Origin of the sequence: Undibacterium hunanense (assembly GCF_014284335.1) — a bacterium.
GTDB lineage: Bacteria > Pseudomonadota > Gammaproteobacteria > Burkholderiales > Burkholderiaceae_D > Undibacterium > Undibacterium hunanense.
The window spans coordinates 286,758-343,263 of sequence record NZ_JACOGF010000006.1 but is presented as its reverse complement, the minus strand read 5'-3'; the positions used below and the strand labels follow the sequence as shown (position 1 = coordinate 343,263).

Here is a 56,506-nt window from a genome sequence, read left to right as displayed (position 1 = left end):
GCGGTGGTAATGCCGGCCAGGCTTTGCAGGATTTGACGCAAATCCGTCAGTTCCTGACAGGTAGCGGTTTGTTTGCCTTCTTTGACGCACCCTGGTTTCCGTTTTATCTGGCAGTCATCTTCATGTTTGACGTCTATCTGGGCCTGTTCGCTCTGGGTGCGGTGATCATCATGGTTATCCTGGCGTACGCCAATGAAGTGGTCTCCAAAAAGCCACTGGCAGAAGCGAATGCCATGGCGATTGCTTCCAGCAATCTGGCCACCAACAATCTGCGTAATGCAGAAGTGATTGAAGCCATGGGCATGTTGCCTAATCTGATGTCACGCTGGTTCAAACTGCATGGCCGTTTCCTGCAATTGCAGGCAGAAGCCAGTGAGAAGTCAGGCATTATCACCTCTGTCAGTAAATTTGTACGTGTTTCGGTACAGTCGCTGGTACTGGGTTTTGGTGCATTGCTGGTGATCGAAGGCAAAATGTCGCCAGGTATGATGATTGCCGGTTCCATCCTGTTGGGTAAAGCAACAGGTCCTATTGATCAGTTGATCGGTGTATGGAAACAATGGAGCAGCGTCAAGAGTGCCTATGACCGCCTGAACGAATTGCTGGGTGCTAATCCTGCACGTAAAGCCGGCATGGATTTGCCTAAACCACAAGGTGCCCTGTCCGTTGAAGGTGTCACCGCAGCAGCCCCTGGCTCTACCGTCGTTGTTTTGAAAGCCCTGGGTTTCGCATTGCAACCAGGCGATGTGCTGGGTGTGATCGGTCCTTCAGGTTCTGGCAAATCGACACTGGCACGATTGCTGGTTGGTGTATGGCCTGCAGCTGTTGGCAAAGTACGTCTGGACGGTGCTGATATTTATCAATGGAATAAAGATCAACTGGGCCCGCATATTGGTTACCTGCCACAAGACATTGAACTGTTTGGCGGTAGCGTTGCTGAAAACATTGCCCGTTTCGGTGATGTGGATTCAGAAAAAGTCATCCTGGCAGCCAAGCGTGCCGGTGTGCATGACATGATTTTGCATTTCCCGCAGGGCTACGACACTCGTCTGGGTGACGGTGGTGCAGGTTTGTCTGGTGGTCAGAAACAACGTATCGGTCTGGCACGTGCCATGTATGACGATCCATCTTTGCTGGTTCTTGATGAACCAAACTCCAACCTCGATGATGTCGGTGAACAGGCATTGGTGATGGCGGTTAATGATTTGCGTATGCGTGGCAAAACTATCGTACTGATCACGCACCGCACGACCATTCTTGGCGCGACGACCAAGCTGTTGTTGCTGCGCGATGGCGCGGCACAGGCTTTCGGACCACGTGATCAGGTATTGGCCGCATTGAACCAGGCTAATCAACAGCAATTGCAACAAGCCCAGCAGGCCCAACAGGCAGCAGCGCAGCAGCAGGCAGCCGCCCAGCAGGCCCAGGGCGGCCAGCAATCAGCAGCAGCTGAGCCACCGGCAGATACTCAAGCAAGAATTGATGCCAGCGTCCAGGCACAAACGGATGCTACAGCAGAACAGGAATAATCATGAAAAATGCACTGGTTAATAAGAAAAACGTTGTCACTGATGTGGCGACCCAGCATGTAGAAGTACTGGAAGTGAACACAGACGCACACGGCTATTCTCGTCTGGGATGGATCATCATCCTGGTTGGTGTGGTTGGCTTCCTGCTGTGGGCATCGCTTGCCAAGCTGGACAAAGGCGTACCGATGAGTGGTAACGTGGCCGTGGCATCCAGCCGCAAGGTCATCCAGCATCAAACTGGCGGTACAGTGGATGAGATTCTGGTCAAGGATGGTGATGTCGTTCAGGCAGGTCAGGTGTTGCTGAAGATGAACAACGTCAACGCCAAATCAGCGGCTGAAATCGCTCGTGTGCAATTGTTCACGGCGCAGGCCATCGAGGCACGTTTGACTGCGGAACGCGAAAATGCCAAGTCCATCCGTTTCCCTGCAGAACTGGATGAAGCAAAGAATGACCCACGGGTAGCCAACAATATACTGTTGCAGCAACAACTGTTCACTACACGTCAAGTCTCCATACAAAGTGAACTGGGCGCGCTGGATGAAAACATTGGCGGCCTGAAATCGCAGCTCAAAGGCCTGGAAGAATCCATGGTCAGCAAGAAGCAGCAATTGGTGTTCCTCAAGGAGCAACTGGACGGCATGCGTGATCTGGCCAAAGAAGGCTATATTGCCCGTAACCGTCTGCTGGATCTGGAACGTACTTATGCCCAGGTGAACGGCAGCATTTCTGAAGACATCGGCACCATGGGCCGTGTATCCCGCCAGGTGACTGAAATCACTCTGCGTAAATTACAGCGCCAGCAAGATTATCAGAAAGAAATCCGTACCCAGTTGTCGGATGTGCAGAAAGAAGCAGAATCCCTGCAAAACCGTCTGACAGCACTGGATTTTGACTTGGGCAATGTCTTCGTCAAAGCACCCGTTGCAGGTACTATCGTTGGTCTGAATGTATTTACCAAAGGCGCAGTCGTGCCTAGTGGTTACAAACTGATGGAACTGGTTCCGCAAGACGACAAGCTGATCGTGGAAGCAATGTTGCCAGTGAATCTGATCGACAAGGTACACACAGGCCTGAAGACCGAGCTTATTTTCTCTGCCTTCAATACCAACACCACGCCGCATATCCCGGGTGTTATTACCCAAGTGTCGGCTGATCGTACAGTGGATGAAAGAACTGGTCAGGCATTCTATAAAGTACGTGCCGAAGTTGCACCTGAAGGCATGAAACTGATCGCCAACCTGAATATTCGTCCAGGTATGCCAGTGGAACTGTTCGTCAGTACTGGTGGCCGTACGATGATGAATTACCTGCTGAAACCAGTCATCGATCGCGCCAAAACCGCGATGACAGAGGAGTAATCATGACTACATCCAGGATGCGTCTTAAACTGGTCGCAGTTGCTTGCGGTATCTGTCTGTTGTCATCCGGTTCTGCGTCGGCGCTGGGTCTGATGCAGGCTTACGAGTCAGCGTTGGTGAATGATCCGTCCTACCGCTCTGCGGTATCGGAAAATATCGCAGGCAAGGAATTCAGGAAGATAGGCCGTGCCGGTTTGCTGCCTACCATCCAGTATAACTATGGCACCGCCAAGAATAAGGCTGAAATTACCCAGCCTAATCCTTATCTGGTTTTGCAGCCTAATGTGCCAACGATAACCAGTGACTACGACTATACCAGTCTGACAAATACCCTGTCCTTGCGCCAGACCCTGTTCAGTCTGGATACGACAGCACGTTACAGGCAGGGTATTGCACAGACCAATTACAGCGATGCGATTTTCAATGCACGTAGTAAGGAGCTGGTGATACGTCTGGTTGCTGCCTATGCAGATGCCAAATATGCAGAAGATCAGCTGGACTTGTTCCGTGCGCAGCGTGAAGCGTATGCAGAGCAAAAACGTATCAATGAACGCATGTTTTCAAAAGGCGAGGGCACCAGAACAGACGTGCTGGAAACCCAGGCCAAGCTTGATGTGGCGGAAGCACAAGTCATTGAAGCACAAGACAATCTGCTGACAGCACGCAATACGCTGGCCGCTATCACTGGCACAGAAGTGACTCAGCTTGATGGCCTGCGACCTGATTTTCGTATCATGTCAGTGGCTCCTGCCAGTTTTGATGAATGGATGAATATTGCGAATGAAACCAATCCGGAAATTATCGCTGCCAAATATTCGGTTGAAGCTGCTGAAGAAGAAATCAACAAGGCAAAGGCTGGTCATACGCCGCGTCTGGAATTGAATGCAAGTTATAACCGCGCGATATCTGATAGCCTGGTTAACCGCAGCCAGGATCAGACCGTTAAAAGCATAGGTGTGCAACTGGTCATTCCTTTGTATGCAGGTGGCTATGTGAATGCGATCAGCAATCAGGCAGTTGCCAATCGCGACAAAGCCAGGTCGGATCTGGATGGTACCCGTAACCGCATTTCCATAGAATTGCGCAAGCAATTCAACGCCATGCAAACGGGCGTCACCAAAATTGACGCCTTGCAGAAGTCCGTCAACTCGGCCACCTTGTTGGTGGAAGCCACCAAGCAGAGTGTCAAGGGCGGTGTTCGCATCAATCTGGATGTACTGAGCGCAGAGCAGCAACTGGTGGCGGCAAAGCGTGATCTGGCGCAGGCTAAATATACCTACCTCATCAGCTTCCTGAAATTGCGTGTTGCGGCTGGTAACCTGACGATAGATGACGTCAAGACCGTATCAGGCTACTTTTCACCATTTAGTTAATTCCTGCTTATCTTGCTTATGCGCTTGTTCTGGTCAGCGCGTGTTGACCTGAGCAAACAGCAAATAAAAAACGCAGCTAACAAGCTGCGTTTTTTTATGCTGGCCTTGATTAACCTGCCAGTTTCTTTTTCAGTAATTCATTCACCTGTGCAGGATTACCTTTACCCTTGGTCGCCTTCATTGCCTGGCCCACCAGTGAGTTGAATGCCTTTTCTTTGCCGGCACGGTATTCATCGACAGACTGCTGATTGGCAGCCATGACTTCATCGATGATTTTTTCCAGTGCACCGACGTCAGAAATCTGCTTCAGGCCTTTGGCTTCAATGACCTGATCTGCCAGATTCGCATCCGCTGACGGTGCCTGCCACATCGCAGCAAACACTTCCTTGGCAATCTTGTTGGATATCGTACCGTCAGCAATACGCTGTAAAAGCACGGCCAGTTGCGCTGCTGTTACCGGGATGGCGCTGATATCCAGGCCTTCGCGATTCAGCGTCGCTGCCACATCACCCATCAACATGTTGGCGGCCGGCTTGGCTTGTGCTGCACCGGCTGCTGTCACCACAGTTTCAAAGTAAGTGGCCATGCCTTTGGATTGCGTCAGGATAGTCGCATCATATTCAGTCAGGCCCAATTGCTCAATAAAGCGCTGACGCATGGCAGATGGCAATTCCGGCATGGTGCTGCGTACCTGCTCTACCCATTCGCGGCTGATCTTCAGTGGCGGCAGATCAGGGTCAGGGAAGTAGCGATAATCCATCGAATCTTCCTTGTCACGCATCTTCACTGTAATTTTCTTGTCCGGATCATACAGACGCGTTTGTTGAATGACCTTACCACCATCTTCAATCAATTCAATCTGGCGGCGTATTTCATAATTGATCGCCTCTTCGAGGAAGCGGAAAGAGTTCAGGTTCTTGATTTCGCAACGCGTACCAAATTCTTTTTGACCAACCGGGCGCACAGAAACGTTGGCGTCACAGCGGAAAGAACCCTCCTGCATGTTACCGTCACAAATGTCGAGCCAGGTCACCAGCGAATGCAGAGCCTTGGCATAAGCTACTGCTTCCACCGCGCTGCGCATAACAGGCTCAGTGACGATTTCCAGCAAGGGCGTGCCGGCACGATTCAAGTCTATGCCGGTCATGTTCTGTGCTGCACCATGCGTTGATTTACCTGCATCTTCTTCCAGATGGGCACGTGTCAATTCGATGTTTCTGAATTCCGTCTTGCCATCTTTTTCAAAGACACAGGGAACGAAACCACCTTGCACCACCGGAATTTCAAACTGACTGATCTGGTAACCCTTGGGCAGATCAGGGTAGAAATAATTTTTACGGGCGAAGATGGATTCAGGTGCAACAACTGCACCTACCGCCAGGCCAAACTGTATGGCTTTTTCTACCGCACCCTTGTTCATGACCGGCAAGACCCCAGGCAAAGCCAGATCCACCGGGCTGGCCTGGGTATTTGGTTCAGCACCAAACTGTGTTGACGAGCCGCTGAAAATTTTAGAGTTAGTCTTGAGTTGAGCATGTGTCTCAAAACCGATAACGACTTCCCATTGCATAATAATTCCTTGTCTTGTTGCCTGATGTTGCCTGCTATTTACCGGTGTAAGAGACTGAGCAAGAAACCGGATAAGTGGCGCATCAATTCATTTTATTGATCATACTTGCAACTGCCGGTTTTCATATCCACCGTCAGTGCTGAAAAATTCTTGCGTGAACCACAAAGCGTAGGGCAACTGGGCTTGATATGCAGCGCATCGCCTTCCTGTTCCAGGCGTATGCTGCATTGAAAACCACGGTCAAAATCATAACCGCGTTTCGTCCTGGCTGCCATCGCATCCTTGAGCCTGATACGCCAGCCCTTGTCCGTCAGTTCTGCTTCCAGTCCATCGTCCATGTCGATACTGCATTCATGGCCATGATTGGTGCGAAAAACCGATGATTCCCATTGAAACTCGGTGATCTGCGTGCCGTTTAACTGGAAACGTGCCTGGTCACTCAGTATCAGACGTTCGCCGGCGCCATCTTCCAGTTGGGTCAGGGTACAGGCTACGCGTGTATCCAGCACCTGTGCCGGTGCCAGATTACATAGCAGGTACATGGCACCAGCCAGGAAGAATTTCAAGCTCATAGTGGTGCGCGGGTATGCCAGTCTGTCGCCTGCTGGAATTGGTGGGCGACATTCAACAGTTTCGCTTCATCGAAATAATTACCGATCAACTGCAAGCCAACCGGCCGCTTCGCATTTTTTTCGCCTTGTCCAAAACCACAAGGGATGGACATGCCAGGCAAGCCCGCCAGACTGGTCGACAAAGTGAAAATGTCTGCCAGATAATTGGCTACCGGATCATCTGCCTTGGAACCCAGATCCCAGGCCACTGTCGGTGCCACCGGTCCCATGATGACATCGCATTTCTCGAAGGCAGCAGCAAAGTCTTGCGCGATCAGGCGACGTATTCTTTGTGCCTGCAAATAATAGGCATCATAGTAACCATGTGACAGCACATACGCACCCACCAGGATACGGCGTTTAACTTCGGCACCAAAACCTTCGGCACGCGATTTTTTGTACATGTCTTCGAGGTCTTTGTAATCCGCTGCACGATGGCCGTAACGTACACCGTCAAAGCGGCTCAGGTTCGAAGACGCTTCTGCCGGTGCAATGACGTAATACACAGGGATGGACAACTCGGTTTTCGGCAGTGAAATCTCGACCAGCGTTGCACCCAGTTTTTCATATTCTGCTAATGCCGCACGCACGGCTTGCTCGACATCTGCTGCCAGACCGGCCGAAAAAAATTCTTTCGGCACACCTATGCGCAAGCCTTGCAGTGATTTGTTCAGGTCACGGTTGAAATCTTCTTTCTTGCGTTCCAGTGAGGTTGAATCCCTGGCGTCGAAACCTGTCATGGCATTCAGCAAGATGCCGCAATCTTCTGCTGTCTGGGCGATAGGGCCGCCCTGGTCCAGGGAAGAAGCAAAGGCAATCATGCCATAACGCGATACGCTGCCGTAGGTAGGCTTGATACCAGTTACGCCGCAAAACGAAGCCGGTTGACGGATGGAACCACCGGTATCCGTTGCCGTAACAGCGGGTGCCAGGCGCGCGGCAATTGCTGCTGCCGAGCCGCCAGAAGAACCGCCAGGTACGGCAGTCTTGTCCCAGGGGTTTTTGACAGCACCGAAATAGGAATTTTCATTCGATGAACCCATGGCGAATTCATCGCAGTTCAGCTTGCCCAGCGTCACAGTACCCGCCTGGTTGAACAGATCAACCACGGTGGCGTCAAACGGGCTGACATAGTTTTCCAGCATGCGTGAACCGGCGGTTGAGCGCCAGTCGCGGGTAACGAAAATATCTTTGTGCCCGATCGGGATGCCGGTCAGTGTCGTGGCATTGCCATTGGCCAGGCGCGCATCCGCTGCTGCTGCCTGCTTTAATGTCAATTCTGGATCAACATGCAGGAAGGCATTCAGGTCGCTGGCGGCAATACGCGCCAGGTAATGTTGGGCCAGTTCGGTGGCGGACACCTGCTTGCTGTGCAGCAGGGCGGATAATTGCGAAATAGTCTTGGTATGCATAAGTGAATGGTTGACTTAGTATGACTTATTCGGTCTCAATAACCTGCGGTACGAGGTAGAGGCCATCTTGTGTGGCAGGCGCGGGTTTCTGATAATCTTCGCGATGATTGCTTTCGCTGACCACGTCTTCACGCAGGCGCAGCGCCAGTTCTGGCAACAAGGCAGCGATAGGGTGGCTCAGTGGTGCAACACCGGTGGTATCAACGGCTTTTAATTGCTCTACCAGTGAGAAAATACCATTCAATTTTTCCAGAGTGGAGACTTGCTCCGCTTCGGAGGTTTCTATTTTTGCCAAATTGGCAATTCTATTCACATCTTCAAGTGTCAGCGACATGGTTCAGGGGCGCAAAACTGCGCAAAAAAGAGTGTCAAAAAATACATAAAACGATAGTCAACAGAAAGCTGAATTTTAGGTGTTGGTATCGAATAAATTTATACAGATTATAAGGTAGAATGGCGGGTTAATGCCCCAAATGCCTCGCTAAATCCCTTAACTTGCTCAGATAGTCGCTTAGACAGACGATGACAAGCAGGTGACAGGTGAACAGACTGGGGCTAAGAATCTGTTCACGATCTGTAGCGAGCGGGCGTCAGCGGGGCAAGGGTAACAAAAAACGCAGCGCAAAAAGCGGAATGTACTCTAGTACATGAGCATTTTGAGCAGCGCATGAGCCCCGCGTGATCTCTGATTGCGTCCGTGCAGTAAGATCTTGAACAGGTTCTAAAAATTCGGTAGCGCGCCCCGCAAAACAGGGACGTGCCCACAATCAGTTAAATACAGGACAATACATGTTTGGTTTTTTACGTAGTTATTTTTCAAATGATCTGGCGATTGATCTGGGAACAGCCAACACGCTGATTTATGTTCGTAGCCAGGGTATCGTACTCGACGAACCATCCGTTGTGGCAATCCGTCAGGAAGGCGGCCCTAACGGCAAAAAAACCATTCAGGCGGTGGGTAAGGAAGCCAAACAGATGCTGGGCAAGGTGCCTGGCAATATTGAAGCCATTCGCCCGATGAAAGATGGCGTGATTGCCGACTTCACCGTTACCGAGCAGATGCTCAAGCAATTCATTCGCATGGTACACGATACCAAATTTTTCAAACCTTCGCCGCGTATCATCATTTGTGTACCTTGCGGCTCTACCCAGGTTGAGCGTCGTGCGATTCGTGAATCGGCACTGGGCGCTGGTGCTTCCCAGGTCTACCTGATTGAAGAGCCAATGGCGGCTGCGATCGGTGCTGGCCTGCCAGTCTCCGAAGCGACTGGTTCCATGGTAGTTGATATCGGTGGCGGTACGACTGAAGTCGGTATTATTTCCCTGGGTGGCATGGTCTACAAGGGTTCGGTACGTGTTGGTGGTGACAAGTTTGATGAAGCCATCGTCAATTACATCCGCCGCAATTACGGCATGTTGATCGGTGAGCAAACTGCAGAAGCGATCAAAAAAGCAATTGGCTCGGCTTTCCCTGGCTCCGAAGTTAAGGAAATGGAAGTCAAGGGACGTAATCTGTCCGAAGGTATCCCGCGTTCTTTCACCATCTCCAGCAATGAAATTCTGGAAGCACTGACAGATCCGCTGAACAACATCGTATCTGCCGTTAAAAATGCGCTGGAACAGACACCGCCAGAACTGGGCGCAGATATTGCCGAAAAAGGCATGATGCTGACCGGTGGTGGCGCGCTCTTGCGTGATCTGGACCGTTTGCTGATGGAAGAGACCGGTTTGCCAGTGATTGTGGCAGAAGACCCGCTGACTTGCGTGGTACGCGGTTCTGGCATGGCTCTGGAGCGCATGGATAAACTGGGTTCGATTTTTTCATACGAATAAGCAGTCGCATGTGAGAGCAAGTTCAGTCGAAAACTGCTTTGCTCACACCGTGTCATTGCCAAGACGTGATAAGAGCCGCTTTGCGGTTCTGACCAACTGAAAAGACCTCGATCAGGCTATTTCTGCTTATAAAAACTGGTTAACGCTGGTTATTGAGAATCACCGGTAAAGTATGGATTACAGCCCACCACCACTCTTCAAGCAAGGCGCGTCTGCCCGCGCCAGAGTGGTCTTCTTCGCCGTCCTGGCGATTTTTCTTCTGGTTGTTGATTCCCGTCTTAAATCACTGACTCTGGCCAGGCAAGTGCTGGGCACAGTGCTGTATCCCGTGCAGATGATAGCAGTCATGCCGCGTGATACCGTCAAGCGGGTTTCTGATTACTTTGTGTCGGTAACCGCACTGGAAAAAGAAAATGCACAGCTGCGCCGGCAACAGACGCAAAATGCAGATAGCCTGCAACAAAGCACACAACTGCTGGCAGAAAATAATCATTTCCGCAAATTGCTGGAAGCGCGTGAACGTCTGCCTGTCAAATCCGTCATGGCCGAGATTATTTATGATGCCCGCGACCCGTCTACCCGCAAGGTGATTATTGACCGCGGTATCAAGCATGGCGTCGCGCTTGGCCAGCCAGTGATTGATGATCTCGGTGTCGTAGGCCAGGTCACCAGAGTGTTTCCATTGACGGCAGAAATCACCTTGCTGACCGATAAAAATCAGGCCATTCCGGTCCAGATCATCCGCAATGGTTTGCGTAGCGTTGCCTATGGACGCGGGCAATCCACTTACCTGGATATGCGCCTGACCGCCAATGCCGATATACAAAATGGTGATCAACTGGTGACTTCTGGTATCGATGGTGTCTATCCGGCTGGCCTGGCCGTCGGCAAGGTGGTGCAGGTAGAAAACAAGGCGACCACCACCTTTGAAAATATCCTCTGTATTCCCGCTGCCGGCATTGACCGCAACAAACAATTACTGGTACTGATGGTGTCTACTGACAACTTGCCACGCCCAGATACCGAAGATATCCGGGCCAAGAAAGAAAAACTGAACCGCAAGGTGACGCGCGATGCCGCCGCACCGGCTTCCGATGTGCGCCCGGTTGATCAGCCTTTCAATCAGCCCGTGAAAGATGCTGCCGCCAAGGATGCTCCGGCCAGTCCAGGCAAAGATGTGGCGGTCAAAGATGCTCAGCAAACCAGCCAGCCTGCCAACCAGCCAAGCACTCAGGCCAAAGAGCCGGCAGGCAAGGATCAGCCAGTCAAAAATGTGCCTGCAAAAGAAAGTCCGCCGGTACCCGGCAAGGAGAAAGGACAATGAACAGTCCCCATTACATATTGTTGCCAGTCAACCCGGTCTTCATTGCACTCAGTTTTGCAGTCGCCTTCTTCCTGAATTTCCTGCCCTGGGGTAACTGGATAGGCGTACCTGATTTCGTCGCCCTGGTACTGGTATTCTGGACCATCCATCAACCACGCAAGGTCGGCATCGGTGTGGCATTTGCCATGGGTTTGCTGATGGATGTGCATGATTCCATCAACCTTGGTGAAAATGCGCTGGCGTACACCTTGCTGTCGTATTTTGCGATCATGATACACAGGCGCGTATTGTGGTTTCATCCCCTGACCCAGTCGCTACATGTCTTTCCCCTGTTTCTGTTTGCCCAGGTGGTACAAGTGGTGGTGCGCCTGCTGATAGCGCCGAACGCCCATTTCGCAGGCTGGACGTATTTCCTCGTCAGTGTGGTGACTACCGCTTTGTGGCCCGTCGCCACCCTGTTGTTGCTGGCGCCGCAAAAACGGGCGATTGATAAGGACGATACCCGTCCCATCTAGCGCTGGTGTGCAGGTATTGTCTGACCTGCCTGAGCTGTCTGCTGTATTGCATCTGTAAAGTTAGTCCCACGTTGACCCTATGACCGAACTCAAGAACACGGAACGCGAATTACATTATTTCCGCATGCGCCTGCTTTTCATCGGCGTATTCGTGTTTCTGTGTTTTGCCGCATTAATTTCACGTTTTGTCTGGCTGCAGATCATCAAGCACAACGACTATGCCCTGCTGGCAGATGAAAACCGTATCGACATCGTACCCGTAGTGCCCAATCGCGGTTTGATACTGGATCGCAATGGCATTATCCTGGCACGTAATTACTCTGCCTATACGCTGGAAATCACCCCGTCCAAAATCCGCATGGACCTGGATGTCCTGATCGACCAATTGGCCGTACTGGTCGATATACAACCCAAGCACCGCAAGCGTTTTCGCAAGTTGCTGGAAGATTCCAAAAGCTTCGAAAGCCTGCCCATCCGTACCCGTCTGACCGATGAAGAAGTCGCACGCTTTACGGCGCAGCGTTTTCGTTACCCCGGTGTCGATATCCAGGCGCGCCTGTTTCGTCAGTATCCTCAGGGGGATTCTGCATCCCACGTCATTGGCTATATCGGTCGCATCAGCCCCAAAGATGCCGAGGTCATCGATGAGATGGAAGATGCCGCCAACTACAATGGTACAGACTACATAGGCAAGGAAGGGCTGGAAAAAAGCTACGAAAAAATCCTGCACGGAAATACCGGCTTTGAAGAAGTCGAAGTATCAGCCGGTGGGCGTGCTGTCCGGGTACTGTCGCGCTCTGCACCGACCTCAGGAAAAAACCTGATTCTGTCCGTTGATATAGAACTGCAGAAAATCATAGAAGAAGCATTCGGCGAACGCCGTGGCGCACTGGTGGCAATAGAACCGGAAACCGGTGATGTACTGGCTTTTGTGTCCAAACCCACCTATGACCCCAACCTGTTTGTCGAAGGAATTGACCAGCAAAGCTGGAATGAATTGAATACCTCGGAAGACAAGCCCCTGCTGAACCGGCCACTGACCGGGGCTTATCCACCAGGGTCTACCTACAAGCCCTTCATGGCACTGGCTGCACTGCAACTGGGCAAGCGTACAACGACGCAGGCAATTGCCGATCCGGGTTATTTCACTTTCGGTAACCATACTTTTAAAGATGATAAACCGGGTGGGCATGGCATGGTGGACATGTATCGCTCCATTGTCCAATCCTGCGACACCTATTACTACATGCTGGCGAATGATCTGACCGTGGATGTCATGCATGACTTCATGGCACCGTTTGGCTTTGGACAAAAGACCGGCATTGATCTGGAACATGAACGTACCGGCTTGCTGCCTTCAACCGCATGGAAGCGTGCGGCATTTAAAAAGCCGGAGCAAAAACGCTGGGTGCTGGGCGACACCATTTCCCTGGGTATCGGGCAGGGGCAAAATACTTTTACACCTTTGCAAATGGCCCATGCTGTCGCGACGCTGGCCAACAACGGCGTGGTCATGAAACCGCATTTGGTCAAAATGACAGAAGACCCGCAAAGCCGCCAGCGTACCTTGACCGTACCCAAGGAAAGTTACCGTATCCCGCTCAAGCAGGAAAACATCGACTTCATCAAGAATGCCATGGTCGGTGTCACCAAGGAAGGTACATCGGCCAAAGTGTTTATGAATACCGAATATGTATCCGGCGGCAAGACTGGTACGGCGCAGGTGGTTGGTATCAAGAAGGGTGAAACCTACAATGCCAAACGCATGACGGCACGCCACGTGGATCACTCACTGTATATTGCATTTGCCCCGGCAGACAAACCCAAGATTGCGGTGGCGATTATTGTGGAAAATGGTGGTTTCGGGTCTGAAGCGGCAGCCCCTATCGTACGCAAGGCACTGGATTATTATCTGCTGGGAAAACGTCCGCAGGACAAAGACAGTAAAGAACATGTACCGGTACCGAAATCCCAGAGCGATATGGCCCTGTACCGTTCCGATGCAGAAATAAAAGCGCCTGCCGAGCCAGATCCGGGACCGAAGCCCGGTGGTGAAACCAGCGGCAATAAGGATTGATTATGCAAAAACGCGGCATTAACTGGCATTTTATCCGCTCGCACATCCTGGTATTTGATGCGACGCTGGCGATTCTGATTTTCCTGATCATGTCCATCGGCATTATCACCCTGTACTCGGCCGGTATTGATTTCCCGGGACGGGTGGAAGACCAGATGAGGAACATCCTGGTTTCCTTCGTCATCATGTGGATCATGGCGAACGTGCCGCCACAAACCCTGATGCGCTTTGCCATTCCCATCTATACCTTTGGCATTGCCCTGTTACTGGCGGTTGCTGTCTTCGGCATGGTTAAAAAAGGATCAAGGCGCTGGATCAACATCGGCATGACCATACAGCCATCCGAGATGATGAAGATCGCTACGCCGCTGATGCTGGCATGGTATTTTCAGAAGCGCGAAGGGGCCTTACGCTGGCGCGATTTTGTGATTGCCTCCGTCATCCTGGGCATACCGGTGGCACTGATTGCCAAGCAGCCTGATCTGGGAACTGCCATGCTGGTTGTCGCGGCCGGTTTTACCGTTGTGTTTCTGGCCGGGCTGTCCTGGAAGTTTTTGATATCACTGAGTCTTGCTGTTGCGGTGATCGTGCCTACCGTGGTCTGGCCCATGCTGCATGACTATCAGCGTGACCGCGTCCTGACCATGCTGGACCCGAACCGCGATCCGCTGGGCAAAGGTTTTCACATTATTCAGTCCACCATTGCCGTCGGATCGGGAGGACTGCATGGCAAGGGCTATTTGAAAGGTACCCAGTCTCATCTCGAGTTCATCCCTGAACATACCACCGATTTCATTTTTGCCGTTTTCTCTGAAGAGTTTGGTTTTGTCGGCAATGTGATCCTGGTCAGTCTGTATTTTCTATTGATCATACGTTGCCTGATGATTGCCGCGAATGCACCTACCATGTTTGCACGTTTGATGGCTGGTGCCGTGACCATGATATTCTTCACCTATGCCTTTGTGAACATGGGCATGGTAAGCGGTATTGTGCCTGTGGTCGGCGTACCCTTGCCCTTTATGAGTTATGGCGGCACAGCCCTGGTAACCCTGGGCATGGGCCTGGGGATCATGATGAGTGTGCAGCGTAACCGCAAACTGGTGCAGACATGAAAACAGTCTGGACGCAAAAATTCCGCCAGGGCAGCCTGCTGTCCGCCAGCCTGGTCTTGCTGGCGGCCTGCGGCAGCGCACCGAAACAACATGTCATCATTGCCGATAATCAGCGTCCGGCTACCAGTACCAAACCGTCTACCACCAATCAGACCACGACGGCGCCCAAGGCTGGTTCCGGAAAAGGTGCTTATTACAAGGATGACGGTCCGGGTGATAACATACCAGAAGGGCTGGAAAACACGGTCGACCCGATACCCATGGTGGAAGATTTTTCCCGTTCGGGTAATAAACCCTATGTGATCTTTGGTAAAACCTATACCCCGTTAGCAGATAACAATACACCCTTTGTACAGCGTGGCATAGGCAGCTGGTACGGCAAGAAATTCCATGGGCAGAAGACCTCTTCCGGTGAGCTGTATGACATGTATAAAATCACCGCTGCCCATCCTACCCTGCCGATTCCCTCGTATGCACGGGTCACCAATTTAAATAACGGCAAGCAGATTATCGTACGTATCAATGACCGCGGGCCTTTCCATGCCAGCCGCATTATTGATCTGTCATACACCGCTGCGTTGAAGCTGGATGTCATTGGCAAGGGCAGTACCCAGATCGAAGTGGAACGCCTGTTGCCAGCCGATATAGAGCGAATGGCAGAAAACCGCAAGAACCAGCCAGCAGCAAGACCGGTCACTGTGCTTGCCACCAATGCGCCCATATCGACACCCATATCGGTGCTGCCACCAGCGTCGATACGGGAAGACGTCGTCACGCGGCCAGCAGAAAAAGCCGCCAGTATGACCATGGAAGAATTGTTGGCAGCGCAGGAAAACCGCCCGGTAGAAAAATTACCGGCACCAGTCACCCAGGTGGCAGCGGCGGGCAGTGCCTATTACATACAGTTTGGTGCCTATGCGATACGCGCCAATGCTGAATCCATCATGGGTCATCTGAAGGGCCGGGCCACCAGCCTGCTGCCGGGCTTTGATATCGTCCAGCAGGGTAGCCTTTACCGTCTGGTCAGCGGCCCGTTCAATAGCCGGTCTGAAGCCAATGCTGCGATTGCCCAGGCCGGTGAACTGGGTGTGGGTCGCCCTCTGGTAGTACAGCGCTAGGCTGTGTGAAGAGTCGGAAGAGCTGGGTAGGAAGAGAGCAGGTTCAGCTCTCTTCTGCATCCTGTTTCATTTCCAGTGCCAGTTGATACAGGGCGTTTTTCTTTTGTCCCGTCAATTGTGCCGCCAGTGATGCTGCCTGTTTGACCGAGCATTCTTCCAGCAGGATAGTCAGTACGCGCCGGGCTTCGGTCTGCTGATCATCTTCTGCCGCAACCGCGGCTTCAATCAGGATCACATATTCACCTTTTTCACGGTGGCTGTCGGCTGCCAGCCAGGCGGCAGCTTCGCTCAGTGGGCAACGATGGATTTCTTCAAACAGTTTGCTGACTTCACGCGCCAGCACGATGCGTCGTGCCGGGCCAAACATCGCCAACATGGCTTGCACTGATTCGATGATGCGATGTGGTGCTTCATAAAAAATCAGGCTGGCAGCGACATTACTTACTTCACGTAGCGTGCTCTCGCGCTGACCGGCCTTGGCTGGTAAGAAACCGACAAAATAAAACCGGTCGTGGATCAGGCCACTGGCTGACAGGGCGCTGATAGCCGCCGATGCACCCGGCAGTGGTGTGACAGGCAAACCTGCCAGTTTGATGGCATCGACGATTTTGGCACCGGGGTCAGAAACACCGGGCGTGCCGGCATCGGATACCAGGGCGATGCGTTCGCCGGCCTGCAGGCGTTGCAGGATTTTCTCGGCCACTTCCCGTTCATTATGCTGATGGGCTGCGATCAGTGGTTTGCTGATGCCGTAACGCCCCAGCAACTGCGCTGTATTGCGGGTATCTTCACAGGCAATCGCATCTGCCAGGGACAGCAAATGCAGTGCGCGCAAAGAAATATCCGCCACATTTCCAATTGGCGTGGCGACTACATATAATGTACCGGCCGGATAATTTTGCCGGGTTACTGTTTCTATGATGCTGGCACTTGTGAACAGTGCGTTGTCAGTCGTGGTCATGCGCGCGCGTTCCTGTGCATAGGGTAGATGGCTGCAATTGGTGTGACCCATTGCTAATGGGGCCGGGCATTGCAGCCGCTCATGTTTAACAAATCAATTAATCGGGATTGTACGCCAATGAGACCTACCCTGACCGCCGAAGACAAAGCTGGCCAGCAACAGGATGACCGCCGTACCAGTCGCCGCCGCAGTGGAGATGAAGCCGAAAATCAGGCCTTGCTGTATCTGCAAAAAGCGGGCTTGAAGCTGGTGATGCAAAATTTTTCCTGCAAGGGCGGGGAAATTGACCTGATCATGCAAGATGGTCCAACACTGGTGTTTGTCGAAGTCAGAAAGCGTAGCTCCATGCAGTTTGGCGGTGCCGTCGCCAGCGTCACGCCTGCCAAACAAAGACGTATGGTACATGCGGCGCAGGTGTATCTGCTGTCAAAAAAATCGCAGGCAGCCTGTCGTTTTGATTTGATTGCCATTGATGGTGACAGCATCAACTGGTTGAAAAATATTATTGTGGCCTGAAGAATCGTTAAAAATGGCGACAAGTGCCATTAATAAGCAACAAATAAGCAAAAAAACAGGTAACAAAACCTCGTTTCTGCCTGAATATTTTCAGATTGCATCCATCTGTCGTTTCGTAATGGTGACATGAGCATCCCGCATATTCCCTTGCGGTAAAGTACCGGTGGCACCCAGGGATTTGCGATAATTGCTTCGTCAGGCCCGGCCTGCCGTATAATTTGACGCACTATGACAAACCAACGCATATTGGCGCACTTTCAGGAAAGTGCCGAATTAAAGATGAGGGCGGCTGCCGAACTGGCTCTGCCTATTTCACAGGCCGTGGAACTCATGTTCCTGGCGCTGTCTAACGGTAACAAGATACTTGCCTGTGGCAATGGCGGTTCCGCCGCTGATTGTCAACATTTTGCAGCTGAACTGGTAGGACGTTTCGAACGTGAGCGCCTGCCTTTACCGGCCATGGCATTGACGACCGACACGTCCATCATGACTGCTGTGGCGAATGATTACAGCTTTCAGGAAGTGTTTTCCAAGCAGGTACAGGCATTCGGCCAGTCTGGCGATATTTTGCTGGCTCTGTCCACTTCTGGCAATTCTGCCAGTGTGGTGAATGCCGTTAACGCCGCGCTTGAACGGGACATGCGTGTAATTGCGCTGACTGGCAAGGGCGGTGGTGAGGTCAGGAATATCCTGACCGATGCAGATGTACACATATGCGTACCGCATGAGCGTACTGCACGTATTCAGGAAGTCCATTTATTGACCATACATTGTTTGTGTGACGGCATAGATGCCGCATTATTCGGAGGTGATGCAGATGAGTAAAAAAAACTGGAACAAGTTCGCCCGTCCCATGGCGATGGTTGGACTGTGCTGTGCTGCTGCCATGAGCCTGCAAGGCTGCGTGGAAATGGTGGTTGGCAGTGCGGTAGTCGGTACCTTTGCCGCAACTGACCGCCGCACTTTTGGTGCACAGACCGAAGACAAGGCGATTGTCATCAAAGGCGAGACCCGCGTCTCGCGTCTGTTGGGCAAAAATGGCCATGTCAACGTCAATTCATTTAACCGTCGCGTTTTGCTGACCGGTGAAGTGGTGGATGAAAATGCCAAGGCCGCAGCAGAGCGCGAAATGCTCGCTGTAGAAGGCGTTGTTTCAGTCATGAATGAACTGCAGGTTGCCAGTTCGTCAGACTTTGCTGCACGCTCCAACGATACGCTGCTGACCACCAAGGTCAAAGCGACTTTCGTGGACAACAAAGAGGTGCAGGCGAATGCCATCAAGGTCGTTACTGAAGCCGGTGTCGTTTATCTCATGGGCAGGGTTACACAACGCGAAGGCAATCTGGCAGCCGATCTGTCCAGCAGCATCAGCGGTGTGCGCAAAGTGGTGAAGGTATTTGAATACATTACTGAAGCGGAATGGAAAGAATATCAGGCCACGCCCAACAAGACAGAAAATAAAAATTAACTGAAATTTTAAGCGAGCAAGACCGACATGTTGTCGGTCTTGTTTTTTTGAAAGGAGGCGCAGTGTTCTTGCTGTAGTGCATGAAACTGCGCCGGCAAATCTTCCTGCCCACATGTAGCTGCCTTCCATCCCTGACAGGAGACACCATGTTCGCATTGGTATTGCTGATCGTTGCCGCCCTGTTGGTATTTTGGGTGATTGGCGCCTACAACCGACTGATCTGTGCACGCAATCATTTCAAGGCTGCGTTTTCACCGCTTGATGCCTGCCTGAAACAACGCTATGAGCTGATACCCAGCCTGGTCGAAGTTGCCAAAGGCTATATGAAGCATGAGCGTGAAACGCTGGAGGCCGTCATCGGCGCACGCAATCTTGCCGTGACCGCCATTGGCAAGGTCAGTGCAGATCCATCCAAAGCCAGCGCCGTACAGCAACTGGCAGCTGCCGAAGTGGCACTGATCGCCGCCCTGGGAAAAATGTATGCTTTATCGCAATCGTATCCAGATCTCAGGACCAACCCGCACATGATGCAACTGAGCGAAGAGCTGAGCAGTACTGAAAGCAAAATCGTGTTTTCACGCCAGGCCTACAATGACAGCGTCATGCAGTACAACATCAGTATTGAACAGATGCCTGGATCCGTGATTGCAAGGATGTTCTTTTTCCGTGCCGGTGCATTGCTGTAAGCAGGTCAGCGATGACACCGCATGCTTAAGTGCGGCCAACGATGGATGCGGTTGCCATCAATTCATCGATCAGTGCCAGCAGGATCTTGCCTGACATGCGATGCGGGTCCAGCACCGGCAAAGGTGAATATTTCAGCAGTATGGAGGGATTGATTTTCCCCATGTTGGCCTGACCCATGGTCCAGCCTGAATAACGGCGCTCAATGATTTCTTCATAATCGAGCAAAATCACATCCGTGTGGCGAGGATCGCGCAGGATATGGCCGTACAGCGTATTGACTGCATCACGACCGCCTTCCAGTACCTGCATGAAGACCTGATCGCTGTGACAGAGCACACCGGTGATGCCAAATTGTGGGTTGTGCAAACGCGACTGACCGACAATGGATTGCACCATGTCGCAGATTTTATCGTCAACAGCGCGGCTGGCATAAAGTAGGCGTACTAGCATGGTCAATCCCGGTTAACGTTTGATCAGAGATAAAAATTCACGACGCAGATTCGCATCCTTGAGGAAGGAACCGTGCATCACACTGTTAATCATGGCCGCATCCATGTCCTTGACACCACGCCAATGCATGCAAAAGTGATCTGCTTCCATGACCACGGCAAGACCGTCAGGTTGCATTTTTGCCTGTAAGGCATCGGCCAGTTGCACCACGGCTTCTTCCTGTATCTGTGGGCGGCTCATGACCCATTCGGCGATACGCGCATATTTCGACAGGCCAATCAGGTTCGAATGTTCATTCGGCATGACACCTATCCAGACCTTGCCGATAATCGGGCAAAGATGATGCGAGCAGGCACTGCGTACCGTGATCGGGCCGATGATCATCAACTCGTTCAGATGCGAGGCGTTCGGGAATTCGGTGACGGCAGGCATGGGCACATAGCGACCCTTGAACACTTCCTGGATAAACATTTTTGCCACACGTCTGCCAGTGTCCTGCGTGTTGTGATCGCTTTCAGTGTCTATCACCAGGCTTTCCAGGACGGCGCGCAGTTTTTCTTCCACCTCGGCCTGCAACTCTTCCATTTCGCCAGCTTCGATGAAATTGGCAATATTGTCGTTGGCGTGAAAGCGCGTTTTGCTGGCCGTGATACGTTCACGGATGCGCTGTGAAACCGGGACATTGACGGCTGTGTAAGCAAGGGGCGTATCGTTGGACATGCTGAAATAACCAGATATAAAAGGCTTATGGTAACTGAATTGCCGGATCAGCGTTGTTTGTGCGGTCTGACAGCGCCTCACGCTCAGCCTTCCATTGCGGCAGGCATTGAGCACAAAAACAACTGGCATCGACCTTCAGTTTACCGTCAGGCAAACTGCTCAGCGCGATAGGCGGCAAGGCCGTACACCAGCAAGCCTGGCCGGTCTGGTCTGCCATCGCGCAAGTGAATGCCGTCTGGCAGCGAGGACAAATACTCATTTGCTACCATCCTGATGGTCCTGGTCCGGACGATTGCCCGTCTCTGGCGACGACAGCGTCCGCAAGGCAGATTGCCGCACGGCTTTGCGCATGAAGGACATTTGCCCATTGAAACTGGTGCAATAGTGGCAGATAGCCAAATGCATTTTCAATTTGCTACGTTCAGACAGGCTGAGTCGCCGGTCCATACCTTCCGAAATAAGCTGGTGCGCCTGTTTGCAAGCGATAAATAATTGCATATGTTTTCCTCTGCTACTTGTGGCCGAACCAGTTCAGGTCCAGGCATTCGCGCAGCCGCAGACGTGCGCGATACAGTACTACCCAAAGATTAGACGTGGTCAGTTCCAATTCCTTACAAATTTCTTCTGTTTCCAGTTCCAGCCATTCGCGCATCATGAAGACCCGGGCCGTCTTGGCAGGCAAATTTTCAAGGCAGACTTCCAGTACGCGGAAAAAATCTTTTTGTTGTAAAGCCGCCTCTGGCGCACCCCAGCTGGGAGGATTGCCGATGACGTGGCCATTGGCATTAAATAAACTATCTATCAGGTCGTCTTCGGACTCGTCTTCTTTTGTTTCCAGCGGCTTTTCTTTTTTCAGGCTGCGCAGATGGTCGATGATCTTGAACTTGAGTATACCGGTGACGTAAGTACGCAATGAAGAATTGCCTGCAAAGCTGTCCGGTTTTTCCAGCACAGCCAGTAATGTTTCCTGAACAGCATCTTCGGCAGCGCTTTCATTACGCAATTGCAATTGTGCAAAGCGAAACAGGCCGGGACGCAAGGTTTCCAGCTGTTGATGCAGGTCGGTAATCGATGGCATAAGGGATGACATAAGTTTCGTGACGGAATTGAAAAAGCTTTCGCTGCAATTCCTGTAAAATTCGGGGATATTAAAAAACTTTCCCTATGATACCTTCAGGATACCGTCATTATGAGTGATTTGAATGCTAACACGGCAGAAACCCCTGCAGCCGAAGATAAACTGGCTGGCGTAGAGCCGGCCATCAAGGCCGAAATCCTGGCGGAAGCACTACCGTATATCCGTAAATTCCACGGCAAAACCATCGTCGTCAAATACGGCGGTAATGCCATGACCGAAGAACGTCTGAAACATGGCTTTGCCCGTGACGTCATCCTGCTCAAGCTAGTAGGCATGAACCCTGTCGTGGTCCACGGTGGTGGCCCGCAAATTGACAATGCGCTCAAGAAAATGGGCAAGCAGGGTACCTTCATCCAGGGCATGCGTATTACTGATGAAGAAACCATGGAAGTGGTTGAATGGGTACTTGGTGGCGAAGTCCAGCAGGATATCGTCATGCTGATCAATCATTATGGTGGTCAGGCTGTGGGTTTGACTGGTAAAGACGGTGGCCTGATCCGTGCCCGCAAGATGATGATGCCGGATCGTGAAAATCCGGGTGCCATGCTCGACATCGGTTTTGTTGGTGAAATTGATGCAATCAATCCGGCGGTAGTCAAAGCGTTGCAGGACGATGCCTTCATTCCCATCATTTCACCCATAGGTTTTGGTGAAGATGGCCAGGCTTATAACATCAATGCCGATCTGGTCGCTGGCAAGATTGCTGAAATCCTGAAGGCTGAAAAGCTGATCATGATGACGAATATCCCTGGTGTACTCGACAAGCAGGGCAATCTGGTCACCGATTTGTCTGCACGTGAAATTGATGAAATGTTTGCCGATGGCACGATTTCCGGCGGTATGCTGCCAAAAATCTCGTCGGCACTCGATGCAGCCAAGTCTGGCGTGAACACCGTGCATATCATTGATGGCCGCATTGAACATTCGCTGCTGCTGGAAGTGCTGACCGAACAAGCTTTCGGCACCATGATACGCAGTCATTGATGGCTGGCTTGTTGGCAGGCGGAGTGTCAGCCTGATGCGAAGACGCTCCGCGCCCCTGTGGCTGTTTGATCTCGACAATACCCTGCACAATGCGTCGCACGCGATTTTTCCGGCTATCAGCCGTAATATGAATGCCTTCCTGGCACGTGTGCTGGGTGATGGTGAGACACCGGCAGATCCTGACACGGTGAATGCCATAAGGCAGCAATACTATGCGCGCTATGGCGTCACCATGCTGGGCATGGTCAGGCACCATGGTGTCAGGGCCGATGAGTTTTTGCATGAAGTGCATCATTTCGACGACCTTGGCAGCATGATAAGGTATGAGCGTGGCCTGAAAAAGCTGCTACGCCGCTTGCCGGGCAAGAAAATTCTGCTGACCAATGCGCCGCGTGCGTATTCGGGGCGGGTGCTCCGGCACATGGGTCTGCATCGTCATTTTGATGCCCATATACCGGTAGAAGCCATGCGCGTGCATGGTCAGCTACAGCCCAAACCCTCGCGTCCCTACCTGCGCAAGCTTCTGGCTACCTATGGCAAACGAGCATCTGACTGTGTTCTGGTGGAAGACAGCATAGAAAACCTGCGTGCCGCCAAGCGGGAAGGGCTGCGTACGGTGTGGATAACTGGTTACACTCCGGCCCATCAACTGAAAAAATCTGCTGCTTGTGCCGATGTGAAAGTAAAATCAGTCATGCAACTACCGCGCCAAAGCTATCGCCTGGTTGCGCGCTGATCCCCGGCGTTCTGCATCAGATTGAGCAGAAGCTTCATTTTTTTGCTGTTTCAGACACAGAATGCTGGCAAGGGGATTGCTTAGCTGCAGGCCAGTCTTTAAAATCCGCTGCGGCAGCGATGGCATGTTGTCTGTCAGAATCTGATTCGCGTATTCGAACACTGGCATCTCTTAATTTACTTCTTACTGATAAAAACATGGCAAGCACCAAACCCGGCGAAAGAAAATTACAAATCCTCCAGACGCTGGCGGCCATGCTTGAGCATCCCAAGGGTGAAAAAGTCACTACGGCAGCCCTGGCAGCCCGGGTGGAAGTGTCAGAAGCGGCACTGTATCGCCACTTTGCCAGCAAGGCCCAAATGTTTGAAGGCCTGATCGAATTCATCGAAGCCTCGATTTTCGGATTGATCAACCAGATTTGCGAATCCCAGGACCAGGGCTTGATGCAGGCGCAGTCCATCAGCGGCATGTTGTTGAATTTTGCCGAAAAAAATCCCGGTATGACCCGTGTCCTGATCGGTGATGCGCTGGTGAATGAAGATGAACGCCTGCAATTACGCATGAACCAGCTGGCCGAAAGGCTGGAAATGGCATTCCGTCAATCCCTGCGTCTGGCCGTTAGCCAGGGTTATCTGACAGAACCCGAAGTGCAGGCGCGTGCCAATCTCTTGTGCAGTTTTGTGATGGGGCGCTGGCTGCGCTTTGCCAAGTCCGGTTTCAAACTATTGCCGACTGAGCTGGCACCCATGCAAATCGCGCTGTTGCTGCGCTGACCGTGTTGTGTAGCGGTGCGCTGGTCGCCTGACGCGACTGGCTTGACAGATTAATTGCTGGTGCCATACTCGTTCGTCACGGTGTTCTGCAATCCGCAGGACTGTCATGCAGTACTCTAAGCATCCATGAAACTGCCGGTTCGACCAGGACATTTATTCTTGTGGCGCGGCTGTGCACTGGTGATTTCGCCAGGCATAGATTCCACGCCGCATGCGCATTTCGCCCTGCAACTCAGCTATGGATTGGACCGGCCATTCCGTGCACGGCTGTCACCCGACCAGCCATGGACGGAAACCCGTAGCGCCTGTTTTGCTGCCAATCGCAGCCACCAGATCGACAGCGATGGCGGCATGCTGGCCCACCTGTTCATTGAATTGCCACGCACCAGTCAGACCGACTTTACCAGTCTGCAAGCTGCATTTGGACAGCATCCGGCCTTTGCCGCTATCGCTGCGACGCTGGCAAGCAAAGCGGCGACGCTTGATATGCAGGGCGCAGACGAGTTGCGTCTGGCCTGGCAGGCATGTGCATTGCCAGACGGTCTGTTGACGACCAATTACGATATACGCATCAGCCAGGCGCTGGCCCACATCCATGCGCAAGGTGACCAACAATGCACAGGTGCCAGCCTGGCGCGTCAGGTGCATTTGTCTGAAAGCCGCTTTACCCATTTATTCCGGCAGCAGACCGGCATGACGCTGTCGCGTTATCTGTTGTGGTCACGCATGCTGGATGCGGTGGCTTTTGTCGCCGAAGGGCAAAACATGACGGCCGCTGCCCATGAATCCGGGTTTGCCGATCTGGCCCATATGAGCCGCACCTTTCGCAGCATGATGGGAGTGGCACCTTCAGAATTGCACAGGATGGCGATTGCGTTCAAGCGCGATGCTGTTTGATGGTTTAGTCTGGACAGTGCAAATATGCAATGCCATGCAGATGGACTGTTTTGAATGCCCATGCTGCTGTGCATCAATATAAAACCAAAGGAGATCATCATGGAACCAGGCAACCCGACAAACACCGCCCAGACCACCCAGACCAGACAGATAGACTTGCTATTGGCGAAATACAGCGAAAGTCATCTGAACCCGACCAATGAACTGATACATTGCGTTTGCGTACCCGCCATCGTCTTGTCTTTTCTGGGGCTGATCTGGGCCGCGCATCCACTGGCCGCAGTGCTGGTGACGGTCATATCCCTGATCTATTACATGAGCCTGTCCATCAGTTTTGCTGTTGGCATGCTGGCCATGTCAGCCAGCATGTTGTGGATATTGTCGCAATTACCGCAGCAGTGGGTATGGCAAATCTCGCTGGGGATTTTTGTCGTGGCTTGGATAGGGCAATTCATTGGTCACAAGATAGAAGGCAAGAAACCTTCTTTCTTTGATGATCTGCGCTTTTTGCTGATAGGCCCGCTGTTTGTGCTGGGTGTTTTATATCGCCGTTTGCGTATTGCGTATTAATCACGACTTAGGTTCGGACTTAAGTTCGGACTTAGATCCGGACTTACGTAAAACCGCCCCAGCTGCGTTCCAGCTCCTTGCTTAATCCTGGATGGGTGGTGACGATTTCGGCAGGCCGCTACTGAACAGGCGCCAGGTATTGCGGCCTTCTGCCTTTGCTGCTTTCAGCGCAACGTCGGCATTGTGCAGGAACAGGCGTTGTTCTCTGGCATGCAGGGGGCAGCAAGCTACGCCAATGCTGGCGGTAATGACGATTTGTTTGCCGCGCAAGGTCATTGGTTGATGAATCGCCTGCACCAGGCGTTCTGCCAGGGTTTTTACCACATCCAGATTACCCACCTGCGGCATGATGACGGCAAATTCATCGCCATCCACGCGGCACAGGGTGTCGGTGCTGCGCAAGACTGCGCACAGGCGGTTGGCCATGGTTGTCAGGATCAGGTCGCCGGCATCATAACCAAAACTTTCGCTCAGGCCCTTGAAGTGGTCAAGGTCAATAAACATCAGGGCTGCCAGTTCATCGCTGGCGACGGCGTCATCCAGGCAATTGGTCAGCAGTCTGTGGAAATAATGGCGGTTTGGTAATTTGGTCAGGCTGTCGTGATTGTTCAGTATGGCCAGGCGGCTATCGGCCTCGCGGCGTTCGCGGGCTTCACTTTGCATATCATTTTCCCAGGCCTCCATGCGCGCCAGCACCAGGTTGAAATGCATGTTCAGGCTGCCAAAATCATGCTCGGGATCTTGCGGTGCACGCAGGCTGTAATCACCCAGGGTCGAGACTTTTTCTGCAATGACACTCAGGGCCATGACGGGATGCAGCTCCTGTAGCTGTTTTTGTGTCAGCCAGTAAGCCGCTGCGACCGTCATCAACACAGAAATGAGCCCTCCTGCCAGCAGAAAAATCAGCATATGCTGATGCAGTGGATGGCTGCTGCCATACAGCAGCACCTGGCCAATGACAGTGCTGCCGCTGGTGATAGGTGCTACTGCCATGATATAGCCGGAATGGTATTCTGAGCGGTGGCGTCTGACCAGCGAAACCGGGCTGAACTCGCTGGTTTTAATCAACTGCCCCTGAATATTCCAGGCCAGTATGGCCTGGCCATTGCGGTCATACACAGTGGCACTTTGCATGTCCTGGGTATTGGTGGCGTTCAATAGCATATTCTGTAGCTGGCGGGTATCGCCGCTGGCCATGGCGTCAGCCATATTGCTGGCCAGGGTATCGGCCTTATACATGGTTTCCGTGCGTATGCTGGCCAGCATCAGATAAGCAGACAGGCACAACATCAATAACAGTACGACCAGCATGGATATTGCCATCACGATCAGATTCTGGCGAAATATTTTTTTTGCCAGTGGCAGTCTGAAAAAAGCATTTTGCATGGATGGGAAGCGGGGCCGAAATTGTTCAGGAGAAATCGTCAATGAGCGACTATACCTTTGTGGCACAGCAATGTCATATAAAAATGCTGGAGTTGCCAGCCACAATCTTGACATCGACCAGCTATCACTTCAGCTATAACCTCGGCTATAACCTCAGCTATTACCTGTAGCGCTGAAAAACCAGAACATGCACAAGTCGGCGTCTGCGGGTAAACTGCGCCTCATCTCTTCCTTGGCCTGAAAAAGCGTGTCAGATTTTCCCAACAATGTTGCTTTGCCCTTTCCTTTGCCGCTGGCGGGGGAATGTTTTGCCCTGCTTGACGATGCCCAGGCCCGGACTGCTCAGTCGCGCCTGTACACGGGCTTGCAAGCCCGGCTGTCTTGCCGCTCCAAAGAAGAGTGGGCTGGTTTATGGCAGGATACCCAGGCAGCCTTGCAACAGGGCTGCTTTGCCGTGGCTGTCCTGTCTTATGAAACCGGGGCGCAGTTGCAGGACATTGCGCCCCGTACTGGGCAGGCACTTTCCCAGATATTACTGTTCCGGCACTGCCATGTACTGACATCGGCACAGGTGCAGGATTTCCTGAGCGCCCAATCGGTGGCCGGTGCCATGCCTGATAGTGGGGACATTGCAGGTATTGCTGGTGTGCATGCGAATGTTGATGCGACACAGTTTGATGCCGGTATAGCCAGCGTACTTGCCTATATTGCAGCGGGTGATACCTATCAGGTGAATTACACCTATCGCCTGCATTTTGATACCTATGGCTCACCCCTGGCCCTGTACCAGCGCTTGCGGCTGCGTCAGCCTGTGCCTTATGGTGCGCTGATTTGTATGCCGGATGGTGAAGCTGTCCTGTCATTTTCACCGGAATTATTTGTGCGCCATGAGCAGGGGCAGTTGCTGGCCAGACCTATGAAGGGCACTGCTGCAGCCAGTGGCGATGCCGATGAAGACAAGCGTCTTGCCGCTGCCCTGGCGGCTGACAGCAAGAACCGTGCAGAAAATCTGATGATCGTGGATTTGCTGCGCAATGACCTGGGCCGCATTGCCGCTACCGGCTCTGTCACGGTCCCCGCCCTGTTTGAAGTCAGCCGCTTTTCCAGCGTGTTACAAATGACATCGACGGTGCAGGCACAATTGCGGGATGGCCTGGGCCTGACCGAGATTCTGACTGCGCTCTTTCCCTGTGGTTCGATTACCGGTGCACCCAAGCGCCGTACCATGCAAATTATTCGTGAGCTGGAGAGAGAGGCGCGCGGTTTGTACACCGGTGCCATAGGCTGGTTTGACCCGCCGCAAGCCCATGCAGCGCTGGGAGATTTTTGCCTGTCGGTGCCGATAAGGACTTTACAATTGCAGGCGCCATCAGTACCGCAGATCAACGGTGTACGCCGTGGGGTGCTGGGTGTCGGTGCCGGGATTGTGTATGACAGCGTGGCGCAGGAAGAATTTGCCGAATGCCATCTGAAAGCCAGTTTCCTGACCGGTTTGCCAGCGCAATTTGAACTGTTTGAAACCATGTATGCCAGCCGTGAAGATGGCTGCCGCCATATTGATCGCCATCTGCAACGCTTGCGAGCATCGGCCAGCTATTTTGGTTTTGCCTGGGATGAAGCGCTGATACGGCAGCGCATAACGGAAGCCTGTCAGCAACTGCCGGCAGCACAGGTCTGCCGGTTGCGACTGGCGATCGATGCCAGACTGGGTATCAAATTGAGCAGTGGAGTGTTATCCCCGCTGCCAGCCAGGCCGACAGTCATGCTGGCGACTACAACAACGCGCGGCGATGACCTGTTTTTACGCCACAAGAGCAGCGTACGCCAGCAGTATGATGCCGCCTGGCAGGCTGCCGAGCAACAGGGGGCTTTTGATATGCTGTTCTTCAATGAAAACGCCAGGCTGACTGAGGGCGGACGCAGCAGCGTGCTGTTGAAAAAAAATGGCGTATGGCTGACCCCGCCCGTCAGCGACGGTGTCTTGCCGGGGATCATGCGCGCAGTCTTGCTGGACGACCCGGAATTCGGCTTGCGCGAATCCAGTCTGGTGCTGGACGATTTGTTGAATGCCGAAAAGATCATGCTGTGCAATGCCCTGCGTGGTGCCTTTGAAGTCGAATTGCTGCGTTGATAGTTAGTTGATCGCTAGTTGATCACTACGGATTTGAGTGCACACCACAGTAAACGACAAGCATGCAACGCTGTCATATATTTCATGTTGGAAATATAAGAAAAAGCTGCCAAAGAGCGCTTATCTGAAGTATAAAGAGTGATTACCGCCTATGCCGAGTTGTGCACGCACGTCAAAATTGACCCTGATGTTGTGCCTGAGCATAGGAAAGGTTACACTGATTAAAAATTAACCGACCGCTCGGTCGGTTAATAACATTCTATAAACAAAAAGCAAGACAGGAGACTATCCATGAAGAATCGATTCGCACTGGCGACTTTGCCAGTTATGTTGTCGCTGGTATTGGCAGGCAGTGCTTATGCGCAGATCAAGGTGGGTGTGAACGTATCCGCTACCGGCCCTGCCGCTTCCCTGGGTATCCCCGAAAAAAATACCTTCGCCTTGCTGCCGAAAGAAATTGGTGGCAAGAAGGTTGAATACATCGTGCTGGACGACGCGTCCGATACCACGACCGCAGTCAAAAATGCGCGCAAGATGATTGCCGAAGACAAGATCGATATCCTGATCGGCTCTACCATCACACCGAATTCGCTGGCAATGGTGGACGTTGCTGCTGAAAACGAAATCCCCATGATTTCCATGGCGGCATCATCAGCGATTATTTCGCCGATTGATTCCAAGCGTTTCTGGGTTTTCAAGACCCCGCAAAATGATTCTCACATGTCGACGGCTATCACTGGCCACATGAATGACAATGGCATCAAGACTGTCGCTTTTATCGGTTTTGCCGATGCCTATGGTGAAGGCTGGTACAAGGAATTTTCCAAAATCGCTGAATTGCGCAAACTGAAAATTGTCGCCAATGAACGCTTTGCCCGTAATGACACTTCAGTGACCGGGCAGATCCTGAAAATCATGGCAACCAATCCGGATGCCGTGTTGATTGCAGGTGCCGGTACGCCAGCAGCCCTGCCACAGAAGACCCTGAAAGAACGCGGTTATAAAGGCAAAATTTACCAGACCCATGGTGTTGCCAACAATGATTTCCTGCGTGTGTGTGGCAAGGATTGCGAAGGTACCTGGTTGCCAGCCGGCCCATTGCTGGTGGCCGAGCAATTGCCTGCTGATAATCCAGTCAAAAAATCTGCCTTGCGTTACCTGAAAGCGTATGAAAAAGAATATGGCGTCGGCTCGGTGTCCACTTTTGGTGGCCATGCCTGGGATGCCAGCCTGTTACTGGAAGCAGCCGCAACAGTCGCCCTGAAGAAAGCCCAGCCTGGCACCAAGGAGTTTCATGCCGCCTTGCGTCTGGCACTGGAAAACATCAGCAATCTGCCCGTCTCGCACGGCATCGTCAACATGAGCGATACCGACCATCTTGGCCTTGATCAGCGTTCCCGCGTCATGGTGCAAATCGTGAACGGCAAATGGAAGCTGTACGGTCAGGCCAACTGATTGCAGCATGTCTGAAAGAAGGGAGCTGCGGCTCCCTTTTTATTCGACATCTGAATCGAGAGAGAACATTCAAGTAATACCCAAGAAAGTCAGGTTTCCATGGATTTTTCAATTGCTGTCATCCTGGCTCAGGATGGCATTACCAACGGTGCCATCTATGCCTTGCTGGCATTGGCACTGGTACTGGTATTTTCCGTCACACGGGTCATTTTCATCCCCCAGGGGGAGTTCGTCGCCTTTGGCGCGCTGAGTCTGGCCGCCATACAGTCGGGCAAATTTCCGCAGTCTGCCAGCCTGTTGCTGGCCTTTGGCGTGCTGTGCATGATGAAGGAAGCCTGGTCCGTTCTGCGCGCCAGCCAGCCAGTCAATAATGCTGGCAAGAGCCTGCTGCTGAGCGCGGCGCGGCTGGTGCTGGCACCTTTGTGCATCTGGTTGCTGGCGCGTTATGTACCGGTACAGCAATGGCCCTTGTTTGCGCAAGTCGTACTGGCACTGGCGATCGTGATACCGATGGGGCCAATGATATACCGGCTGGCCTACCAGCCACTGGCTGAAGCCAGCACGCTGGTATTGTTGATCGTGTCTGTCGGCGTGCATTTTGCCCTGACTGGCCTGGGACTGGTGATGTTTGGAGCTGAAGGCTCACGCACCACCGCTTTCAGTGATGCCCGTCTGGAAATTGGCGCCATGCAGATATCCGGTCAAAACCTGGTGGTGATCGCGGTATCTGGTTTGTTGATCGCTGCCCTGTATTTCTATTTTGAACGCAGTCTGTCAGGCAAAGCCTTGCGGGCGACGGCTGTCAATCGCCTGGGGGCACAACTGGTGGGCATCGGGACCATCAAGGCTGGCCGCCTGGCATTTACCCTGGCGGCTGCCATGGGTGCATTGTGCGGCGTACTGATTGCGCCAGTGACAACGGTGTATTACGACGGTGGTTTCCTGATCGGGCTCAAGGGCTTTGTCGGTGCCATTGTCGGTGGTTTGGTCAGTTATCCGGTGGCGGCAGCTGGCGCCCTGCTGGTGGGATTGCTGGAATCCTATTCATCATTCTGGGCCAGTGCCTACAAGGAGGTCATCGTATTTACCCTGATTATCCCGGTCCTGTTGTGGCGCTCGCTGAACAGCAAACACAATGATGAGGATGAAGAATAATGAAAACACTCATCCAACATGGCAAATGGGTATTGCTGGTACTGATACTGTTATTCCCGCTGATGCCGGTACCTGAATTCTGGATCACCCTGGCCAACTATATTGGTCTGTATGCCATCGTGGCACTGGGGCTGGTGCTGTTGACCGGCGTCGGTGGCATGACTTCTTTCGGGCAGGCAGCCTTTGTCGGCCTGGGGGCTTACTCCAGCGCATATCTGTGCACGGCACTGGGTTATTCACCCTGGCTGGGTTTGCTGGCAGGTCTGGTACTGACCATGGTGGCAGCATTTGCCATCGGCATGATCACCATGCGTCTGTCCGGTCATTATCTGCCTCTGGGTACCATCGCCTGGGGCCTGTCATTGTTTTTCCTGTTCGGCAATATGGAAATTCTGGGTAAATACGATGGCCTGAACGGCATCCCGGCAATTACCCTTGCGGGTTTCAAACTGGATAGCGGACGCAGCATGTTTGCGCTGATCTGGGTCATCCTGTTATTGGCCATCATCGCCATCCAGAACCTGCTGCAATCCCGCCCCGGGCGCGCCATACGTGCCTTGAAAGGCGGCGGCGTCATGGCTGAAGCCATGGGTGTCAATACCGCCAGGATGAAGGTCATCATCTTCGTGATAGCCGCCATGCTGGCGAGTATTTCCGGCTGGCTGTATGCCCATCTGCAACGTGCCGTCAACCCTACTCCTTTTGGTCTGAACCAGGGTATCGAATACCTGTTCATGGCGGTGGTGGGTGGTGCCGGGCATGTCTGGGGTGCTTTGCTGGGTTCCGCTTTGCTGACCCTGCTGAAAGACAAGTTACAAAGCATCTTGCCGGTCTTGCTGGGTGCAAACGGCAATTTTGAAGTCATCGTTTTTGGTGTCTTGCTGATATTGCTGCTGCAAAGGGCACGTGATGGCGTATGGCCGTATCTTGCACGCTGGACCAGGCGTATTTTTGCTGCCTGGCTGCCAGAAGACAAGGGCATACAGGTCAAACCGGGGGCTGCCGTCCTCAATACGCGCACCAAGCCTGCTATTGATACCGTCATTCTGGAAATTGACAAGGCCCGTAAACAGTTTGGTGGCCTGGTGGCTGTCAATGATATGCAGTTTACCGTCAGTGCCGGGCAGATCGTTGGTTTGATTGGTCCCAATGGTGCCGGTAAATCGACCATGTTCAATCTGGTGACCGGGGTCTTGCCGTTGAGCGGTGGTGCCATCCGTTTTTATAGTGAGGGCCAGTTGCGCGATATCGGCAACCTGCCGTCACGCGAGATTGTCAAACTGGGGATAGGCCGCAGCTTCCAGCATGTGCGCCTGCTGGCCAGCATGAGTGTGCTGGAAAACGTCGCTATCGGCGCCCATTTGCGCGCCAAGGGTGGCGATGTGATGGAAGTGATGTCGAGTATTTTGCGACGTGACAGCAAGATAGAAAATTCCCTGCTGGCAGAAGCGCAGCGTCAACTGGAAAGGGTAGGCCTGTCCCACCTGATGCAAGAAGAAGCAGGCAGCCTGGCCCTGGGGCAACAGCGCATCCTGGAAATTGCCCGCGCCCTGTGCTGTGACCCGACGTTGCTGTTGCTGGATGAACCGGCAGCCGGTTTGCGTTACAAGGAAAAACAGGAACTGGCAGAACTGCTGCGCAAGCTGCGCGATGAAGGCATGAGTATTTTACTGGTTGAACATGACATGGATTTTGTGATGAACCTGACTGATCATCTGGTGGTGATGGAATTCGGCACCAAGATCGCCGAAGGCTTGCCGCAAGAAGTACAACAGCATCCGGCCGTGCTGGAAGCATATCTGGGTGGGATAGACTGATGACGACGCCAATTTCTACAGACTTGCCGGAAGAGCCGGTCATTCCAGTGACTTCATCCACCGAACCTGGCCTGTTGCAGACCAGGGACTTGCAGGTTTTTTACGGCAAGGTCGAAGCCTTGCAAGCCGTCAACATCCAGGTCGATGCCGGACAGATCGTGACTGTGATCGGCCCCAATGGTGCCGGCAAATCCACCATGCTCAACGCGATTGCTGGCGCACTGCCGGCGAATGGCAGCCTGCGTGGCCAAATCTTGTTGTCAGATAAAGACCTGGCCGGCGTCGCCATAGAAACCCGGGTTGCACAGGGCATGTCACTGGTGCCGGAAAAACGGGAATTGTTCGCCAGCATGAAGGTAGAAGATAATCTGCTGCTGGGCAGCTATCGCCGTTACCAGGCAGGTGAAAAAAATTATGCAGACCAGTTGCCGGTTGTATTTGACCTGTTCCCGCGCTTGAAGGAAAGACGTACTCAGGAAGCTGGCACCCTGTCTGGCGGTGAACGCCAGATGCTGGCACTGGGGCGCGCCCTGATGGCCAAGCCGCAATTGCTGATGCTGGATGAACCCAGCCTCGGTCTTGCCCCTCTGATCGTCAAGGAAATCTTCCACATCATCCAGCGACTCAAGCAAACCGGTGTTGCCATTTTGCTGGTCGAGCAAAATGCCCGCGCTGCGCTACAGGTGGCAGATTATGCCTATGTGCTGGAAACCGGACAGATCGCTTTGCAAGGCCTGGCCGCCGAACTGGCGAATGACCAGCGAGTGATTGATACGTATCTGGGGCTGGCAAAAAAAACGCATTGAAAAAGGAGTAGTTCGTGATTTCGCATATATTCACAGGTATCCGCGATTTTAACGTCGCGTTCGGTTTTTATTCGGCGCTGATGACTGAGCTTGGACTGGTGCTGAAATTCAGCGATGCAAAAAAGCCCTGGGCTGGATGGATGTCACCTGATCAGCCCCGACCGCTATTCGTGATAGGCCAGCCATTTGATGGTGAGCCTGCCAGCGCCGGGAATGGTCAGATGATTGCCTTGCTGGCACCATCGCGTGAAGCGGTCCGGCGCTGCCACGCGCTTGCCTTGGCACACGGCGCTGTCGATGAAGGTGAACCTGGTCTGCGTCCGCATTACCACCCGAATTATTATGGTGCCTATTTTCGCGATCCAGATGGTAATAAACTGTGTGTCTGCTGCCACCATGCGCAAGAAGATGATAAATAAAAATACGATCTGCTGAGTGTGTTGATTTTTTTCAAGCGACTGAAAAATTTGGATAGCAGCCTGCGTATAATCATGATTTTCCACTTTAGACGAGTGACCAGATGAGAGTCCTGCTTTGTTCTGCCGCCCTGCTGTTGACGGCCTGTGCATCCAATTCCAATGTGCTGTCGATAGGTAAGGATACCTATATGGTGTCGCGCCAGGCAGCGACTGGATTTTCCGGTTCGGGCACGCTGAAGGCAGAAGCCTTCCAGGAAGCCACGCAATATTGCGAAAAACTGGGTAAATCCTTCCAGGTCGTCAGCACTCAGGAAGCCAGCCCACCTTATATTTTCGGTAATTTTCCCAAGGCTGAAGTACAGTTCATGTGCCTCAATGCCAACGATGCCGAGTTCAACCGTCCCAAGTTGAAAAAGAATGCTGATACCGTGGTCGAAATCAAGAACGACAACCGCGGCAGGCTTGATGCTCCCGTCGCTCCTGCGGCCCCTGTATCCAAAGATGTCTATTCTGAATTGTTGAAGCTGGACAGCCTGCGCAAACAGGGCATCATTACCGAGGCCGAATTCCAGACGCAAAAAGCCAAACTGCTGAATACCAACTGACAGACAGTTCGCCAGTTTGCCGGCCATAATGGCTGGCAAATCGGTGCACAAGCTGAAACGGCACCACCTGTGAGCTGGTTCAGCTTTGTTCTTCCATCCACGCCTTCAAGCCATTCACCCATTTCGCCGCAGGCAGTTTGCTGGCGAGGCGTATTGCGGTGGCACGTTCATACAGATCGTCGAAATCAACCACGGGTGCCCGCTTGAAAGCGATGGCGACGGTGTTGGCATCGTGAACCAGCGGTAGCCAGACCACGGCGTCAAAGGCCGCTTCCAGTGCGGCGATATTGTCTGCGCAATTTGCTTCATAGTTTTGTGGATTGCCGAACAGGTTCACGGTCAGCATGCCATCTTCCTTCAGGCAGTCTGCACAGGCCCGGTAAAACGCGGGGCTGCCGAGTGCGGGGGCTTCGGCTGCGGCGTCATACAGATCGATTTGCAGGACATCGATACTGGCATGATTTTTTTCATTGCTGACATACAGCATGGCATCCATTTCCAGCACCTGCAGGCGTTCATCATCGGGTGGCAGTTTGAAATCCTGACGGCAGGCCTGTATCACATTCGGATTCAGTTCTATTGCCGTGACCCTTGTTTGTGGAAACTGGCGATAGCAAAACTTGGTCAGTGAGGCGGCACCCAGGCCTAGTTGGACGATATGCTGCGGCGCGTCGCTGAACAGCATCCACATCATCATTTGCTGTACGTATTCGAGTTCGATCTGGTCAGGCATCGCCAGTCGCATGGCACCCTGTATCGCCTCGGAAGACAGATGCAGGTTGCGGACACCGCGAAATTCGGTGATCGATACTTCCGGATGGACGATATGAACCTGCATGGCCACCTGGTTGAGAGCATACAGCTCACGGGCTTTGCTGGATTTGGTCACTGAATACACTCACTGGGCTTATTCACTGTATTTTTTACTTAATTATTTTTTTACTTAATTGGAGCTCACTTTTGGCCAGACATCAATGCCTTCGATGGCCACCATCTTTTGCCAGCTGGGGCGGACAATGATCAGCTGCGCCAGGCGATTCAGGGCTGGCCAGCCGGTGGCCGGGCGTGGCATATTGCGTGACCAGCGCATCAGCATGGTCAGGTACAGGTCTGCGCCAGAAAAAGTGTCGCCGAGCAGATAGGGGCCATTCTGTTCCAGATGCTGATCCAGTTTGTCCCAGATGGCTGCGATGCGATTCTGCAAAGCCTGGCGGGTGACTGCCGTGTGTTCTTCGTAGCCCAGTTCTGCCGGATAAAACCAGGCACGAAACGCGGATTGCAGACTGTGGCTCAGGTACATGATCCATTGCCGCCACTGGTCACGTTCTACGCTACCGGCGGCAGGCACCAGGCCGGCTTGCGGGTGGCGTTCGGACAGTAACATCAGCAATGCTGCGGATTCCAGATATGGGCGGTCATCGAAGACCAGGGTAGGTACCACGCCGTTGGGGTTCAGTCGCAGGTAGGCCGGATCTTTTTGCTGGTTCTTTTCTACATCGACCAGTTTCAATTCATGTTCTGCGCCGATTTCCAGCAGGGTCAGATGGACGATCATGCTGGCAGTGCCAGGACAGTAATACAGTGTGTACATGTTTTCCTTCAAAGCGAAATGAGTTGAGGGTGCTGTGCCAAGGCTAGATGGGGCATATGCAGCTTCAGGCGTGGTGAGTCTGGCCGCATACCGGGCAACCGGGGGTTTTGCTGATACCTATGCTGGTCCATTCCATGTTCAGGGCATCCAGCAGCAACAGGCGGCCGCTGAGTGGCTTGCCGATGTGCATGATGAGCTTGAGTGCTTCTGCTGCCTGGGTGCTGCCTATGATGCCAACCAGCGGTGCAAACACTCCCATGCTGGAGCACAGCACTTCTTCAAACACCTGATCTGGCGGGAACAGGCAGGCATAACAGGGCGATTCCGGGGTACGGCTGTCAAAGACACTGATCTGGCCATCAAAGGCAATTGCAGCACCCGAGACCAGCGGTACACCATGCTTGACGCAGGCCGCATTGACCGCATGGCGGGTGGCAAAATTGTCGCAGCAGTCGAGTACGATACTGGCCTGACTGACCAGTTCTTCCAGGCGTTCCTGTTCTGCTCTTTCCTGTAAGGCGATGATGTGGATATCAGGATTGATACCCTGCAGACTGAGCCTGGCCGAGCTGACCTTGGCCATGCCCACCCGTTCTGTCGTATGCAGGATTTGCCGCTGCAGATTGGTCAGATCGACACTGTCGTTGTCGACGATGGTGATACTGCCAACGCCTGCACTTGCCAGGTACAGCGCCACAGGAGAACCAAGGCCGCCTGCACCGATGATGAGGGCGCGTGCTTCAGTGATTTCCTGCTGACCTTCTATGCCTATCTGGTCCAGCAGGATGTGGCGGGAATAGCGTAAGAGTTGCTGGTCGTTCATCGTAGTAAAAAAGGCCGCTGCGTGCGGCCTTTTTGTCAGGGTTTATTTTTTCTTGGGGTCGGTTTTGCTATCTGTCTTGTGATCAGTTTTGTGTTCGGTTTTATCCGCTTTATCTGATTTATCAGACTTGCCGGCTTTTTCAGCATCCTTGCCTGTGTCTTTGGCATCTTTGCTGTCTTTACCATCTTTGTCAGCGACTTTGGCTTCGGTGACTTTGACTGGCAGGCCTTTCAGGTGATTCAGTGCCTGGGCCAGCTGGAAGTCTTCTGCACCACCATATTCCAGCGGCTTGCTCTTTTTCGCCAGCGCGATCAGACGTTGCTCTTCTTCTGCTTCATCGACTTTAGGACGGGCGACTTCTTTTTCCTTGTCATTGCTCAGATGTTTTTGCAAATCAGCTTCACGTGCACGCAAGCCATTGAAACCATCACCATCGGCGGTTTCTTCCACGTTCAGGTCAGGCACGATACCTTTCGCCTGGATGGAACGGCCATTCGGTGTGTAGTAACGCGCAGTGGTCAGCTTGACTGCGGTATCGGCAGAAATCTGACGTATGGTCTGTACCGAACCCTTGCCAAAACTCTGGGTACCCAGAATAGTGGCACGTTTGTAATCCTGCAGGGCACCAGCCACGATTTCAGAGGCAGAAGCCGAACCAGTATTGATCAACACGACCATCGGTACATTTTTTATGGCTTCCGGCAGTTTTGCCAGCGGGTCGCTCAATGTGCGTCCCGAGTAAAATTCGCGCCTTGCGTAGAAGGTTGCCTTGGAATCAGGCAACTGGCCATTGGTGGAAACTACCGGCACATCCTTGGGCAGGAAGGCAGCAGAAACACCGATGGCACCTGGCAGGACACCACCCGGATCATTGCGCAAATCCAGAATCAGGCCCTTGATGGCCGGGTCCTGTGCATACAGGGTCTGGATTTTTTTTGCCATGTCTTCGACAGTCGGTTCCTGGAACTGGGCAATTCTTACCCATGCATAACCAGGTTCAACGATCTTGGCCTTGACGCTTTGCTGCTTGATAAGCTCGCGCACGATGGTGACCACGATAGGCTTGTCTTCATTCTTGCGGGCGATAGTCAGGGTGATCTTGGTATTGGGTTCGCCGCGCATTTTTTTCACGGCTTCGTCCAGCGACAGGCCCTTGACTGGCAGTGAATCCAGGCGGGTAATCAGATCGCCCGGTTTCAGGCCGGCACGGTAAGCCGGTGAATCTTCGATAGGGGAGATGATTTTGACATAGCCATCTTCCATGCCGACTTCGATACCCAGGCCGACAAATTTGCCCTGCGTACCTTCTTTTAATTCTTTAAATGCTTTCTTGTCCAGATAGGCAGAGTGCGGATCCAGCGACGCCACCATGCCGGTAATGGCTTCAGTCAGGAGCTTGTTGTCTTCCACCGGTTCGACATAATCCGATTTGATCAAACCAAAGACATCTGTAAGTTGTCGCAATTCTTCTATCGGTAAAGGATTGCCCGTGGTTTTTTGCGCTACGGCGGAAAACTGCATGGAAACCGCTACACCCGCTACCATGCCGAGGCCAATTAAACCGAAATTCTTGAATTTGCTGCCCATGATTCACCTAAAGCCTATTTAACGACGATCCAGTTGAGCGGATCAAATGTACGTCCCTGATGACGTACTTCAAAGTATAAACCTGATTCTTCAATGCCGCCGCTGTTTCCAGCGCTGGCAATTACATCACCTGCTTTTACTATATCACCCACGTGCTTCAATACGGCCTGGTTATTGCCATATAAACTCCAGTACTGGCCACCATGATCAACGATGATCATATTGCCATAGCCTTTCCACCAATCGGCAAAAATCACCTTGCCGGGAGCGATGGATTTAATTTCTGCACCCTCGCTGGCCTTGATGAACATGCCTTTCCAGCTTGGCCCATCGGCGCGCTTGCTGCCATATTTGGCCACAATTTCACCTTTTACCGGCAGGCGCAACTGACCTTTGAGCTTGTCAAATTCGCCCGGTGGCGGTGTTTCTGCCTTCGCCTGCCTTGGCGGTTCATCGGCATCAATCGCATTCGGATTGGTGATTTTTGCCGGTTTCTTACCCTGTGCTGCCTGTCTTGCGCGTTCTTTCTGTGCGGCGGCAATTCTTTCCTGGCGCTGTTTTTCTTCCAGCGCTGCCCTGGCTGCATCCGCCTTGGCCTGCTCTTCAATCAGTTTATTTAATTGTGAGACCAGATTGCCCAGTCTTTGTTCATCTTTTTCCAGGCTATCAGCCTGTTTTTTTTGTATATATAATTTTTCTGCCAATTGACTTAATAAAGTGGCATGGCGTTTTTTCTCTTTTTCCAGTGCCGACTTGTGGCTTTTTTCTTCATCGGCGATTTCATCGAGTTCGGCTTTGGCTTCCCTCGCATCGTCGGCATTTTTTTCTGCAGCTTTCAGGCTGACGCGCAGGGCATCGATCATCTTGGCCTGGGTTTGCGATACATAACTCATGTACTGCAATTCACGATTGATGCGGTTGGGGTTGTCGCCGGATAGCAGCAGCTTGATGCGGTCACTGTCACCGCGCATATACTGGCGGCGCAGGAAACTGGATAGCTGATTCTTTTGTTTTTCAACCTTGGCCGCAATACGCTGTTGTTCTTCGGCCAATTGCTTGATTTTTCCTTCGGTTTCGCTCTGCTCGGTCTGCAAATCACGCAGTGAGCGATTGGCTTCGGAAATTGATTTTTCTGATTCTGCCAGGGCGTCACTGGCATTGTCTTTGGCTGTTTCTGTCTTGTTGATGTCGTTTTTTAGCGACTTCAGGCGGTTTTGCAATTCCAGGCGGTCTGCTTCTGCCTTGTTTTTCTGTACTGCACGGGTATTGCTGGCCGCCATGGCAGAGCTTGCCATGCCCGTCATCGACAGGCACAGCATGATGCTCAGCAGGGGTTTCAGCGACTTCTGTGTAAGTGGCATCAAATACTTATTTGGATTTACCCTGGCTGGCAACAGCCTGCAAAGCTGCTGCAATGGCTGCCTGGTCACCCAGATAATAGTGCCTGATCGGCTTCAGGTCAGCATCCAGTTCATACACCAGTGGTTGGCCGTTGGGGATGTTCAGGTTGACGATATCGTCGTCGCTGATACCGTCCAGCATCTTGATCAGGGCGCGCAGGCTGTTGCCATGGGCGGAAATCAGGATACGTTTACCGCTGCGTATGGCGGGTGCAATGCTGTCATTCCAGGCCGGCATGACGCGCGCTACTGTATCTTTCAGGCATTCGGTCAGCGGGATCTGGCTGCGGTCCAGGCCGGCATAACGCGGGTCATTGAACGAGGTACGGTCATCGTTTTCATCCAGCGGCATAGGTGGCGTGTCATAGCTGCGACGCCATACCAGCACTTGCTCGTCGCCATATTTGGCGGCGGTTTCCGCCTTGTTTAAGCCTTGCAATGCGCCGTAATGGCGTTCGTTCAGACGCCAGTCATGGATGACCGGCAGCCACATCATGTTCATTTCATCCAGCGTACCCCACAGTGTACGGATCGCACGTTTCAGTACCGAGGTATAGGCCAGGTCAAAGCTCAGGCCCGCTTCTTTCAGGAGTTTGCCAGCCTGGGTCGCTTCGGCGACACCTTTTTCAGTCAGATCAACATCTGTCCAGCCGGTAAAGCGGTTGTCCAGATTCCAGGTAGATTCGCCGTGGCGCATGAAAACGATTTTGTACATAGAGTGTGCTAGAACGTGAGGTAGGTGAAATTGGTGAAATAGGTGAGCTAAGTGATTTAGTATGCATCTGCGGCATCTATTTTATAATGACGCGCTTCTGATAACCATTCTTACTACTGGAAACCTGTGAAATTCATTATTGATAATATCTTTTTGATTGGTATCGCCCTCATTTCCGGTGGCGCGCTGTTGTTTCCGGCTTTACAGAAACGTGGTGCCAAAGTATCGCAATTACAAGCCACCCAATTGATGAATCAGGGAAAAACCCTGGTATTGGACGTTCGTGATGCTGAAGAATTTGCCACCGGACACCTGCCCAACGCGAAAAACATTCCTCTGGCAGAATTAGACAAGCGCCTGAAGGAAATCGAAAAATCGAAAAACAATGCGGTAATTACCGTTTGCGCACGCGGCGTACGTTCAGCCAGTGCAGCAGCCTTGTTGACCAAGGCTGGTTTCGGACAGGTCACAAGCCTTGAAGGCGGTGTGGATGCGTGGAAAACGCAGGGCTTGCCGACAGTAAAGTAAGCAGGAGAAAATGATGAAACCCCATGTAGTCATGTATAGCACGGCTGTTTGTCCTTATTGCACGATGGCAGAGCGTTTGTTGAAATCCAAAGGTATTGATGACATAGAGAAAATCCGTGTCGATCTGGACCCTTCAATACGCGAGACGATGATGCAGAAAACCGGGCGCCGCACCGTGCCACAGATATACATAGGGGATACCCATGTAGGTGGTTTTGATGATCTTTCAGCACTGGACAGGGCAGGAAAGCTTGATCCGCTACTGAATCCGGCGGGCTAAAAAGCGAAAATTACCGGATTTTCTGCGGCTTTTTCAGGTAAATTGCTGTTTTTGCGGACTACTTGCTACAATAGCGCGCCGCGACCTTGAAATGGCTGTAAATGACCTTATCTGCCAGTCTCGCTGTTCATTAATTAATCTTTTAGAATATTAGAAAGTTTCACATGTCTGACGAAAATCTGCAGCCCGTATTCCAAATTCAACGCGTTTATCTGAAAGATTTGTCGCTTGAACAGCCAAATTCCCCAGCTATTTTCCTGGAACAGGAAGCCCCTGGTATCGAAGTTTCCGTTGATGTCGGCTCTGAAAAGCTGGCTGATGGCATCTACGAAGCCACAGTAACAGTGACCGTGACTGCAAAAATCGGTGAAAAAGTGGCTTTCCTGGTTGAAGGCAAACAAGCCGGTATTTTCGAAGCACGCAATATTCCTGAAGACCAGCTCGAGCCACTGCTGGGCATCGGTTGCCCGAATATCGTCTACCCTTACCTGCGTTCCAACGTAGCGGATGCGATCACACGTGCAGGTTTCCCACCTATCCACCTGTCCGAAATCAATTTCGAAGCTTTCTACGCACAACGCCTGGCGCTTGCTGCTGAGCAAGATAGTGCAACAGCGGATGCACCAGCAACTATTCAGTAATTGAAGCAGTCTGGTCCGGTGAAAGCCGGGCCAGTTTGAAGAAGGAAGCCCATGCGACGCCTGATAACGACCCTGCCCTTGATCCTGCTTGCCCTGACGGCGGGTGGTACTGCCCAGGCGCTGGAGTTTCGTTCTGTCGGCGCATCCCCGGTCATCATGTATGATGCACCAGGGGCCAAAGGGGCCAAATTGTATGTGGCACCGCGTGGCATGCCAGTTGAAGTCGTGTTTACCTCAGGTGCCTGGAGCAAGGTGCGTGATATGGCCGGCGACATGAGCTGGGTTGAATCCAAGGATCTGATTACACGACGCAGCCTGGTGGTTCGCGTTGCCAATGCCAAAGTACGTGCTGCTGCTGACGATGCGTCAGCCCTGGTATTCAGTGCGGACAAGCATGTCTTGCTGGAAATGGCCGAACCGGTCAGCGCCGGCTGGGTCAAGGTCAAGCACAAGGATGGTCAGATCGGCTTTGTTAAAATAAATGAAGTCTGGGGTCTGTAATCATTTGGTGAACTTGCCACCGAAACAAAGACAGAGGACAGCATGCTGTCCTTTTTTTACATCCGGAATTCAGCAGTTTGTTTTTGATATGAAACAAATGCCAATTTTGCAGAGTGGTCAGGGGATAGCATGAATATCAGCGTATTGGGAGCGGGTGCATGGGGTACGGCCATGGCCATGGCGTTTGCGGCAAAAAACCAGGTATTGCTGTGGGGCCGGAATCAGCAGGCGATTGCCACCATGCAGGCTGAACGCCAGAACCAGGCTTATTTGCCGGGTTTTGCGTTTCCTGCTGCCCTGCAAGTGACGGCAGATTTTTCTGCTGCCCTGGCACATGCCGCCGGGCCGGATAATTTGCTGGTGGTAGCGACATCGGTGTCCGGCTTGCGTTCCACCCTGGAGTCCTGTCTGCCTTACCAGACCACTAATATCATCTGGTTGTGCAAGGGCTTTGAAGAGCATAGCCAGTTGCTGCCGCATCAGGTGGCGCAGGCCGTGCTGGGTGACAAGGTGGCTTTTGGTGCCTTGTCTGGTCCTTCCTTTGCGCAGGAAGTTGCCAAAGGCCTGCCTTGTGCGCTGACTATTGCCTCCAGCTCTTCTCAACTGAGCCAGCTGGTCGTACAGGCTTTGCACGGAAACGCCGTGCGTGTGTATTCCACTGATGACATGACAGGTGTTGAAGTTGGTGGTGCTGTCAAAAATATCATGGCCATTGCCACCGGCATTGTTGACGGCATGGGGCTGGGTTTGAACGCCCGTGCGGCGCTGATCACGCGTGGCCTGGCTGAGATCAGCCGCCTGGGCGTAGCCCTGGGTGCCCGCGCTGAAACCCTGATGGGATTGACGGGTGTGGGGGATCTGATACTGACCTGTACCGGTGACCTGTCACGCAACCGCAGGGTAGGGCTGGCGCTGGCGCAGGGCAAGTCACTGGAGAATATCGTGCAGGAACTGGGTCATGTTGCCGAGGGCGTGCGTTGCGCCCAGGCGGTGCGCGGGCTGGCACGAGAGCTAAGTATCGATATGCCCATCACTGAAGCGGTGGCCGGGGTATTGTTTGATGGCGTTTCGGCACAACAGGTGATGGGCCGTTTGCTGGCCAGAGATGCCAAGCAGGAAAGCCAATAAAAGCAGATACCTGGCGGTGGCGATTTAATATTTTCGCCGGTATTCCGGAAAACGCAGCACCCTGCTGATAACCGTATCCGGCACCTGATGCTTGCGCAAGAAATCCATGGCCTTGTCCAGCCCCAGTATCTCCAGATAATGAATTCCCAGGTCCACCATGAAGCGGGTCAGCACGTCACGCCTGCGCAAGAGCAGTTTGCGCTTGCGTTGCATTTTCCGACGACGATTCCCTGACATGTGACTATCCCTGCTAACACTGATATTTCAGTGTAGAACGGCAATACAGGACAGAGCGGATTTTTGACATAGCTTAACAAAAAAGACCAGGTCAAACTTGGTCTTTGTCTGTCGTCAGTCACAATTGGCCCCGGGGCGGCGGACCAAAACTAGCTTATCTGATATCGCTGGCAGCCATGAAAATAGCGACCAGTTGCTCCAGACCCTGCTGGTCTTCGGCACTGAATCTGTCCAGGCGTGGGCTGTCGATATCAAATACACCAAATAATTCTCCATCCTTGATCAGCGGGATGACGATTTCGGAATTCGATGCCGAATCGCAAGCGATATGGCCAGGAAATGCATGCACATCAGACACCAGTACCGTACGTCTTTCCGCCGCTGCCGTGCCGCAGACTCCACGATTGAACGGGATGCGGGTGCAGGCAACCTTGCCCTGGAAAGGCCCGAGCAAAAGTTCATGCGGGAATTCTGCCGTCGGCTTACTGGCCGTTGTGCACAGATAAAAACCGGCCCAGTTGAGGTCACTGATGCTGTTATAGATGAAGGCAGAAAATTGTGCTGCATTGGTAATCAGATTACGTTCGCTTTCCAGTATGCTGGCAAGCTGGCGTGACAGCATGGAATAGTCGGGTTGGTCGCTGGCAGTTGGGCTGTTAAACATATGTTTTCTCTTTTTTAAAGGGATTATTTGTCTTCTGACTTGTCGGTGGTGTTGACAATAGACGTCGATGTATTAATGGCCAGACCACGATAGCCGGGTTGCGTCTTCCTGACTGGCTGCGGCCTGCGATTGGCCGGTACCTGTGCAAGCTCAACCCGGAACTGCATGCGTTGTCGTGTTGCCAGCGCCTTGTTTGCCATGTTGAATCCCGGGTTGAGCAGTTAAAAATTTACAGCACGTAGCGTGACAGGTCTTCATTCACCGACAGGGCTTCCAGACGTTCATTGACGTAGGCAGCATCGATGGTGACAGTCTTGCCACTGTTCTGGTGGGCATCGAAAGAAATTTCTTCCAGCAATTTTTCCATGACCGTGTACAAACGGCGGGCACCGATATTTTCTGTCGTTTCATTGACTGAATAAGCGATACCGGCCAGTCTTTCCACACCCTCAGGGGTAAAGTCTATCTGTACCTCTTCCGTCGCCAGCAATGCCTGGTACTGGCGTGTCAGGCAGGCATCAGTACCGGTCAGGATGCGTTCAAAATCGGCGATGGACAGGGATTCCAGTTCCACGCGGATAGGGAAACGGCCTTGCAGTTCCGGAATCAGATCAGACGGTTTGGCCAGGTGGAAAGCACCTGACGCAATAAACAGGATATGGTCAGTCTTGATCATGCCGTACTTGGTATTGACGGTGGTGCCTTCGACCAGCGGCAGCAAATCACGCTGTACGCCGGCGCGTGAGACTTCAGCGCCGCCAGTTTCAGAACGTGAGGCGATCTTGTCGATTTCATCGAGGAAGACGATGCCGTTTTGTTCTACATTGCGAATCGCTTCCTGCTTCAGCTCTTCTTCATTGACCAGCTTGCCTGCTTCTTCTTCAATCAGCAGCTTCATTGCTTCCTTGATTTTCAGCTTGCGCGATTTCTTGCGGCCACTGCCCATGCCCGAGAACATGGTCTTGATCTGTTCGGTCATTTCTTCCATGCCGGGCGGTGCCATGATTTCCATCTGGGCTACGCCTTCGGCCACTTCGATTTCAATTTCCTTGTCATCCAGCGCACCTTCACGCAGACGCTTGCGGAAAGTCTGGCGGGTAGTGTTGTCGGCTGGTGCTGCTTCCGCTTCATTGGGCTGGAAGCCAAAATCGCGTGCTGGTGGCAGCAGGATGTCGAGTACCCGGTCTTCTGCCGCATCTTCGGCACGGGCACGCACTTTGCGGGTGGCGCTTTCACGGGTTTGCTTGATGCCTATGTCGATCAGGTCACGGATGATGGTATCAACATCGCGGCCTACATAACCAACTTCGGTAAACTTGGTGGCTTCGATCTTGATGAAAGGAGCGTCTGCCAGTTTGGCCAGGCGACGGGCGATTTCGGTTTTGCCGACACCGGTCGGGCCTATCATGAGGATGTTCTTGGGCGTGATTTCATGGCGCAGCGGTTCCTGCACCTGCTGACGGCGCCAGCGGTTACGCAGGGCGATGGCAACCGCACGCTTGGCCTTTGACTGGCCGACTACATGTTTATCGAGTTCAGAGACGATCTCTTGTGGGGTCATGTTCATTGCTTGTTCCAATCTATTCCAGTGTTTCTATGGTGTGCGACAAGTTGGTATAAATGCACAACTCGCCGGCAATAGTCAGTGATTTTTTGACGATGTCGACTGGCGACAGATCCGTGTTTTCAAACAGGGCAATTGCTGCCGACTGGGCAAAGGTGCCGCCCGAGCCGATCGCGCCTATTCCCTGGTTTGGTTCCAGCACGTCGCCGTTGCCGGTGATGACCAGGGTCGTATCCTTGTCGGCGACCAGCAGCATGGCTTCCAGGCGGCGCAGCATGCGGTCGGTACGCCAGTCTTTGGCCAGTTCTACCGAGGCACGCATCAGGTGGCCCTGGTGTTTTTCCAGCTTGGATTCAAAGCGTTCGATCAGGGTGAATGCATCGGCAGTGCCGCCGGCAAACCCTGCCAGTACCTTGTTGTGGTACAGCTTGCGTACCTTGCGGGCAGTGCCCTTCATGACGATATTGCCCAGGGTGACCTGACCGTCGCCGCCAAGGGCAACCAGATTGCCGCGTCGCACTGTCAGGATGGTGGTGCCGTGAAATTGTTCCATATGAACCTCATTGATATTCGCTACGCCTGCTGCAAATGCTCAGGCCAGATGGGCTGAAGGCGGATGCCGGGCTGGATTGCCCGTTTTTTTGAAAATGGGGTGTTTTCGCAGAATTACAAGCACTACAGTAAGTGTTGTAGCCACGGCAAGCTTATGGCAAACCCGTGGCAAACCCGTAGCTGAACAGGGCATTCAGCTTAAGCGCTTGCTATTATGGAAACTGCTTAGTGTTTGCGGACGATGATGCTGGCAATGTTCTTCAGGCCCATGGCGTGGAACAGCATCATCACCAGATAATTGACGTTTTCAAAGCGTATGCTCATGCCGTTTTTGCCGGCGATAGGGGCCAGGCCATTCAGCAACTGTGCCGAGGCACCGAACTCAACCCGTTCCAGGCGTGAACAATCGAGTATCAGCGGATTCTGGTTTTCTGCCTGCTCGGCGATGCCTTGCAGCAGGAATTCAGTCTTGCCTTCTACCACTTTAGGCATGAGGAAGCTGTCAGAGGCGGCTTCGTCCTGATTACTGATTTCCGGGAAGGAACTGGTGATATTGTTTTTTGGCGCTTCAAAAGACGGCGGCGATACTTCGAAGGTGATGCAGTAATCCATACTGACTTCTTCGAAGGCCTGTTCAAAATGCAGCAATTGCAAGAGTTCCAGCAAGAGCAGCCATGGCGCTTCGGTCTCGTCACGGCGACCTACCAGCAAAATCGCACGGATTTTGTCCGACAGGTCTTTGGCACCAATCAATATCAGATCGTGGCCGGATTTTTTCAGATTCTTGAATGCACGCAATAGCAGGCCGCAACCGATGGGGTCGACTTCCTTGACGCGTATAAAATCCAGACGCAGGCTGCGGCTCTTGGCGCTGGCGTTCTGGATTTTTTCCAGGACCTTGACTATGCCAGCATCCAGTTTGGCCGGGAAGCTGATATTGGCCATGGTGTTGTCGGCCCGGTTATCGGTATCCTGGTCAGTATTGTTCAGTACCTCTGGCCACAAAGGTGGGGAGGTTTCAAATTTATTGGCGTAATCGAGCGACAGGCTTTCAAACTTGTGCTGGTCATTGCCGATGCGATACAGGTCAAACAGCATTTGCCAGCCAATTTCGGTGGCATCACCCAGCTCCTGGTGGACTGCAGCCACCAGCATTTGTTCGGCGACTTCGGCCTGGCCACTGGCAAACAGGATCGCTGCTTCTTCCAGCAAAGGTACGGATTCGCTATGCGCAACGGCGGACCCGGGCATTTCCGAATTCTGCCCAAGCAGATAATCGGTAGGCAGGGTCAACGGCATCGTTGTCTGGAATTCTACGGGTGGGGCTTTTCTTGACGAAACAGGTGCTTCGGCTGGCGGGTTTAGCAGATCGGTCTTGGTGACAGTCGGCGGACGGGTCTTGACTATGTCACGCGACATTTCAAATTCGATGGCGTCGATTTTTCTTTCGGTAGCACGGGCGATATGACGCTGAGCAATGATGGAATTGCTAAATACCTCACTGTCCTGGAAACCGCCAATGACGGTATTACCATTCTTGGAGCGCGTCTTTCTAGAAGAAGATTTCTCGGTGGAGCGATCTTCCTGCTTGACACCTTTTTTACCGAAAAGAGAAAAAATCCCCACTTTGTTCCCGAATAAGAATAAACGCTAACCGCCCGCTAGCGAATTTGACGAGTGCTTAGTATATTCTGATTTACGATGGAATGGTTGACTGGGCTCAACAGGTCCAACCAGTTTTTTTTCAAATGTTCTTTTAAATCCTACGCAAGATCGTCAAAAACAAACTGATTAGACTGGTTTTTTAATGAAATAGGAGGTGGATACCACCTCCTATACTTACAGGTTATGAATTGATAACCAAATGTGCAATTACATCTGCTTACATTTTTCTTGCAATTCTTAGCTGACTTTTTAACATTAGAAGCTGACTCTCAGCCCCGCAAGAACGTTCCTGCCGGGTTGCGGCACACTTTCCCGCAATACCGATGTAGACAGGCGGATATCCTGGTTCAGCAGGTTCTTGGCCATCAGGAACCAGGTCAGCTGACTGTTCTGGTAGGGATGGGTATAGGTCAGGCTGGCATCGACCTTGGTATAGGACGGTGTCTCGAAACTTTCAAAGCTGGCCAGCCGGTCTTGCCGTTGTGCATGCAAGATATTCAGGCCAGCACGCCATTTGCCTTCGCGATAGCCCAGATCCACGCCGGTACGGGTGGCCGGTTGCAAGGGCAGGCTGCCCATGCTGTCAAGGGTGCCGCGTGAATAGTCTGCGAATGCACGTATTGACGGGCCTTCGCCCAGCAGGTTGTAGCTGATTTCGGCTTCGCCGCCACGGATGGTGGCAGATGCCTGTGACCAGTTGCGGCGGGTAAATTCGGCATCGGCATCGGGTATGCCCTCTTCATCCACTTTGGTGCCATCCGTATGGCCGTAGATATAGTTGCTGACCTTGTTGAGGAAGGCATTCACTTTCCAGTGCAGGATGCCACTGGTTTTTTGCAGGCTGAGTTCGACATTGCGTGAAACTTCTTTCTTCATGTTGACACTGCCTATGTCAAATGTTGCAGTGGATTCATGCGGGCCGTTTGAATACAGTTCTTCAGTTGCCGGTGCGCGTTGCGCCCATGACAGGCTGAGGCCAGCACTGTAACCCTTTTCGAATTGCCACAGTCCGCCTGCGGAGGCGGAAAACAGGTTGAACTCACGCGAAGGCAGGCCGGTGCCCGCATCCGGTTTGCGGTTGACGTTTTCCATCCGTACGCCGGTGCTGGCGACAACATCACCAAACTGCTTTTGCTCTACCACGAAAGCGGCCAGTGAAGTGGACGTGGTTGGCGGTACCGTATCGGCACGGCCACTGCTGGCGGACAGGGCAGAGAACTTCACCTGTTCGGTCTGCAGTCCCCAGCTACCTTGCCAGCCAGCCCAGGATGGATGCGACAACACCACGCGGCCTTCCATCGATTTATTTTTGAAGTAAGTATTCGGCGAGCCGTCCTGGGCTTTTTCGGTATGCTGATAGTCGGTGGCGCTGAATTTGTATTTCAGACTGTCAAAGCCATTGATGGGTGAATTCAGCAAACCATCAAGATCGAAGCGGTTCTGGCGCAGGTCGATGAATGAGCGTTCTGCCGTCGGGATGCCGTAGTGGTCATTCAGTGTCTGAACCGCTGCACCGACATATCCCCAGGACTGGATTACGGATGCGCCCACAGCCAGGGTAGATTCGCGGGTAAAGCTGGAATTCAGGCGGCCACTGGCCGAGGCCGGATTATTCAATTCGCTGCTGCCCGGGATTTTATAGTTGCTGGTATCGCGGCTGCTGCCATCGGCATGCAGGCCAACCACACCACTGGAACCATCGACGGAAAAGGACAGGCTCTTTTCCTGGTTGACGGTACCGATGCGCACTTCGGCTTCGCCGGTAGTCTGTTTGTTGAGCACGGTAGGGATACGGTTATCCACCACATTCACCAGGCCGCCAATGGCACCGCTGCCATACAGAAGAGCGGCAGGGCCGCGCAAGACTTCAATCTGCTGCGCGGTAGCACTTTCGCTGGCGACTGCATGGTCATTCGACAGGCTGGAGACGTCGGCCACACCCATGCCGTTTTGCAGGATCTTGACGCGCGGGCCTTCCAGACCACGGATGATGGGGCGTGATGCACCCGCACCGAAGCCGGATGCCGATACTCCCAGCTCGCCACTCAGGGTATCGCCCAGGGAAGTGCCTACTTTTGCCTTCAGTTCTGGCCCGGACAATATCTTGGCCGGTGTCAGTACCTGCAGGTTTTCATCATTGCTGATGGGGTTGGATGTCACCGTGACGGTAGTCATGGGCGAGCCTTCAGCCCGGGCACCATGGTTGAATTGGGCGAGCAGTGCCATGACTGCGGTAGTAATCAGTGTACGTTGAAAAGCCATATTATTTCCTGTTTGCAAATGATGCAATGTCCGACTTCAGCTAGGCTGGTCTGGACGAATTGATGCCAGGCCCGTCCTTCACAAAGGCAAAGGAGGGCGGATAAACGGTTCAGGCAAACAGGAAAGGTGGGGCGCGGGAAGAGAAAGCTACACGCAGCAGGGCTTGCCAACTGGTGCTGCGGTTATTGATTGAAACCAGGGCGTGCCCATCCAGCAGGACAATCTGGTCAGGCAACAGGTGCAGGTATTCGGCGACGCAGGCAGCATCGTACAGGGCGCAGGAATGCTGGGTACTGCTGTCATCCTTGCTGTTAGGCCACAGTCCGTCGATCAGGCTGGAGGCATTGACCGCCTGCTGGCTAAAGACGACTGGCGCCTTACCTTCAGCCCAGCCCGCATGTGACAGTCGATGCGCAAACCCCAGCCATTGGCTGAATAACAGCGCAGGCAGCAGAAATAACAACAAGTAGCGCTTGCTGTTGTTCTTGCTTGAGGTGAGTGACGGCAACATGGTGTGGGGGGTTATCTGAAGCTAATCGGTATCAGGCTTGAAGCCAAAATAAAAAACAAAAAAGAATTGGGAAATTGTAGCAAAAAACCGACATTCTGGTCTGGATGCGCTGCGAATGGGCAGTTATTGACGGCATCGTTACCGCCATTGGAGTTGTTTCAGCGACAAAAGTTCATACGCCTGCAACATTGTTGCATCTCATTTCGTAAAAAAGCGCGCAGTGGTTAACTGCACGCTTTTAGCCGCACGCTTTTTAACTGCAGGCCTATCGCACTCAGAAGTGCTGTCAGTCCAGATCTTGCTCAGTCGCCGTACAGCTTTTGCTTCATTTCACGTCTTTGCTGTGCTTCCAGGGACAGGGTCGCTGTAGGGCGCGCCAGCAGACGTGGGATGCCTATCGGCTCACCGGTTTCTTCGCACCAGCCGTAATCGCCTTCATCAATGCTATTGATGGATTGCTGTACTTTCTTCAGCAGTTTGCGTTCACGATCGCGGGTGCGCAATTCCAGCGCATGTTCTTCCTCTATCGTGGCACGGTCTGCCGGGTCTGGTACCAATACGGTTTCACGAAGATGCTCGGTGGTTTCGTCGGCGTTCTTCAATAAATCCTTCTCAAGCTGCTGCAAACGGGCCTTGAAAAATGCCAGTTGTGCAGCGTTCATATAGTCCTTCTCGCCCATCTTGAGGATTTCTTCCTCAGTGAGCAGAGCTTCGGGGGCGCTGACTGTAGCAGTCGATTTAGTTGATTTAGTTGCCACTTCGCTTACTTTCGATACGACGGGTTAATACATAGAACAAATCTGAAACATGTTTGCTCCAGATAATTATCCTCCCCTTATTGATAAAGTAAATGACATTTGCATGAACGCCACTTGCACGACAGACAACAGCTGCCTTCAATAGCCCGCTAGTTTATACCAAACAATGCTCCAAACCTTGAATAAATATGTCTTTAGGTAGATTTTTGCCAATAAACACCATCTTGCTCTCGCGCAATTCGTTTTCTCCCCATTTGGCACCAATATCGGTGCCCATGATTTGGTGCACTCCCTGGAAAATCACCTTGCGGTCTGCACCTTCCATCAGCAAGACGCCTTTATAACGCAGCATACGCGGGCCGAACACCTGTACCAGTCCTCCCAGGAATTCATCCAGCTGGCCGGTATTGAAAGGACGGGTACTCTTGAAAACAAAGGCGGCGATGTCGTCGGAATGATGGCCATGATGATGGTTATGGGCACCGTGTTCATGGTGGTGATCATTATCATGGTGCTCATGCGTGCAGTGGTCGTCGCAATCATCATGTGCGTGTTCGTGCGCATGTTCATCTTCTTCGGCGCGCAGGAAATCGGGGTCCAGGTCCAGCTTGGCATTCAGGTTGAAGCCTTTCAGGTCCAGCACTTCACTGATTGCTACTTTGCCGAAATCAACGGCTGTGATGGGCGCGCGTGGATTCATGCGCGTCAGTCGGGTGCGTAGTGCGGCTACCTGTCCGGCATCGGCCAGATCGGTTTTGGACAGCAGTATCTTGTCGGCGAAACCAACCTGGCGCTGGGCTTCTTCATGTTCGTCCAGCTGTTGCATGGCATGGCGGGCATCCACCACAGTCACCACTGCATCAAGCATATAGTAGGTACCCACTTCTTCATCGACGAAGAAAGTCTGTGCTACCGGGCCGGGGTTTGCAAGGCCTGTGGTTTCGATGATGACGCGGTCAAAATGCAGCTTGCCTTCATTTTTTTGCTGTATCAGCTTGCTCAGGGCAACGATCAGGTCACCACGTACGGTGCAGCAGATGCAGCCATTGTTCATTTCCACTATCTGTTCATTGCTGTCCTGCACCAGGATTTCATTGTCGATATTTTCCTGGCCAAATTCGTTTTCGATGACAGCGATCTTGTGGCCATGATCTTCTTGCAGAATGCGGTTCAGCAAGGTGGTTTTGCCCGCACCCAGAAAACCGGTGAGGATGGTGGTAGGAATTAATGCCATGATTTTTCTCTAAAACAGTGTGTTTGACGGTGTCGTCTCAGCCTTCTGAAACTGGCAAGCCCGATTTACCTGGCGCAATCAGCGCACCAGCCCTTGATGGTCAGTTCCACATCATGGCTTTGAAAGCCGGGTCCCAGTGTGGATTGCAGGGTTGCCTGCAATTGCGTGCGTAACGAAGCCGGTGCCTGTGCTTCATCCAGGCAAAAAACCCGGGCGCAGCGCGTGCATTTGAAATGGCCATGCTGATGCTGAACATGGCCTTCATGCTTGCCATGGTCGTGACCGTGGACGCCGTCATTGCCGGTGCTGTAGCGAAACACGCGGTCATCGCCGGATATCTTGTGGGCCAGACCGGCATCGGTCAGGCAATCCAGTGCACGGTACAGGGTGACCCTGTCCATTGCCGGCATGGCGTCCTGTATCTCGAGATGAGACAGGGCGCGCTGACTGAGCAAGAGTTCGGACAAGACATTCAGGCGTGCATCGGTGACGCGCACACCGGCCTGGCGCAGCAGGTTACCGGCATTGCCTTCCCTGCCAGGGGCTGGCGCTGTGGCTGGCGGGCGTGATGCGGGGGATATGCGCACGGTTTTCATAAGTGATCATCAGTGTATCGGTGATTTACCGGCAACGTCAGGTGTAGGCCGGTCATAGCTGACATTATGCCTGAAAATGCAATTCAGTTGCAAAAGCCTTTATTCAGTTCCTTTAGGCAAAAAAGCGGGGTTTCTGTTTTTGATCCTTGCTGATTTTATGAATAGGACTTACGCAAAATTGTTACAGCAAGGTGCTGCGACGCAGTTGGGCCGTTTTGCGTAAGTCTTCATGAAAATGCTGGCGATTCACTTGCCTGTCACATTCACTTCTTATACTCCTGCCCGAACTTACCCTTACTTGTAACGCGGTTTTTACAGGGGGTGCTGCTGCAAACGAAAACCGTTTGTTTTCCTGGACCACGGACGGGACTGCAAAAAGGAGGCACGTTGCAGCAGGTCTTAAACGGCACAGGTGCAACTGGTGATCCACCGGTTTCCATGTGACTCTTTTTGTTGATATCAACTAATTGGAATGCAAATCATGTCAGATCAACCTCAACTCGGTCGCCGTCAGGCACTTAAATTCCTCGCTGGCGCGCCTTTGCTGCCACTGGGTGCAATGTCCACGGCATCTTTGTTGTCTGCCTGCGGTGGCAGCTCTACTGCTGCGACGCCTGCACCGGTCGTTGCGAATTTTATCGGCGCTGATTTCACTGCCATGCCTGCACCATCGCTGGCCAATGCGGCTGCCATGGCGACCACAACAGTAGGTTCGACCCTGAGCGTCAATTTCAGCGACAACAGCTCGCAGATCTATAAACTCGCTTATCAGGCGTTCTTCCTGACAGGTGACCTGGTACCAAATGGCAGCGGCGGCACTATCCTGGCTGGCGGCTACTACGATATCAATAACAAGCCTATCATCGATAAAACAGTACCAGGCAAAGAGCGCCAGTTCTTCTCTGATTCCCCGGATGGTACATCGCTGCTGTCAGTGGCCAATCCTACCGTGACCGGTATCAAAGGCAAGGCCGTATTTGCGGTAGTGCAGTTTGAATACACCACCTGGGCGCAAGACGGTACGACCGACATGTACGGCAAACTGCCTTCCCCTATCGCTGTCCTGACACTGGATCAAGACCAGGCCACAGGCAAGCTGAGTCTGGTGAAATACCACAATGTTGATATGTCCAAGGTCAATGGCCTGTGGATTACCTGTGGTGCCAGCCTGTCACCATGGGGCACCCATCTGTCCAGCGAAGAATACGAGCCGGATGCTTTCACGATTTCTACCAATACACAGTTCAAAGCCTACAGCACGAATCTGTTTGGTGATGAAAACAAGGCCAATCCTTACCACTACGGTCACATGCCGGAAATCACTGTCAACCCTGACGGTACCGGTACAGCGAAAAAACATTACTGTATGGGCCGTCTGTCGCATGAGCTGGTACAAGTCATGCCTGACAACCGTACCGCATTGATGGGTGATGATGCGACGAATGGTGCGATTTTCATTTTCGTTGCTGACAAAGAAAAAGACCTGTCTTCCGGTTCCCTGTATGTCGCCAAAATCGGTGCCGGTTTCTCTATTGATCCGGCTGCTGCCGGTGCGCCACTGACCTGGATCAAACTCGGTTCTGCCACCAGCGCCGAAATCGAAAACCTGGCAAACACCTTGAAGCCAGCCGACATCATGGAAGTGGCAACTGCCGATCCTAAAGACGCCAGCTTCACCAAGATTTATTACAGCGGCAAGATCCAGTGGATCAAGATCAAGCCAGGCATGGAAAAAGCCGCGGCCTTTCTGGAAACCCATC

At 52.6% G+C, this 56,506-nt stretch carries 61 protein-coding genes (2 of these 61 only partly in view); 32 read left to right on the top strand and 29 right to left on the bottom strand.

What is annotated here, in order from left to right:
• The 3 genes in view from H8L32_RS14410 to H8L32_RS14400 are tightly spaced (at most 2 nt apart) and all read left to right on the top strand, a layout consistent with a single transcriptional unit that may run on beyond the window.
• Positions 1-1,529: the 3' portion of a type I secretion system permease/ATPase gene (locus H8L32_RS14410; RefSeq protein ID WP_186947919.1), read on the top strand. The gene continues 334 nt to the left of window position 1, outside the view; 1,529 of the gene's 1,863 nt are visible here — the last part of the coding sequence; its start codon lies off the left edge, out of view; its stop codon occupies positions 1,527-1,529.
• A 2-nt stretch (positions 1,530-1,531) separates the two neighbouring features.
• Positions 1,532-2,890 (top strand): HlyD family type I secretion periplasmic adaptor subunit, encoded by a 1,359-nt coding sequence (locus H8L32_RS14405; protein WP_186947918.1) that lies wholly within the window; start codon positions 1,532-1,534, stop codon positions 2,888-2,890.
• 2 nt (positions 2,891-2,892) lie between these two features.
• Positions 2,893-4,263 (top strand): TolC family outer membrane protein, encoded by a 1,371-nt coding sequence (locus H8L32_RS14400; RefSeq protein ID WP_186947917.1) that lies wholly within the window; start codon positions 2,893-2,895, stop codon positions 4,261-4,263.
• Between the two features lie 109 nt (positions 4,264-4,372).
• On the opposite strand, the gene gatB is transcribed toward H8L32_RS14400, so the two are convergent.
• The 4 genes from gatB to gatC form a co-directional block, all read right to left on the bottom strand.
• Positions 4,373-5,839, bottom strand: coding sequence for an Asp-tRNA(Asn)/Glu-tRNA(Gln) amidotransferase subunit GatB (gene gatB / locus H8L32_RS14395; protein WP_329605188.1), 1,467 nt, complete (start codon positions 5,837-5,839; stop codon positions 4,373-4,375).
• A gap of 86 nt (positions 5,840-5,925) precedes the next feature.
• The gene (locus tag H8L32_RS14390) at positions 5,926-6,405 is read right to left on the bottom strand and encodes a hypothetical protein (protein WP_186947915.1); all 480 of its coding nucleotides are present in this window, start codon (positions 6,403-6,405) and stop codon (positions 5,926-5,928) included.
• The gene (gatA, locus tag H8L32_RS14385) at positions 6,402-7,856 is read right to left on the bottom strand and encodes an Asp-tRNA(Asn)/Glu-tRNA(Gln) amidotransferase subunit GatA (protein ID WP_186947914.1); all 1,455 of its coding nucleotides are present in this window, start codon (positions 7,854-7,856) and stop codon (positions 6,402-6,404) included. Before gatA ends, H8L32_RS14390 begins: the two co-directional genes overlap by 4 nt.
• 25 nt (positions 7,857-7,881) lie before the next feature.
• Positions 7,882-8,190, bottom strand: coding sequence for an Asp-tRNA(Asn)/Glu-tRNA(Gln) amidotransferase subunit GatC (gene gatC, locus H8L32_RS14380; protein WP_186947913.1), 309 nt, complete (start codon positions 8,188-8,190; stop codon positions 7,882-7,884).
• 455 nt (positions 8,191-8,645) lie between these two features.
• On the opposite strand from gatC, the gene H8L32_RS14375 reads away from it, so the two are divergent.
• From H8L32_RS14375 to H8L32_RS14350, 6 genes are all read left to right on the top strand, one after another.
• Positions 8,646-9,689, top strand: a complete 1,044-nt coding sequence (locus H8L32_RS14375) for a rod shape-determining protein (protein WP_110256286.1) — start codon at positions 8,646-8,648, stop codon at positions 9,687-9,689.
• A gap of 172 nt (positions 9,690-9,861) precedes the next feature.
• Positions 9,862-11,013 carry a rod shape-determining protein MreC gene (gene mreC / locus H8L32_RS14370; RefSeq protein WP_186947912.1) on the top strand — a complete coding sequence of 384 codons (1,152 nt, stop codon included), beginning with the start codon at positions 9,862-9,864 and terminating at the stop codon, positions 11,011-11,013.
• Positions 11,010-11,528 carry a rod shape-determining protein MreD gene (gene mreD, locus H8L32_RS14365; protein ID WP_186947911.1) on the top strand — a complete coding sequence of 173 codons (519 nt, stop codon included), beginning with the start codon at positions 11,010-11,012 and terminating at the stop codon, positions 11,526-11,528. Before mreC ends, mreD begins: the two co-directional genes overlap by 4 nt.
• Positions 11,529-11,607: 79 nt before the next feature.
• A complete protein-coding gene (gene mrdA / locus H8L32_RS14360) occupies positions 11,608-13,605 on the top strand; it encodes a penicillin-binding protein 2 (RefSeq protein ID WP_186947910.1) in 1,998 nt (665 codons plus the stop codon).
• Between the two features lie 2 nt (positions 13,606-13,607).
• On the top strand, positions 13,608-14,717 hold the full coding sequence (rodA, locus tag H8L32_RS14355; RefSeq protein WP_186947909.1) for a rod shape-determining protein RodA: 1,110 nt from the start codon (positions 13,608-13,610) through the stop codon (positions 14,715-14,717).
• On the top strand, positions 14,714-15,835 hold the full coding sequence (locus H8L32_RS14350; RefSeq protein ID WP_186947908.1) for a septal ring lytic transglycosylase RlpA family protein: 1,122 nt from the start codon (positions 14,714-14,716) through the stop codon (positions 15,833-15,835). The genes rodA and H8L32_RS14350 overlap by 4 nt, the downstream gene beginning before the upstream one ends.
• 43 nt (positions 15,836-15,878) lie before the next feature.
• On the opposite strand, the gene rsmI is transcribed toward H8L32_RS14350, so the two are convergent.
• Positions 15,879-16,796: a 16S rRNA (cytidine(1402)-2'-O)-methyltransferase gene (gene rsmI, locus H8L32_RS14345; RefSeq protein WP_186947907.1), complete on the bottom strand. Its 918-nt coding sequence runs from the start codon at positions 16,794-16,796 to the stop codon at positions 15,879-15,881.
• A gap of 117 nt (positions 16,797-16,913) precedes the next feature.
• On the opposite strand from rsmI, the gene H8L32_RS14340 reads away from it, so the two are divergent.
• From H8L32_RS14340 to H8L32_RS14325, 4 genes are all read left to right on the top strand, one after another.
• Positions 16,914-17,312, top strand: coding sequence for a YraN family protein (locus H8L32_RS14340; protein ID WP_186947906.1), 399 nt, complete (start codon positions 16,914-16,916; stop codon positions 17,310-17,312).
• A gap of 228 nt (positions 17,313-17,540) precedes the next feature.
• The gene (locus tag H8L32_RS14335; RefSeq protein ID WP_186947905.1) at positions 17,541-18,137 is read left to right on the top strand and encodes a phosphoheptose isomerase; all 597 of its coding nucleotides are present in this window, start codon (positions 17,541-17,543) and stop codon (positions 18,135-18,137) included.
• Entirely contained in the window at positions 18,130-18,780 is a 651-nt protein-coding gene (locus H8L32_RS14330; protein ID WP_230412210.1) for a BON domain-containing protein, read from the top strand. The genes H8L32_RS14335 and H8L32_RS14330 overlap by 8 nt, the downstream gene beginning before the upstream one ends.
• 146 nt (positions 18,781-18,926) lie before the next feature.
• Complete coding sequence (locus H8L32_RS14325; RefSeq protein WP_186947904.1) at positions 18,927-19,466, top strand: LemA family protein; 540 nt, start codon at positions 18,927-18,929, stop codon at positions 19,464-19,466.
• 25 nt (positions 19,467-19,491) lie between these two features.
• Here H8L32_RS14325 and H8L32_RS14320 read toward each other — a convergent pair whose 3' ends face one another.
• The 5 genes from H8L32_RS14320 to H8L32_RS14300 are packed head-to-tail and all read right to left on the bottom strand — an operon-like array spanning position 19,492 to position 21,727.
• Complete coding sequence (locus H8L32_RS14320; RefSeq protein ID WP_186947903.1) at positions 19,492-19,917, bottom strand: BLUF domain-containing protein; 426 nt, start codon at positions 19,915-19,917, stop codon at positions 19,492-19,494.
• Positions 19,918-19,929: 12 nt separating this feature from the next.
• Entirely contained in the window at positions 19,930-20,637 is a 708-nt protein-coding gene (gene folE, locus H8L32_RS14315) for a GTP cyclohydrolase I (protein ID WP_186947902.1), read from the bottom strand.
• 25 nt (positions 20,638-20,662) lie between these two features.
• Entirely contained in the window at positions 20,663-20,896 is a 234-nt protein-coding gene (locus H8L32_RS14310) for a cysteine-rich CWC family protein (RefSeq protein ID WP_186947901.1), read from the bottom strand.
• Positions 20,893-21,135 (bottom strand): zf-HC2 domain-containing protein, encoded by a 243-nt coding sequence (locus H8L32_RS14305; RefSeq protein WP_186947900.1) that lies wholly within the window; start codon positions 21,133-21,135, stop codon positions 20,893-20,895. Before H8L32_RS14305 ends, H8L32_RS14310 begins: the two co-directional genes overlap by 4 nt.
• Before the next feature lie 13 nt (positions 21,136-21,148).
• Positions 21,149-21,727 carry a sigma-70 family RNA polymerase sigma factor gene (locus tag H8L32_RS14300; RefSeq protein WP_230412209.1) on the bottom strand — a complete coding sequence of 193 codons (579 nt, stop codon included), beginning with the start codon at positions 21,725-21,727 and terminating at the stop codon, positions 21,149-21,151.
• Positions 21,728-21,826: 99 nt separating this feature from the next.
• Between H8L32_RS14300 and argB the strand changes: the two genes are divergently transcribed.
• On the top strand, positions 21,827-22,759 hold the full coding sequence (gene argB / locus H8L32_RS14295; RefSeq protein ID WP_230412208.1) for an acetylglutamate kinase: 933 nt from the start codon (positions 21,827-21,829) through the stop codon (positions 22,757-22,759).
• Positions 22,760-22,793: 34 nt separating this feature from the next.
• Positions 22,794-23,495: a pyrimidine 5'-nucleotidase gene (locus H8L32_RS14290; protein WP_186947899.1), complete on the top strand. Its 702-nt coding sequence runs from the start codon at positions 22,794-22,796 to the stop codon at positions 23,493-23,495.
• A 34-nt stretch (positions 23,496-23,529) separates the two neighbouring features.
• Here the strand turns inward: H8L32_RS14290 and H8L32_RS27585 are convergent, their stop codons facing one another.
• Positions 23,530-23,694: a hypothetical protein gene (locus tag H8L32_RS27585; RefSeq protein WP_222619354.1), complete on the bottom strand. Its 165-nt coding sequence runs from the start codon at positions 23,692-23,694 to the stop codon at positions 23,530-23,532.
• Between H8L32_RS27585 and slmA the strand changes: the two genes are divergently transcribed.
• From slmA to H8L32_RS14275, 3 genes are all read left to right on the top strand, one after another.
• A complete protein-coding gene (slmA, locus tag H8L32_RS14285) occupies positions 23,693-24,268 on the top strand; it encodes a nucleoid occlusion factor SlmA (RefSeq protein ID WP_186947898.1) in 576 nt (191 codons plus the stop codon). The two genes, H8L32_RS27585 and slmA, sit on opposite strands and share 2 nt — an antisense overlap.
• 126 nt (positions 24,269-24,394) lie before the next feature.
• Positions 24,395-25,165 (top strand): helix-turn-helix transcriptional regulator, encoded by a 771-nt coding sequence (locus H8L32_RS14280; protein WP_186947897.1) that lies wholly within the window; start codon positions 24,395-24,397, stop codon positions 25,163-25,165.
• 99 nt (positions 25,166-25,264) lie between these two features.
• Complete coding sequence (locus H8L32_RS14275) at positions 25,265-25,735, top strand: Mpo1 family 2-hydroxy fatty acid dioxygenase (RefSeq protein WP_186947896.1); 471 nt, start codon at positions 25,265-25,267, stop codon at positions 25,733-25,735.
• A gap of 81 nt (positions 25,736-25,816) precedes the next feature.
• On the opposite strand, the gene H8L32_RS14270 is transcribed toward H8L32_RS14275, so the two are convergent.
• Positions 25,817-27,121, bottom strand: a complete 1,305-nt coding sequence (locus tag H8L32_RS14270; protein ID WP_186947895.1) for a sensor domain-containing diguanylate cyclase — start codon at positions 27,119-27,121, stop codon at positions 25,817-25,819.
• Positions 27,122-27,162: 41 nt separating this feature from the next.
• Between H8L32_RS14270 and H8L32_RS27985 the strand changes: the two genes are divergently transcribed.
• From H8L32_RS27985 to H8L32_RS27580, 8 genes are all read left to right on the top strand, one after another.
• Positions 27,163-27,291 carry a hypothetical protein gene (locus H8L32_RS27985; RefSeq protein WP_268977628.1) on the top strand — a complete coding sequence of 43 codons (129 nt, stop codon included), beginning with the start codon at positions 27,163-27,165 and terminating at the stop codon, positions 27,289-27,291.
• Positions 27,292-27,368: 77 nt separating this feature from the next.
• Positions 27,369-29,252: an aminodeoxychorismate synthase component I gene (gene pabB, locus H8L32_RS14265; protein WP_329605187.1), complete on the top strand. Its 1,884-nt coding sequence runs from the start codon at positions 27,369-27,371 to the stop codon at positions 29,250-29,252.
• 291 nt (positions 29,253-29,543) lie between these two features.
• Positions 29,544-30,707 carry an ABC transporter substrate-binding protein gene (locus tag H8L32_RS14260; RefSeq protein WP_230412207.1) on the top strand — a complete coding sequence of 388 codons (1,164 nt, stop codon included), beginning with the start codon at positions 29,544-29,546 and terminating at the stop codon, positions 30,705-30,707.
• Positions 30,708-30,806: 99 nt separating this feature from the next.
• Positions 30,807-31,862 carry a branched-chain amino acid ABC transporter permease gene (locus tag H8L32_RS14255; protein WP_186947894.1) on the top strand — a complete coding sequence of 352 codons (1,056 nt, stop codon included), beginning with the start codon at positions 30,807-30,809 and terminating at the stop codon, positions 31,860-31,862.
• Positions 31,862-33,679 (top strand): branched-chain amino acid ABC transporter ATP-binding protein/permease, encoded by a 1,818-nt coding sequence (locus tag H8L32_RS14250; protein ID WP_186947893.1) that lies wholly within the window; start codon positions 31,862-31,864, stop codon positions 33,677-33,679. Before H8L32_RS14255 ends, H8L32_RS14250 begins: the two co-directional genes overlap by 1 nt.
• A complete protein-coding gene (locus H8L32_RS14245) occupies positions 33,679-34,485 on the top strand; it encodes an ABC transporter ATP-binding protein (RefSeq protein WP_186947892.1) in 807 nt (268 codons plus the stop codon). Before H8L32_RS14250 ends, H8L32_RS14245 begins: the two co-directional genes overlap by 1 nt.
• 14 nt (positions 34,486-34,499) lie before the next feature.
• Complete coding sequence (locus H8L32_RS14240; protein ID WP_186947891.1) at positions 34,500-34,904, top strand: VOC family protein; 405 nt, start codon at positions 34,500-34,502, stop codon at positions 34,902-34,904.
• Positions 34,905-35,005: 101 nt separating this feature from the next.
• Positions 35,006-35,509, top strand: coding sequence for an SHOCT domain-containing protein (locus H8L32_RS27580; protein ID WP_222619353.1), 504 nt, complete (start codon positions 35,006-35,008; stop codon positions 35,507-35,509).
• A gap of 79 nt (positions 35,510-35,588) precedes the next feature.
• On the opposite strand, the gene H8L32_RS14225 is transcribed toward H8L32_RS27580, so the two are convergent.
• The 6 genes from H8L32_RS14225 to gpmA all read right to left on the bottom strand — a co-directional run bounded on the left by H8L32_RS14225 (position 35,589) and on the right by gpmA (position 41,625).
• Positions 35,589-36,398 carry a spermine/spermidine synthase domain-containing protein gene (locus tag H8L32_RS14225; protein ID WP_329605186.1) on the bottom strand — a complete coding sequence of 270 codons (810 nt, stop codon included), beginning with the start codon at positions 36,396-36,398 and terminating at the stop codon, positions 35,589-35,591.
• Between the two features lie 54 nt (positions 36,399-36,452).
• Positions 36,453-37,100, bottom strand: a complete 648-nt coding sequence (locus H8L32_RS14220; protein ID WP_186947890.1) for a glutathione S-transferase family protein — start codon at positions 37,098-37,100, stop codon at positions 36,453-36,455.
• Positions 37,101-37,164: 64 nt separating this feature from the next.
• Positions 37,165-37,923 (bottom strand): HesA/MoeB/ThiF family protein, encoded by a 759-nt coding sequence (locus H8L32_RS14215; protein ID WP_186947889.1) that lies wholly within the window; start codon positions 37,921-37,923, stop codon positions 37,165-37,167.
• Positions 37,924-37,965: 42 nt separating this feature from the next.
• The gene (locus H8L32_RS14210) at positions 37,966-39,510 is read right to left on the bottom strand and encodes a S41 family peptidase (protein ID WP_186947888.1); all 1,545 of its coding nucleotides are present in this window, start codon (positions 39,508-39,510) and stop codon (positions 37,966-37,968) included.
• A 14-nt stretch (positions 39,511-39,524) separates the two neighbouring features.
• On the bottom strand, positions 39,525-40,871 hold the full coding sequence (locus H8L32_RS14205) for a murein hydrolase activator EnvC family protein (protein ID WP_230412206.1): 1,347 nt from the start codon (positions 40,869-40,871) through the stop codon (positions 39,525-39,527).
• Between the two features lie 7 nt (positions 40,872-40,878).
• Positions 40,879-41,625 (bottom strand): 2,3-diphosphoglycerate-dependent phosphoglycerate mutase, encoded by a 747-nt coding sequence (gene gpmA / locus H8L32_RS14200; RefSeq protein WP_186947887.1) that lies wholly within the window; start codon positions 41,623-41,625, stop codon positions 40,879-40,881.
• Between the two features lie 126 nt (positions 41,626-41,751).
• Here gpmA and H8L32_RS14195 point away from each other — a divergent pair, with 126 nt between their 5' ends.
• From H8L32_RS14195 to H8L32_RS14175, 5 genes are all read left to right on the top strand, one after another.
• Positions 41,752-42,153: a rhodanese-like domain-containing protein gene (locus H8L32_RS14195; protein WP_186947886.1), complete on the top strand. Its 402-nt coding sequence runs from the start codon at positions 41,752-41,754 to the stop codon at positions 42,151-42,153.
• 13 nt (positions 42,154-42,166) lie between these two features.
• Positions 42,167-42,433, top strand: a complete 267-nt coding sequence (gene grxC, locus H8L32_RS14190; protein ID WP_186947885.1) for a glutaredoxin 3 — start codon at positions 42,167-42,169, stop codon at positions 42,431-42,433.
• Positions 42,434-42,597: 164 nt separating this feature from the next.
• Entirely contained in the window at positions 42,598-43,074 is a 477-nt protein-coding gene (secB, locus tag H8L32_RS14185) for a protein-export chaperone SecB (protein ID WP_186947884.1), read from the top strand.
• Between the two features lie 51 nt (positions 43,075-43,125).
• Complete coding sequence (locus tag H8L32_RS14180; RefSeq protein WP_186947883.1) at positions 43,126-43,575, top strand: SH3 domain-containing protein; 450 nt, start codon at positions 43,126-43,128, stop codon at positions 43,573-43,575.
• Positions 43,576-43,704: 129 nt separating this feature from the next.
• Positions 43,705-44,703, top strand: coding sequence for an NAD(P)H-dependent glycerol-3-phosphate dehydrogenase (locus tag H8L32_RS14175; RefSeq protein WP_186947882.1), 999 nt, complete (start codon positions 43,705-43,707; stop codon positions 44,701-44,703).
• Between the two features lie 24 nt (positions 44,704-44,727).
• Here H8L32_RS14175 and H8L32_RS14170 read toward each other — a convergent pair whose 3' ends face one another.
• From H8L32_RS14170 to H8L32_RS14120, 11 genes are all read right to left on the bottom strand, one after another.
• Positions 44,728-44,940, bottom strand: coding sequence for a hypothetical protein (locus tag H8L32_RS14170; protein ID WP_186947881.1), 213 nt, complete (start codon positions 44,938-44,940; stop codon positions 44,728-44,730).
• Positions 44,941-45,094: 154 nt separating this feature from the next.
• Entirely contained in the window at positions 45,095-45,604 is a 510-nt protein-coding gene (locus tag H8L32_RS14165; RefSeq protein WP_186947880.1) for a GAF domain-containing protein, read from the bottom strand.
• 23 nt (positions 45,605-45,627) lie between these two features.
• A complete protein-coding gene (locus H8L32_RS14160) occupies positions 45,628-45,804 on the bottom strand; it encodes a hypothetical protein (RefSeq protein ID WP_186947879.1) in 177 nt (58 codons plus the stop codon).
• 29 nt (positions 45,805-45,833) lie between these two features.
• Positions 45,834-47,171, bottom strand: a complete 1,338-nt coding sequence (gene hslU, locus H8L32_RS14155) for an ATP-dependent protease ATPase subunit HslU (protein ID WP_186947878.1) — start codon at positions 47,169-47,171, stop codon at positions 45,834-45,836.
• Positions 47,172-47,184: 13 nt separating this feature from the next.
• Entirely contained in the window at positions 47,185-47,721 is a 537-nt protein-coding gene (gene hslV, locus H8L32_RS14150) for an ATP-dependent protease subunit HslV (protein WP_162043733.1), read from the bottom strand.
• A 224-nt stretch (positions 47,722-47,945) separates the two neighbouring features.
• Complete coding sequence (locus H8L32_RS14145; RefSeq protein ID WP_186947877.1) at positions 47,946-49,346, bottom strand: STAS domain-containing protein; 1,401 nt, start codon at positions 49,344-49,346, stop codon at positions 47,946-47,948.
• 294 nt (positions 49,347-49,640) lie between these two features.
• Positions 49,641-51,647, bottom strand: coding sequence for a TonB-dependent receptor (locus tag H8L32_RS14140; protein WP_186947876.1), 2,007 nt, complete (start codon positions 51,645-51,647; stop codon positions 49,641-49,643).
• 109 nt (positions 51,648-51,756) lie between these two features.
• A complete protein-coding gene (locus H8L32_RS14135; protein ID WP_186947875.1) occupies positions 51,757-52,158 on the bottom strand; it encodes a hypothetical protein in 402 nt (133 codons plus the stop codon).
• 302 nt (positions 52,159-52,460) lie between these two features.
• Complete coding sequence (gene dksA / locus H8L32_RS14130; protein WP_186947951.1) at positions 52,461-52,865, bottom strand: RNA polymerase-binding protein DksA; 405 nt, start codon at positions 52,863-52,865, stop codon at positions 52,461-52,463.
• A gap of 205 nt (positions 52,866-53,070) precedes the next feature.
• Entirely contained in the window at positions 53,071-54,150 is a 1,080-nt protein-coding gene (locus H8L32_RS14125) for a CobW family GTP-binding protein (protein ID WP_186947874.1), read from the bottom strand.
• A gap of 65 nt (positions 54,151-54,215) precedes the next feature.
• A complete protein-coding gene (locus tag H8L32_RS14120; protein WP_186947873.1) occupies positions 54,216-54,746 on the bottom strand; it encodes a Fur family transcriptional regulator in 531 nt (176 codons plus the stop codon).
• 481 nt (positions 54,747-55,227) lie between these two features.
• Between H8L32_RS14120 and H8L32_RS14115 the strand changes: the two genes are divergently transcribed.
• Positions 55,228-56,506: the 5' portion of a PhoX family protein gene (locus tag H8L32_RS14115; RefSeq protein ID WP_186947872.1), read on the top strand. The gene runs 689 nt beyond the window's last position; the window shows 1,279 of its 1,968 coding nt (coding positions 1-1,279); its start codon is at positions 55,228-55,230; the stop codon falls past the right edge of the window.

Excerpts from the sequence above, each read along its gene's own strand:
- H8L32_RS14405 (WP_186947918.1), top strand. The coding sequence starts at position 1,532 with ATGAAAAATGCACTGGTTAATAAGAAAAACGTTGTCACTGATGTGGCG.
- H8L32_RS14400 (WP_186947917.1), top strand. The coding sequence starts at position 2,893 with ATGACTACATCCAGGATGCGTCTTAAACTGGTCGCAGTTGCTTGCGGT.
- H8L32_RS14390 (WP_186947915.1), bottom strand. The coding sequence starts at position 6,405 with ATGAGCTTGAAATTCTTCCTGGCTGGTGCCATGTACCTGCTATGTAAT.
- gatA (WP_186947914.1), bottom strand. The coding sequence starts at position 7,856 with ATGCATACCAAGACTATTTCGCAATTATCCGCCCTGCTGCACAGCAAG.
- gatC (WP_186947913.1), bottom strand. The coding sequence starts at position 8,190 with ATGTCGCTGACACTTGAAGATGTGAATAGAATTGCCAATTTGGCAAAA.
- H8L32_RS14375 (WP_110256286.1), top strand. The coding sequence starts at position 8,646 with ATGTTTGGTTTTTTACGTAGTTATTTTTCAAATGATCTGGCGATTGAT.
- mreC (WP_186947912.1), top strand. The coding sequence starts at position 9,862 with ATGGATTACAGCCCACCACCACTCTTCAAGCAAGGCGCGTCTGCCCGC.
- mreD (WP_186947911.1), top strand. The coding sequence starts at position 11,010 with ATGAACAGTCCCCATTACATATTGTTGCCAGTCAACCCGGTCTTCATT.
- mrdA (WP_186947910.1), top strand. The coding sequence starts at position 11,608 with ATGACCGAACTCAAGAACACGGAACGCGAATTACATTATTTCCGCATG.
- rodA (WP_186947909.1), top strand. The coding sequence starts at position 13,608 with ATGCAAAAACGCGGCATTAACTGGCATTTTATCCGCTCGCACATCCTG.
- H8L32_RS14350 (WP_186947908.1), top strand. The coding sequence starts at position 14,714 with ATGAAAACAGTCTGGACGCAAAAATTCCGCCAGGGCAGCCTGCTGTCC.
- rsmI (WP_186947907.1), bottom strand. The coding sequence starts at position 16,796 with ATGACCACGACTGACAACGCACTGTTCACAAGTGCCAGCATCATAGAA.
- H8L32_RS14340 (WP_186947906.1), top strand. The coding sequence starts at position 16,914 with ATGAGACCTACCCTGACCGCCGAAGACAAAGCTGGCCAGCAACAGGAT.
- H8L32_RS14335 (WP_186947905.1), top strand. The coding sequence starts at position 17,541 with ATGACAAACCAACGCATATTGGCGCACTTTCAGGAAAGTGCCGAATTA.
- H8L32_RS14330 (WP_230412210.1), top strand. The coding sequence starts at position 18,130 with ATGAGTAAAAAAAACTGGAACAAGTTCGCCCGTCCCATGGCGATGGTT.
- H8L32_RS14325 (WP_186947904.1), top strand. The coding sequence starts at position 18,927 with ATGTTCGCATTGGTATTGCTGATCGTTGCCGCCCTGTTGGTATTTTGG.
- H8L32_RS14320 (WP_186947903.1), bottom strand. The coding sequence starts at position 19,917 with ATGCTAGTACGCCTACTTTATGCCAGCCGCGCTGTTGACGATAAAATC.
- folE (WP_186947902.1), bottom strand. The coding sequence starts at position 20,637 with ATGTCCAACGATACGCCCCTTGCTTACACAGCCGTCAATGTCCCGGTT.
- H8L32_RS14310 (WP_186947901.1), bottom strand. The coding sequence starts at position 20,896 with ATGAGTATTTGTCCTCGCTGCCAGACGGCATTCACTTGCGCGATGGCA.
- H8L32_RS14305 (WP_186947900.1), bottom strand. The coding sequence starts at position 21,135 with ATGCAATTATTTATCGCTTGCAAACAGGCGCACCAGCTTATTTCGGAA.
- H8L32_RS14300 (WP_230412209.1), bottom strand. The coding sequence starts at position 21,727 with ATGTCATCCCTTATGCCATCGATTACCGACCTGCATCAACAGCTGGAA.
- argB (WP_230412208.1), top strand. The coding sequence starts at position 21,827 with ATGAGTGATTTGAATGCTAACACGGCAGAAACCCCTGCAGCCGAAGAT.
- H8L32_RS14290 (WP_186947899.1), top strand. The coding sequence starts at position 22,794 with ATGCGAAGACGCTCCGCGCCCCTGTGGCTGTTTGATCTCGACAATACC.
- slmA (WP_186947898.1), top strand. The coding sequence starts at position 23,693 with ATGGCAAGCACCAAACCCGGCGAAAGAAAATTACAAATCCTCCAGACG.
- H8L32_RS27585 (WP_222619354.1), bottom strand. The coding sequence starts at position 23,694 with ATGTTTTTATCAGTAAGAAGTAAATTAAGAGATGCCAGTGTTCGAATA.
- H8L32_RS14280 (WP_186947897.1), top strand. The coding sequence starts at position 24,395 with ATGAAACTGCCGGTTCGACCAGGACATTTATTCTTGTGGCGCGGCTGT.
- H8L32_RS14275 (WP_186947896.1), top strand. The coding sequence starts at position 25,265 with ATGGAACCAGGCAACCCGACAAACACCGCCCAGACCACCCAGACCAGA.
- H8L32_RS14270 (WP_186947895.1), bottom strand. The coding sequence starts at position 27,121 with ATGCAAAATGCTTTTTTCAGACTGCCACTGGCAAAAAAAATATTTCGC.
- H8L32_RS27985 (WP_268977628.1), top strand. The coding sequence starts at position 27,163 with ATGAGCGACTATACCTTTGTGGCACAGCAATGTCATATAAAAATGCTG.
- H8L32_RS14260 (WP_230412207.1), top strand. The coding sequence starts at position 29,544 with ATGAAGAATCGATTCGCACTGGCGACTTTGCCAGTTATGTTGTCGCTG.
- H8L32_RS14255 (WP_186947894.1), top strand. The coding sequence starts at position 30,807 with ATGGATTTTTCAATTGCTGTCATCCTGGCTCAGGATGGCATTACCAAC.
- H8L32_RS14250 (WP_186947893.1), top strand. The coding sequence starts at position 31,862 with ATGAAAACACTCATCCAACATGGCAAATGGGTATTGCTGGTACTGATA.
- H8L32_RS14245 (WP_186947892.1), top strand. The coding sequence starts at position 33,679 with ATGACGACGCCAATTTCTACAGACTTGCCGGAAGAGCCGGTCATTCCA.
- H8L32_RS27580 (WP_222619353.1), top strand. The coding sequence starts at position 35,006 with ATGAGAGTCCTGCTTTGTTCTGCCGCCCTGCTGTTGACGGCCTGTGCA.
- H8L32_RS14220 (WP_186947890.1), bottom strand. The coding sequence starts at position 37,100 with ATGTACACACTGTATTACTGTCCTGGCACTGCCAGCATGATCGTCCAT.
- H8L32_RS14215 (WP_186947889.1), bottom strand. The coding sequence starts at position 37,923 with ATGAACGACCAGCAACTCTTACGCTATTCCCGCCACATCCTGCTGGAC.
- H8L32_RS14210 (WP_186947888.1), bottom strand. The coding sequence starts at position 39,510 with ATGGGCAGCAAATTCAAGAATTTCGGTTTAATTGGCCTCGGCATGGTA.
- H8L32_RS14205 (WP_230412206.1), bottom strand. The coding sequence starts at position 40,871 with ATGCCACTTACACAGAAGTCGCTGAAACCCCTGCTGAGCATCATGCTG.
- gpmA (WP_186947887.1), bottom strand. The coding sequence starts at position 41,625 with ATGTACAAAATCGTTTTCATGCGCCACGGCGAATCTACCTGGAATCTG.
- grxC (WP_186947885.1), top strand. The coding sequence starts at position 42,167 with ATGAAACCCCATGTAGTCATGTATAGCACGGCTGTTTGTCCTTATTGC.
- secB (WP_186947884.1), top strand. The coding sequence starts at position 42,598 with ATGTCTGACGAAAATCTGCAGCCCGTATTCCAAATTCAACGCGTTTAT.
- H8L32_RS14180 (WP_186947883.1), top strand. The coding sequence starts at position 43,126 with ATGCGACGCCTGATAACGACCCTGCCCTTGATCCTGCTTGCCCTGACG.
- H8L32_RS14175 (WP_186947882.1), top strand. The coding sequence starts at position 43,705 with ATGAATATCAGCGTATTGGGAGCGGGTGCATGGGGTACGGCCATGGCC.
- H8L32_RS14170 (WP_186947881.1), bottom strand. The coding sequence starts at position 44,940 with ATGTCAGGGAATCGTCGTCGGAAAATGCAACGCAAGCGCAAACTGCTC.
- H8L32_RS14165 (WP_186947880.1), bottom strand. The coding sequence starts at position 45,604 with ATGTTTAACAGCCCAACTGCCAGCGACCAACCCGACTATTCCATGCTG.
- H8L32_RS14160 (WP_186947879.1), bottom strand. The coding sequence starts at position 45,804 with ATGGCAAACAAGGCGCTGGCAACACGACAACGCATGCAGTTCCGGGTT.
- hslU (WP_186947878.1), bottom strand. The coding sequence starts at position 47,171 with ATGAACATGACCCCACAAGAGATCGTCTCTGAACTCGATAAACATGTA.
- hslV (WP_162043733.1), bottom strand. The coding sequence starts at position 47,721 with ATGGAACAATTTCACGGCACCACCATCCTGACAGTGCGACGCGGCAAT.
- H8L32_RS14140 (WP_186947876.1), bottom strand. The coding sequence starts at position 51,647 with ATGGCTTTTCAACGTACACTGATTACTACCGCAGTCATGGCACTGCTC.
- H8L32_RS14135 (WP_186947875.1), bottom strand. The coding sequence starts at position 52,158 with ATGTTGCCGTCACTCACCTCAAGCAAGAACAACAGCAAGCGCTACTTG.
- H8L32_RS14125 (WP_186947874.1), bottom strand. The coding sequence starts at position 54,150 with ATGGCATTAATTCCTACCACCATCCTCACCGGTTTTCTGGGTGCGGGC.
- H8L32_RS14120 (WP_186947873.1), bottom strand. The coding sequence starts at position 54,746 with ATGAAAACCGTGCGCATATCCCCCGCATCACGCCCGCCAGCCACAGCG.